This is a genomic window from Pseudoalteromonas sp. B160 (assembly GCF_037162485.1).
In the GTDB taxonomy this organism is placed as follows: domain Bacteria; phylum Pseudomonadota; class Gammaproteobacteria; order Enterobacterales; family Alteromonadaceae; genus Pseudoalteromonas; species Pseudoalteromonas rhizosphaerae.
Genome location: NZ_JARLUX010000001.1, coordinates 2,133,843 through 2,191,513, shown reverse-complemented (window position 1 = coordinate 2,191,513; position 57,671 = coordinate 2,133,843). Strand labels below are relative to the sequence as shown.

The 57,671-nt window shown below is 40.8% G+C and carries 46 protein-coding genes and 7 pseudogenes (2 of these 53 cut by a window edge); 24 read left to right on the top strand and 29 right to left on the bottom strand.

Going from position 1 to position 57,671, the window contains the following annotated elements:
• Window positions 1–429, bottom strand: the beginning of a protein-coding gene (locus tag P4S61_RS10125) for an AsmA family protein (protein ID WP_337118220.1). It extends 1,512 nt beyond the left edge of the window; 429 of the gene's 1,941 nt are visible here — the first part of the coding sequence; its start codon is at window positions 427–429; its stop codon lies off the left edge, out of view.
• A gap of 238 nt (window positions 430–667) precedes the next feature.
• On the opposite strand from P4S61_RS10125, the gene P4S61_RS10120 reads away from it, so the two are divergent.
• The 4 genes from P4S61_RS10120 to P4S61_RS10105 all read left to right on the top strand — a co-directional run bounded on the left by P4S61_RS10120 (window position 668) and on the right by P4S61_RS10105 (window position 3,574).
• Entirely contained in the window at window positions 668–1,093 is a 426-nt protein-coding gene (locus P4S61_RS10120; protein WP_337118219.1) for a hypothetical protein, read from the top strand.
• Between the two features lies 1 nt (window position 1,094).
• Entirely contained in the window at window positions 1,095–1,295 is a 201-nt protein-coding gene (locus P4S61_RS10115) for a helix-turn-helix transcriptional regulator (protein WP_210797922.1), read from the top strand.
• A gap of 148 nt (window positions 1,296–1,443) precedes the next feature.
• The gene (locus P4S61_RS10110; RefSeq protein WP_145241931.1) at window positions 1,444–2,607 is read left to right on the top strand and encodes a hypothetical protein; all 1,164 of its coding nucleotides are present in this window, start codon (window positions 1,444–1,446) and stop codon (window positions 2,605–2,607) included.
• 289 nt (window positions 2,608–2,896) lie between these two features.
• Complete coding sequence (locus P4S61_RS10105) at window positions 2,897–3,574, top strand: TorF family putative porin (RefSeq protein WP_145241933.1); 678 nt, start codon at window positions 2,897–2,899, stop codon at window positions 3,572–3,574.
• A 142-nt stretch (window positions 3,575–3,716) separates the two neighbouring features.
• Here the strand turns inward: P4S61_RS10105 and P4S61_RS10100 are convergent, their stop codons facing one another.
• The 3 genes from P4S61_RS10100 to P4S61_RS10090 form a co-directional block, all read right to left on the bottom strand.
• Window positions 3,717–4,610 carry an aldo/keto reductase gene (locus tag P4S61_RS10100; protein WP_337118218.1) on the bottom strand — a complete coding sequence of 298 codons (894 nt, stop codon included), beginning with the start codon at window positions 4,608–4,610 and terminating at the stop codon, window positions 3,717–3,719.
• A 229-nt stretch (window positions 4,611–4,839) separates the two neighbouring features.
• Window positions 4,840–5,169 (bottom strand): Bor/Iss family lipoprotein, encoded by a 330-nt coding sequence (locus P4S61_RS10095; protein WP_145241937.1) that lies wholly within the window; start codon window positions 5,167–5,169, stop codon window positions 4,840–4,842.
• Window positions 5,166–5,465 (bottom strand): Bor family protein, encoded by a 300-nt coding sequence (locus tag P4S61_RS10090; RefSeq protein ID WP_337118896.1) that lies wholly within the window; start codon window positions 5,463–5,465, stop codon window positions 5,166–5,168. Before P4S61_RS10090 ends, P4S61_RS10095 begins: the two co-directional genes overlap by 4 nt.
• Window positions 5,466–5,670: 205 nt before the next feature.
• Between P4S61_RS10090 and P4S61_RS10085 the strand changes: the two genes are divergently transcribed.
• Both P4S61_RS10085 and P4S61_RS10080 read left to right on the top strand, forming a co-directional pair.
• Window positions 5,671–5,865 carry a hypothetical protein gene (locus P4S61_RS10085; protein ID WP_337118217.1) on the top strand — a complete coding sequence of 65 codons (195 nt, stop codon included), beginning with the start codon at window positions 5,671–5,673 and terminating at the stop codon, window positions 5,863–5,865.
• 212 nt (window positions 5,866–6,077) lie between these two features.
• Window positions 6,078–6,452: a DUF5329 domain-containing protein gene (locus P4S61_RS10080; protein ID WP_145241943.1), complete on the top strand. Its 375-nt coding sequence runs from the start codon at window positions 6,078–6,080 to the stop codon at window positions 6,450–6,452.
• Window positions 6,453–6,507: 55 nt separating this feature from the next.
• Here the strand turns inward: P4S61_RS10080 and P4S61_RS10075 are convergent.
• Window positions 6,508–10,085 (bottom strand): annotated as a pseudogene (locus P4S61_RS10075) (ABC transporter permease/M1 family aminopeptidase).
• A gap of 10 nt (window positions 10,086–10,095) precedes the next feature.
• The gene (locus P4S61_RS10070) at window positions 10,096–10,977 is read right to left on the bottom strand and encodes an ABC transporter ATP-binding protein (protein WP_182732365.1); all 882 of its coding nucleotides are present in this window, start codon (window positions 10,975–10,977) and stop codon (window positions 10,096–10,098) included.
• A 557-nt stretch (window positions 10,978–11,534) separates the two neighbouring features.
• Here P4S61_RS10070 and P4S61_RS10065 point away from each other — a divergent pair.
• Window positions 11,535–12,212, top strand: a complete 678-nt coding sequence (locus P4S61_RS10065; protein WP_337118216.1) for a nitroreductase family protein — start codon at window positions 11,535–11,537, stop codon at window positions 12,210–12,212.
• A 76-nt stretch (window positions 12,213–12,288) separates the two neighbouring features.
• On the opposite strand, the gene P4S61_RS10060 is transcribed toward P4S61_RS10065, so the two are convergent.
• Window positions 12,289–13,671, bottom strand: a complete 1,383-nt coding sequence (locus P4S61_RS10060) for a hypothetical protein (RefSeq protein ID WP_337118215.1) — start codon at window positions 13,669–13,671, stop codon at window positions 12,289–12,291.
• Window positions 13,672–13,735: 64 nt separating this feature from the next.
• Complete coding sequence (locus tag P4S61_RS10055) at window positions 13,736–13,996, bottom strand: hypothetical protein (protein ID WP_337118214.1); 261 nt, start codon at window positions 13,994–13,996, stop codon at window positions 13,736–13,738.
• A gap of 162 nt (window positions 13,997–14,158) precedes the next feature.
• Between P4S61_RS10055 and P4S61_RS10050 the strand changes: the two are divergent.
• Window positions 14,159–14,269, top strand: a pseudogene (locus tag P4S61_RS10050) (nitroreductase family protein); the annotation flags it as partial.
• Here P4S61_RS10050 and P4S61_RS10045 read toward each other — a convergent pair.
• From P4S61_RS10045 to P4S61_RS10035, 3 genes and pseudogenes are all read right to left on the bottom strand, one after another.
• Window positions 14,262–15,323 carry an efflux RND transporter periplasmic adaptor subunit gene (locus tag P4S61_RS10045; RefSeq protein WP_145241951.1) on the bottom strand — a complete coding sequence of 354 codons (1,062 nt, stop codon included), beginning with the start codon at window positions 15,321–15,323 and terminating at the stop codon, window positions 14,262–14,264. The pseudogene P4S61_RS10050 and the gene P4S61_RS10045 sit on opposite strands and share 8 nt — an antisense overlap.
• Window positions 15,313–18,601: pseudogene (locus P4S61_RS10040) on the bottom strand (efflux RND transporter permease subunit). Before P4S61_RS10040 ends, P4S61_RS10045 begins: the two are co-directional and overlap by 11 nt.
• Before the next feature lie 4 nt (window positions 18,602–18,605).
• On the bottom strand, window positions 18,606–18,908 hold the full coding sequence (locus P4S61_RS10035) for an ArsR/SmtB family transcription factor (RefSeq protein WP_149983086.1): 303 nt from the start codon (window positions 18,906–18,908) through the stop codon (window positions 18,606–18,608).
• Window positions 18,909–19,038: 130 nt separating this feature from the next.
• Here P4S61_RS10035 and P4S61_RS10030 point away from each other — a divergent pair, with 130 nt between their 5' ends.
• The 3 genes from P4S61_RS10030 (at window position 19,039) to P4S61_RS10020 (ending at window position 21,434) form a co-directional block, all read left to right on the top strand.
• The gene (locus P4S61_RS10030) at window positions 19,039–19,227 is read left to right on the top strand and encodes a YgaP family membrane protein (RefSeq protein WP_149983085.1); all 189 of its coding nucleotides are present in this window, start codon (window positions 19,039–19,041) and stop codon (window positions 19,225–19,227) included.
• Between the two features lies 1 nt (window position 19,228).
• A complete protein-coding gene (locus P4S61_RS10025; protein WP_182732369.1) occupies window positions 19,229–19,573 on the top strand; it encodes a rhodanese-like domain-containing protein in 345 nt (114 codons plus the stop codon).
• 79 nt (window positions 19,574–19,652) lie between these two features.
• Window positions 19,653–21,434 carry an alkaline phosphatase D family protein gene (locus P4S61_RS10020; RefSeq protein ID WP_182732370.1) on the top strand — a complete coding sequence of 594 codons (1,782 nt, stop codon included), beginning with the start codon at window positions 19,653–19,655 and terminating at the stop codon, window positions 21,432–21,434.
• Window positions 21,435–21,521: 87 nt separating this feature from the next.
• Here P4S61_RS10020 and P4S61_RS10015 read toward each other — a convergent pair whose 3' ends face one another.
• From P4S61_RS10015 to P4S61_RS09980, 8 genes and pseudogenes are all read right to left on the bottom strand, one after another.
• Entirely contained in the window at window positions 21,522–22,403 is an 882-nt protein-coding gene (locus P4S61_RS10015) for a DMT family transporter (protein WP_442961590.1), read from the bottom strand.
• A 328-nt stretch (window positions 22,404–22,731) separates the two neighbouring features.
• Entirely contained in the window at window positions 22,732–23,295 is a 564-nt protein-coding gene (locus tag P4S61_RS10010; protein WP_064668489.1) for a hypothetical protein, read from the bottom strand.
• A gap of 37 nt (window positions 23,296–23,332) precedes the next feature.
• Window positions 23,333–23,875, bottom strand: coding sequence for a PH domain-containing protein (locus tag P4S61_RS10005; RefSeq protein WP_064668490.1), 543 nt, complete (start codon window positions 23,873–23,875; stop codon window positions 23,333–23,335).
• Window positions 23,876–24,000: 125 nt separating this feature from the next.
• Window positions 24,001–28,310, bottom strand: a pseudogene (locus P4S61_RS10000) (alpha-1,6-glucosidase domain-containing protein).
• Between the two features lie 21 nt (window positions 28,311–28,331).
• A pseudogene (locus tag P4S61_RS09995) lies at window positions 28,332–31,238 on the bottom strand (TonB-dependent receptor).
• Between the two features lie 303 nt (window positions 31,239–31,541).
• Window positions 31,542–32,159 (bottom strand): LysE family translocator, encoded by a 618-nt coding sequence (locus P4S61_RS09990; RefSeq protein WP_145241971.1) that lies wholly within the window; start codon window positions 32,157–32,159, stop codon window positions 31,542–31,544.
• A gap of 9 nt (window positions 32,160–32,168) precedes the next feature.
• Entirely contained in the window at window positions 32,169–32,357 is a 189-nt protein-coding gene (locus P4S61_RS09985) for a hypothetical protein (protein ID WP_145241973.1), read from the bottom strand.
• Between the two features lie 11 nt (window positions 32,358–32,368).
• Window positions 32,369–32,767 (bottom strand): DUF3224 domain-containing protein, encoded by a 399-nt coding sequence (locus P4S61_RS09980; protein ID WP_145241975.1) that lies wholly within the window; start codon window positions 32,765–32,767, stop codon window positions 32,369–32,371.
• Window positions 32,768–32,845: 78 nt separating this feature from the next.
• Here P4S61_RS09980 and P4S61_RS09975 point away from each other — a divergent pair.
• Window positions 32,846–34,626 (top strand): annotated as a pseudogene (locus P4S61_RS09975) (ABC transporter transmembrane domain-containing protein).
• A 117-nt stretch (window positions 34,627–34,743) separates the two neighbouring features.
• Here the strand turns inward: P4S61_RS09975 and P4S61_RS09970 are convergent.
• Window positions 34,744–35,376, bottom strand: a complete 633-nt coding sequence (locus P4S61_RS09970) for an OmpA family protein (RefSeq protein WP_149983073.1) — start codon at window positions 35,374–35,376, stop codon at window positions 34,744–34,746.
• Between the two features lie 77 nt (window positions 35,377–35,453).
• Complete coding sequence (locus tag P4S61_RS09965; RefSeq protein WP_182830562.1) at window positions 35,454–36,248, bottom strand: substrate-binding periplasmic protein; 795 nt, start codon at window positions 36,246–36,248, stop codon at window positions 35,454–35,456.
• Between the two features lie 122 nt (window positions 36,249–36,370).
• Between P4S61_RS09965 and chrA the strand changes: the two genes are divergently transcribed.
• On the top strand, window positions 36,371–37,519 hold the full coding sequence (chrA, locus tag P4S61_RS09960; protein ID WP_149983071.1) for a chromate efflux transporter: 1,149 nt from the start codon (window positions 36,371–36,373) through the stop codon (window positions 37,517–37,519).
• Here chrA and P4S61_RS09955 read toward each other — a convergent pair.
• The 3 genes from P4S61_RS09955 to speA all read right to left on the bottom strand — a co-directional run bounded on the left by P4S61_RS09955 (window position 37,482) and on the right by speA (window position 41,705).
• Entirely contained in the window at window positions 37,482–38,741 is a 1,260-nt protein-coding gene (locus tag P4S61_RS09955) for a mechanosensitive ion channel family protein (protein WP_182819951.1), read from the bottom strand. The genes chrA and P4S61_RS09955 overlap by 38 nt on opposite strands.
• Window positions 38,742–38,881: 140 nt before the next feature.
• Window positions 38,882–39,763: an acyltransferase gene (locus tag P4S61_RS09950; protein ID WP_182719103.1), complete on the bottom strand. Its 882-nt coding sequence runs from the start codon at window positions 39,761–39,763 to the stop codon at window positions 38,882–38,884.
• 64 nt (window positions 39,764–39,827) lie between these two features.
• Complete coding sequence (speA, locus tag P4S61_RS09945; RefSeq protein ID WP_337118212.1) at window positions 39,828–41,705, bottom strand: biosynthetic arginine decarboxylase; 1,878 nt, start codon at window positions 41,703–41,705, stop codon at window positions 39,828–39,830.
• Between the two features lie 203 nt (window positions 41,706–41,908).
• On the opposite strand from speA, the pseudogene speE reads away from it, so the two are divergent.
• Window positions 41,909–42,770, top strand: a pseudogene (gene speE, locus P4S61_RS09940) (polyamine aminopropyltransferase).
• A 275-nt stretch (window positions 42,771–43,045) separates the two neighbouring features.
• Here speE and P4S61_RS09935 read toward each other — a convergent pair.
• The 3 genes from P4S61_RS09935 to P4S61_RS22940 all read right to left on the bottom strand — a co-directional run bounded on the left by P4S61_RS09935 (window position 43,046) and on the right by P4S61_RS22940 (window position 46,305).
• A complete protein-coding gene (locus P4S61_RS09935; protein WP_182732332.1) occupies window positions 43,046–44,647 on the bottom strand; it encodes a methyl-accepting chemotaxis protein in 1,602 nt (533 codons plus the stop codon).
• Window positions 44,648–44,714: 67 nt separating this feature from the next.
• The gene (locus P4S61_RS09930; protein ID WP_182779260.1) at window positions 44,715–45,938 is read right to left on the bottom strand and encodes a hypothetical protein; all 1,224 of its coding nucleotides are present in this window, start codon (window positions 45,936–45,938) and stop codon (window positions 44,715–44,717) included.
• Window positions 45,931–46,305 carry a hypothetical protein gene (locus tag P4S61_RS22940; protein WP_442961558.1) on the bottom strand — a complete coding sequence of 125 codons (375 nt, stop codon included), beginning with the start codon at window positions 46,303–46,305 and terminating at the stop codon, window positions 45,931–45,933. The genes P4S61_RS09930 and P4S61_RS22940 overlap by 8 nt, the downstream gene beginning before the upstream one ends.
• Before the next feature lie 463 nt (window positions 46,306–46,768).
• On the opposite strand from P4S61_RS22940, the gene P4S61_RS09920 reads away from it, so the two are divergent.
• From P4S61_RS09920 to P4S61_RS09895, 6 genes are all read left to right on the top strand, one after another.
• Window positions 46,769–48,811, top strand: coding sequence for a glycoside hydrolase family 97 protein (locus tag P4S61_RS09920; protein WP_337118211.1), 2,043 nt, complete (start codon window positions 46,769–46,771; stop codon window positions 48,809–48,811).
• 504 nt (window positions 48,812–49,315) lie between these two features.
• Complete coding sequence (locus tag P4S61_RS09915) at window positions 49,316–49,801, top strand: hypothetical protein (RefSeq protein WP_337118210.1); 486 nt, start codon at window positions 49,316–49,318, stop codon at window positions 49,799–49,801.
• On the top strand, window positions 49,791–51,101 hold the full coding sequence (locus tag P4S61_RS09910) for a LodA/GoxA family CTQ-dependent oxidase (RefSeq protein ID WP_337118209.1): 1,311 nt from the start codon (window positions 49,791–49,793) through the stop codon (window positions 51,099–51,101). Before P4S61_RS09915 ends, P4S61_RS09910 begins: the two co-directional genes overlap by 11 nt.
• Complete coding sequence (locus P4S61_RS09905) at window positions 51,068–51,274, top strand: hypothetical protein (protein ID WP_337118208.1); 207 nt, start codon at window positions 51,068–51,070, stop codon at window positions 51,272–51,274. The genes P4S61_RS09910 and P4S61_RS09905 overlap by 34 nt, the downstream gene beginning before the upstream one ends.
• Before the next feature lie 149 nt (window positions 51,275–51,423).
• Window positions 51,424–52,323, top strand: a complete 900-nt coding sequence (locus P4S61_RS09900; RefSeq protein ID WP_337118207.1) for a LodA/GoxA family CTQ-dependent oxidase — start codon at window positions 51,424–51,426, stop codon at window positions 52,321–52,323.
• A gap of 4 nt (window positions 52,324–52,327) precedes the next feature.
• Window positions 52,328–53,503: a tryptophan 7-halogenase gene (locus tag P4S61_RS09895; RefSeq protein WP_337118206.1), complete on the top strand. Its 1,176-nt coding sequence runs from the start codon at window positions 52,328–52,330 to the stop codon at window positions 53,501–53,503.
• On the opposite strand, the gene envZ is transcribed toward P4S61_RS09895, so the two are convergent.
• Both envZ and ompR read right to left on the bottom strand, forming a co-directional pair.
• A complete protein-coding gene (gene envZ / locus P4S61_RS09890; RefSeq protein ID WP_145242002.1) occupies window positions 53,500–54,804 on the bottom strand; it encodes a two-component system sensor histidine kinase EnvZ in 1,305 nt (434 codons plus the stop codon). The two genes, P4S61_RS09895 and envZ, sit on opposite strands and share 4 nt — an antisense overlap.
• 5 nt (window positions 54,805–54,809) lie before the next feature.
• The gene (ompR, locus tag P4S61_RS09885; RefSeq protein WP_145242004.1) at window positions 54,810–55,529 is read right to left on the bottom strand and encodes an osmolarity response regulator transcription factor OmpR; all 720 of its coding nucleotides are present in this window, start codon (window positions 55,527–55,529) and stop codon (window positions 54,810–54,812) included.
• Window positions 55,530–55,725: 196 nt separating this feature from the next.
• Here ompR and greB point away from each other — a divergent pair, with 196 nt between their 5' ends.
• From greB to P4S61_RS09865, 4 genes are all read left to right on the top strand, one after another.
• On the top strand, window positions 55,726–56,205 hold the full coding sequence (gene greB / locus P4S61_RS09880) for a transcription elongation factor GreB (RefSeq protein WP_182732327.1): 480 nt from the start codon (window positions 55,726–55,728) through the stop codon (window positions 56,203–56,205).
• A 144-nt stretch (window positions 56,206–56,349) separates the two neighbouring features.
• Window positions 56,350–56,658: a hypothetical protein gene (locus P4S61_RS09875; RefSeq protein WP_145242531.1), complete on the top strand. Its 309-nt coding sequence runs from the start codon at window positions 56,350–56,352 to the stop codon at window positions 56,656–56,658.
• Between the two features lie 50 nt (window positions 56,659–56,708).
• A complete protein-coding gene (locus P4S61_RS09870; protein ID WP_145242533.1) occupies window positions 56,709–57,290 on the top strand; it encodes a CBS domain-containing protein in 582 nt (193 codons plus the stop codon).
• Between the two features lie 163 nt (window positions 57,291–57,453).
• Window positions 57,454–57,671, top strand: partial view of a Tex family protein gene (locus tag P4S61_RS09865; protein ID WP_337118205.1) — the beginning only. It continues 2,116 nt past the right edge of the window; the window shows 218 of its 2,334 coding nt (coding positions 1–218); its start codon is at window positions 57,454–57,456; its stop codon lies off the right edge, out of view.

Below are 57,671 nucleotides of genomic sequence, written 5' to 3'. Positions count from 1 at the left end.
CTCACCTGCTTGAGTTTGCTGCTCAGGTTTCGTAGCTACTGCATCAAATAACTGCCAGTTAGCTTTACCATTTTTATCTGTTTCAAGCAGAATGTTTGGTTCATTGATCACAAACTTTTCTAGTTTAAGTTCACCACCAAATAGCGAAAACCAAGGAATATGAACTGCAAGTTGCTGCATGCTTGCCATATCTGCACGTGAGCCAGTTTTCATATTGGCAAAATGCACATCTTCAAGTTCAAGCTTCAAAGAAGGAAAAACGGATAATGTTTTATCGCCTTTAATAGTTAAAGTACGCCCTGTGGTTTGCTCAACCTGCTCAGAGACTTTATTAAAAATGGCATCGGTTGGAATTAAAAACGGTGCAGCAATAATTAAAGCAACAAGCAATAATAATATGACACCAATAACTTTAAATAAGGTCTTCATGATGGTCCTTTCAAATGTGCAAATAATGTTCTTATCATAGCGGGAGTTAGCATTAAAATCATTGTGCAACGAATAAAAATGCTATTCCCTGCATTCTACATTGAATATATGAATTGTGACTGAAATATTTTGATACCTTTAGGTTACAAAAAACAACTTGACCAAATGATACCCCAAGGTTACATTGATACCTGTAGGTTACAAAAATATAAATTAACACTTTCACAGGATGGACTTTATGAAACAACAAGATATTAAAACCGAAGAAAAATTTATGAACCAAAACGCATGGTTTTCGATCTTCATGGGTATAACCTTACTAATTATTAGCGTTTACCCCATGCTTAATCACACATCAGCACCGCTGCTGTTTTTAGGAAGTGCTGCTTTTCTTGGTTCATTTTTTATGTTTGTGATCAGAGGTGGCTTTACATGGAAATTAAGTTACCGCCTGACTTATAAAGATGAGTATTTAAATACTATAGACACGATAGCCTATAAACATGTTGTACTCGCTCTGCTGTTTAGCATGGGGGCGATATATTTAGCTTCAGATAACCTTGCTGTTGATGTAACACACAGTACCATGGCCACCTTTTACTTAGCTGTTATGAGTTTGGTATATGGCTTTTCAATTTTTGGCAAAGCCGTGATTAGGAGATAATGTGCAAAATCATATAGCAGAATTTCGCAAAGCCGCTGGGCTTTCGCAACAAGAGCTAGCCGATGCTATCGCCGTTTCACGCAAAACAATCAGCACGGTCGAAACGAGTCGATTCACACCTTCTGTGATTATTGCGTTGAAGATAGCGCAGCGGTTTAACACCTCTGTTGAGCATCTTTTTACGCTTGACGATGGTGATTAACCCCTTTAAATGCAATCTTGTGCAGATTTAACTTATCAAGATTGCATCCCCTGTATTCTTCGGTATGATGCACAGCCCTGTTGTTTTAAGACGTTTTGCGCTAAAATTAGACAACTGAAAAATGTATTTAACCGGAGTACCATCAGGCATGAAAAAATTGCTCATTTCACCTTCACAAATGGCATTAGGCGAACAAGAAGGCCATATTTATCAAAATATTCTAAAGCAGGCTTCTGAAATCAGCTTAAACCTGATGGCGGTGAAAATAGAAAATCATCCTGAAGACTTCTTAGGTTGGTGCTATGAACTACTTAATGCTAGCCGTGACCGTATTAATCATGACTTACTCGAAACCAATCAATTACCAATTTTAAAAAAGCTTAATGACTTATTAGTTTCAGCAATTAGCTTCTTACAATTGAAAACATTACGCGTAGCACCTTGGCCTGTAGTTAGTGTATTTATAGAGCAACATAAAGATGTGTTAGCCCTTGATGAACAGTTACGCCTTGCCAACTATATAGCTGGTATTCGCGAGCAATCACTGAAAGAGATGATCCCTGAAGATTTATTAGCATTTAGTGGTAAACATACTTCTGCACTGGATCCAAGTAGTTATAATTTTGATGTCGAATGGTTTAGCTCTACTAAAAGCGCCAAAGCTTTTCATCAAATGCTTGCCGACCTGCCGGCATTATTTGATGAAGCATTAGCACATATACCTTTAGAAGGTGAAGTAACTGAAGCTGATTACCAAGAATTTGTGGTCAAATATTTAAAAGCCTTTACTGATAGCAATGAAAAGCCAACGCTTGCACCGGCAACTCGTCTATTAGCAATGCGCCGCCCAGATGTTTTTACACCAATTAATAACACCCGTTTAGATGCACTTTGTTCAGCATTGGCTATTACTAAATTAAATAATCGTGACTTTGCGCGTTATTGGCAGGATATTGTCCAAGCAGTTCATGGTATGTCTTGGTTTAAAATGGCAAGTGGTGACAGCGAGCTGGATCAACAACTTGTTGCAATCAAAGCGTTAATTCCGTGCTTCTTCTACCACGCGGACAAAAACACGCCTGAAAACTCTAACTACATCAAGTTATTGAGTAAACCAAAGCGTACAACAACCACTGGCACTAGAAAAGTGCGTCGTGGTAAAGAGTCTGCTGAAATACTTGTTGATCGCGCACTTGCTGCTGACGATATGCCTGAGCATATTCGCGCAAAGCGTGATTCAATTATCAGCGAAGTACAAAAAGGCCGTGGCGTGAACGAAACAATCAGCCTAATGCGTACTATTTTTGGTTAAACCACAGTAAAAAATACAAAAACCCGCTGCAACTGAGTTGTGCATGCGGGTTTTTTTACGCACCAATAAAGTGCGCAGGCTTCGTAAAAAACAATCTCCTCCTTTCACTATAAATATTTATATCGTTGTTTATAAAGTAATTTAAATATAAATTATTGCTTTTCATTTAACTTGGCACAAGCAGTGCAATTATCCTGGTAGACAACTAAAAATAGGATCCGCAATTATAGACTGCAATCTAATTAATAATTGCGAGCCAAAAAATCAGCATAACAACAGGATACCAAACATGTTAAAACTAAAATCAGCAATTGCGATCAGCACACTTGTACTCATGGGTGCAACATCTACAGCAGCATATGCAGAAGTAACAGCCAATGCCGCAGCAACTTCAAACTACTTATGGCGTGGTCAAGAACAAACCGGTGGTGATGCTGCAATTTCAGGTGGTATTGATTATGCCAACGAATCAGGTTTTTATGCTGGTACTTGGGCTTCAAATGCAAGCTGGGCCGATGAAATGACCTACGAGCTTGATCTCTATGCTGGTTTTGGTGGCGATATTAATGAAAATATGAGCTACGACGTTGGCTACATCTATTACGCTTACCCTGATGCAGCTTCTGGCGCAGACGCTGATTTTTCTGAAATTTACGGTAGCATCAGTATGGGTGGCTTTAGCTTTGGCGCATCAGTTCTTGCAACTTCAGCCGCAAGCGGTGATGGCACAGACTTTGGTGATTCGTTATACCTGACTGCAGATTACGGTTTCGCAGTTGGTACTAATGGCACTGAAATGGCTTTACACTTAGGTCACTACTCTGGTGATTTTATTGGTGATGACGATATCATCGACTACGGCGTATCTATCTCTAAAGATGGCTTCACTTTTGGTCTATCTGATACCGATATGGATGACAGTGATATTAAGGCTTACGTTGCTTTTTCAATGGACTTTAGCCTATAAAAAAGAATGTGTTACTTGCTGCAACACTAAGGGCCGTAAGGCCCTTTCTCGATCTTGGTAAGCGGTAAAAGCGACTAAGTTCAGATTTTATGTCAAGACTTACCCTAAACTCAGACTGCTTATAGCTTAAAACTTACAACTCCTATGGCACACTGTGCCCTGTTGAACCCTGCCAAATACGATACCATTGTTCACGACTGAGTTTTAACTGCTTAGCGGCAACAGCCGATTTAACACGCTCAATGTTGCCAGTACCCAGTACCACTGATGGGGAACTTGGGTGCATTAATAACCATGCATATACGACTTGATCTATTGAATTTGCACCTATTTCACTGCCTACTTGTTCGAGTACATGACGCAGGCGAATCGCTTTTTCATCATTTTCTGCAAAAATGCGACCGCCAGCCAAAGGTGACCAACACATAGGTTTAATATCAAGTAACTGACATTGGTCTAAACTACCATCATCAAGTGCTTGCATTTCATACGGTGAAAATTCAATTTGATTGGTCACCAATTCAAAATCAAGACGCGACTGCAATAAACTTAGTTGTGATGGCGTAAAGTTTGATACACCAAAATCGAGTACATCACCATTTTGCTTAAGAGTAGTGAATGCCTCAGCTACTTCGTCTGCATTCATCAAATAATCAGGGCGATGAATAAGTAATGCATCTAATCTATCGGTATTAAAATGCTTTAACGATTGCTGTGCTGAGCTAATAATATGTGCGGCACTCGAATCGTAATGATTAGCTTGGCCTGCTAATCCTAAGCTTGCAAAAGCAGGTTTAATACCACACTTGGTAATAATTCTAATCTCATCTCGAATACTTGGCTTTAAAGCCAAGGTTTTACCAAACTCTGCTTCACAGCCATATCCACCGTAAATGTCAGCGTGATCGGTGTGCCTTACGCCAGCTTCAATTGCTTGCTCGAGAAAAGCTAAACACTGTTGTGGAGTAATTTGCCAATCTAATAATCGCCAAAACCCTAGTACTAGTTCGTCAATTTTACGCTCTGCGTTGTTCATTATTATCTCTCAACTATTTGGTGCACGATGCTAAAAAATGCCAGCCTCTATACGAATGGACTATATTCTACTAACTTAATATACTTTTAATAGAGAGAAGAAGATAATATATCCAGCATAGAAAAAGCACCCATTAAAAAGTGAGTGCGATGCTAACTATATGATTGAGTTAAATAAGGTTAAGGTACTTAACTAGTACAACTTTAACATGATCTTTGATTATTAAAAATTACTGCACTTTATACGGTACCTGTGCACAACTCACCTCAACTGTTTTTGGGTACCAAATAGGCCCAACTTCGTTAACAACCAGTTCTGCTAAGCCATTAGTAAATGATTTATAAGTGTGCACACTTTGCCATTGCGGATCAGGGCAAATCTCAGATAAATCAACCGCATTCGAGCCCTCATAAAGAGCGGCGGCAAAGTTGTGATGCCATTGCTCACTTTTATGGTTTTCAGCTAAGTCATCATATTCACCGTTATCAAAATGAATATTAGTACACCCCGCTAACACGACAATAAATACAATAGTGAACAACCCTGTTAACTTTTTCATATTCCAACTCCTTCGCTACCTTGCTCCTGACACCAGACTTTAATTGTGTGTGGTGCATAAATACCTAACGTGACTAACCCTAGCGCACCATCGATAAATGTTTGTTGTGATTGCATTTGCACCACAGTTTGATCGCCACATACCTTTTTTACATCAACACGCTGCTCACCAACCAGTCCCCACATAAAAAATGGACGGCTATCTTGATAAGTTGGTTTTGAGCTAAGTTTAGCCATTTTTTGTGGTTGGATTGTTACAGCTGAACACCCTCCAAGCACAATAAATAACAAACTTATTAAAAAATTCGCATAACTTAATCCTGATTAATTTAGTGGTGCAGAGTGTAAAATGAATGCCTACTAAAAAAAGTAAGAAACTGTATTGAAAATGTAGAAACAAACTGTATTCATTAGCTTGGCAAGCTTTTTAGGAACTTTTTCTTATTTAGAGCACCTAAAATGCAGTAACATTCTTTTTAGTCAAATTGCTTTAAGGTCATTGATGCAGATAAAATCATTTTCTTTTATTGCTATTGTAGCAATTGCAATTGCAATTGCTTTGCTAAGCATCACAGCATTGGCCACAGCACCATTGTCAGACGAATATAAAGGCGTTACTGAAACAGCTCATACACTCACGCAAGATGTAACAACATCAAGGACCGATTATTTTTGCAGGGGAACTCAATGCATGTAGTGATGCAAGGCAAAAGGTAGCTATTACCGCACTTTATAAGCTTGGTTTCTCAAAAACGCTTTATATTGATGATAAACGGACAAATGCTTTTGGTCTTGCGCTTTAACAAATATAGCCCCGCGGTGTGACCGTTAATACAACCCGTGTGCCACAACAACAAAGCTCAGATCACAATCCTATAATGGTAAATTTACACCTAAATGAGGCTATAGATGAAACACTTACCCCATAATATATACGTTTTTATAGCGTGCCTTTTACTGTGCGTTAGTCGGCTAAGTGTTGCAGCAAGCGCAGATCAGGAAGTCAGTCACTTAATTAGTTTTATTAAGCAAAGTAAAGCAACGTTTATTCGAAATGGCGATGAACATAACAGTGAAGAAGCGGCTGAGCATTTAGCCATGAAATACCGAAAAGCCAAACGCTATGCAAAAACCGCTGATGATTTTATTGACAACCTTGCCAGCAAAAGTTCATGGAGTGGTAAAGCCTATACGGTTATTTTACCTGATAGTAGCACATTAACCGCTAGCAAATGGTTAACTGATGAATTAGCCCGTTTTAGAGCAATAGAAAAGCCGCAATAAATGCGGCTTTTCACCTTGTGAAAGTGGATATAAACCAAGTCTCAGCTAACGAACTCTAAAACTTAGCCAAGTTATCAACACTATCTTTATCAATTAACTTAACAAAAGGATCAACCCCTGCGAAAAGCGGCTTTTCTTTCACTTTTAGTTCAATGGTGTTAGTGCCGGTTACTAACCGGTGCTTTTGTGAATAAATCACAAAATCTTCAGCTAGTAGGTTTTCAGGATCATCGTTAAATAATGCAATATCAATCATTTCATCAAGTGGTTGCTCTGCTTCTTCACCTTGACCATCGGCACGCTTTTTAGCGGCCTCGACAGTTAGAGTGACCGTGTACAAGCCATCACTATCAGCCTCATCAGATACTTTCGCTTCTTTCATTGTCAGCTCATATAAAGTGATATACATAAACTGATCATCAATGAACGCTTGCTCTGCGGGAGTCGCGTCACGTTTCAAATAACTAAGTAAATCTAACGTGGTCGGGTAAGGATTACTTTGATATTTAAAGTCACTAACAAACTCTTTTAAAATGCTGTTTAAACGCTCCTCACCAAACAAATCATGCATGGCCATCATCACCACTGAACCTTTTTGGTAATAAATATGCGCTTGGCTTTCTACTTTATACAACGGCATTTCTTGATACGCTTCAACTGAGCGACCTTGCAAATACTTATCAAGTTCATACTTTAAGAATTTACGTAGCTTTTGCTCACCGTATTTTTTCTTAAGTACCATAATTGCGCTGTATTGCGATAAACTTTCTGACAATACTGCAGCACCTTGCACATTAGCTCCGGTAACCTGATGCCCCCACCACTGGTGAGCCACCTCATGAGCAGTAACATAGTAAGGCACATCAATCTTAGTACTGTCTCGGTTATCTGTAATAAAGCCTATTTGCTCTGAATAAGGTACAGTATTAGCAAAGCTTTGTGCAAATGACTCATAACCAGGGAACTCAATAATACGCATTTGCTTATGTTGATAAGGACCAAACTCCGCAGAAAAATAATCAATTGAATCAGTAACCGACTCAATCATACGACCCACGTTCCACGTATGGTCTTGATGGTAATAGACTTCAACATTTACTCCATTATGCGTTATTTTTTTAGACTCTAAACGAGCGGATAAAATGGCATAAAAGTTTATTATTGGTGAATCCATTTCATAACGGAACGTGCGTCGTCCGTCAGTCACTGTTTCACTTTTTAAATAACCTGGTGCAATTGCAAATTGCGACTCATCAGTAGTAATGGTTGCAGCAAAGTTGATAAAACCACCATTCGCGCCAAACATGCTTTGTTTGTAATACTGAGTGTCTTCAAGTTTATTAGCACGCTGTAGCTCAGGTAAGCCACGTTTACGACGCTCATGTTTATCCGTTAATTGATAACTGTCGTTATAACCAAAGCGCGGGAATAAGCGCCAATTATCAATAAAGGTGCCATTAGCAACAAGCTTAGTATCGGTGTTGCTATCGGCAAAACCTTGGTGGCTGCGCTCGACTGAAATCTCACCTTTGCGCACTTCACCAGGCATTAATGGCTGAGTAAATTCAAACCACGCTGAGTTATAGTCAGGCAATTGTTCAGTGATGTCCCCTCCGGCAATTTTAACACTCCACTGAGGGCTGTTATCCGGTTTACTCACCAAAAATCGCTTAATTGCTTGCTCACTAGTATTGGTAATAAGCACATTGGCAGTGGCGAGTATTTTGCGCTGCTGTGGATATATCGCAACATTAAGATCAACGTCAGTGATTATCGGCAGTGGGTCATCTTTATACTGCACAAACTGTTGCTCGTATTCAACTTGCAAGTTTTCAAGTTGATCTTTAGTATAAAAATCATTCAGCACTCTTGTATTATAATAAATTTGTGCGCCCGCAGCGATAAATACCACTAACCCAAGTACTGCCGCCGCTTGCCCTTTTCGACCTAAGTTATATTTTAACTGCGCAAAACGATTGCGTAAGCTTTGTGACGGGCCACGGTGCCACAATGCAAGCCCAATAACGGCTAGCACCACACTTAACCCTCCCCAATAAAGTGTGTACCATGCCACTCCAGTTAAGTAATGACCATAACCGTTAATATCTGAATAAGCAGCAGGACTTAATTGGGCAAAATGAAACATATTATGACTAAACCCATAATTACTTAGCACTATTGACACTAAATAATACAGTCCAAATAATCCCATGCCGATGTATTTATTAGCACTGATTATCTGCAGAAAAAAGGCCAGAATAGCGAGCATTACAAAAGGTAAAAAAGCAAAATAACCTAACCTAAATAGGTATTGTCCAAGCTCTAAATTAAACTGTCCTTTAATTAGCTGTACAGTAATTGTCAGTACCATACTAAAAATATAAAGCAGACCAATAACACTCACTAAAGCCAATAGCTTAGACACCCAAAACACACTATTATGCACCGGAAAGCTATCGACAATATCACCCATGCCGCTATTACGTTCACGCCATACTAGCTCAGCGCTGTAGTACACAATAACAATAGTAATTAATAGTCCTATTGCATTTTGAATGATACCAACCATGTTTTGAGTAACAGGCCAATTAACTGTGCCATACCAACCAACTGGAGCTAGTAATGGCACCATAAGTACAGCTAAAGTAATAATACCTAAAATCAAAAATGGCGCACTGATAACAACTTGTTTAAACTCAAAAACACAGCGCAATAATAGCTGTTGTTTGAAAGAACTTGCGCTCGCTTTATGATTTACCGAAGAAGCAATGAGAGCCGCCTCTTTTTGTTTAGTTAAATTAGAGGCAGCGAGTTTCTTCTTTTCGCGCTTGATAACAATGCGAGATGACAGCTTGCCTGAGGCAAAAAATATAACAGCTGCCAATATAACCCATAATATACGATTAAATAGTAAAACCCCTGTTAGCTCTAACGTTTGAGTATTTTTATCACTCGCAGTCCAATAACGAGTAATATCAAGTAATGAGCCACTTGCAAAAGGATCGGCATAACCCACTATCCATCGAAACGCTAAATCATCAAAGTAAACAGATACGGTAGAGTAGGCGATTAAAAATGCAACCGCGGTAAGATATACTGCCATCATTGAGCGAAAATACGTTGCCACACCATTAAATATAGCCGCTAAAACAAACAAGCTAGGCACTGCCATATAAAAATAGGCCGTTAAGTAATAGCCTAACTTGTTATCTCCTACCAACTCAGGATCAAGCCAACCAACTAGCAAACCAAAACCAGATCCTAAATATATTCCCAGCGGTACAAACGCAAAAATAAGCGCAACAACACAGTACGAACCTAAAAAGCGCCCTAATTGATACATTAATGGCTTGAATGGCTTGCTAAAAACTAGCTCTGACATATTCGTTTCATCATTACGAATCGCAGAACCAGCAACAAAATTTACCACTAAAAAAATAGCAAACTGAAGCAAAATACTAACTAGCATCAAGATACTAAATGGTGAATTCACATTAACGTTGCTGCCACCAAGTAAGACGTTGTCACTGCTACTTGCAAAAAAGCCACTAAAAAAAAGATTAAAGCGGTTACATAAAATGAAGGCTGACGTATAAAATAACGCAGCTCAAAGGTAAGCATATTTAAAAACATGATATCCCCCCTACGCTGCACTAATATTACGATGCTGATGCAAAGTAGAAAAATACACATCTTCTAAGTTAGCATGACTAGCAGTAAACCCTTCAGGAGCTTGCTCACCATACACATTTAAAATTGTCTGCCCAGCGAATAAACGCTTTGAAATCACTGGTAGATGCTGTTCAAGCTCTTGCGCTTCAGTTTGGTTGGTTGTTTTTTGCCAAATTTTACCTTGGAGTTTATCAGTAAGTGCTATTGGGTTACCTTCAAGTAAAATTTTGCCACTGGCTAATACCGCCATATTAGGGCAAAGCTCCGCGACATCTTCAACAATGTGAGTTGATAAAATGACCACTTTTTTCTCGCCAAGGCTTACTAATAAATTATGAAAACGATTACGCTCTTCAGGATCAAGACCTGCTGTTGGCTCATCAACAATCAGTAAATCAGGGTCACCAAGTAATGCTTGTGCGATACCAAAACGCTGGCGCATACCACCAGAAAAACCACTCACGGCTTTATTACGATGCTGATACAAATTTGTATGTGCCAACAAGCCTTCAACCGACTCTTTACGCAGTGCTTTATTATCGAGCCCTTTTAAAACAGCCATATGATCAAGTAAGTCATAAGCTGAAACTCGCGGATAAACACCAAAATCTTGTGGTAGGTAGCCTAAACGCTGACGAAGCGCTTGTGGGTCTTTAAATGCATCAATACCGTCAAAGATCACAGAACCTGCATCGGCTGACTGCAAAGTGGCAACAGTACGCATTAACGATGATTTACCGGCGCCATTTGGTCCAAGTAATCCAAACAGACCTTTTCCTATTGATAAATCAACCCCTTGTAGTGCGTGCACCCCGTTATCGTAAGTTTTTGATAACCCAGTTATTGATAGCATTTTTACTTCCTAGTATTTGATTATAATAATTATTTATACGAAGTAAGTTACATTACCAGTAAGTTAGTAACAATAGCAGGAGGTTGTAATTTTGTAACAGAATGAAAACAGAAAAGCCGCAATAAGTGCGGCTTGGTTTCACTCTTAGGAGAGGTGAACTTAAATTCTGAAGTAACACTAACTCAAAGCTGTATTTAATACTGCAGTAGTTATTTTCATCATCAGTTTGCACTAGCGATAACTTTATATAACTAAGTTATCGACAAAATCTGCCTGCACTAATGATTTTTGAATGTCTAAATAATGACTGCCGGTATGCTCGGCTGAGTATTCAAAGCATGTGCTTGTAATAATGTTGCTTTGTTTTTAGCTACCCATGCATTCTTAATTTCGAACTATACTGTATGAAAATATAGCTGAACAATCTGTGAACACAATGTGCAATTAACAATCATTATTTTAGGAAATAACATAACTGTAAAGTAGATATTACTTGCACCTAATCTCGCTACTGGGTATAAAAATAGTTATCAACATTTAATAAGAAGCGAAAAGCCATGCAGCAACATGACTACCAACCACTTACAGACTTTATTGAATATCCACATGAACAGATGCTTGAACGCGCTAATGAGTTTTTAACGACAAGCCAGCGTCGTCATACAATTCGTAGTTTTAGCGACCGACCGGTGCCAAAAGATATTATTCAAACCTGCATTAAAGCCGCAGCTACAGCACCAAGTGGTGCAAACCACCAACCGTGGCATTTTGTAGCAATTAATAGTAGTGATGTGAAAAAGCAAATTCGTGAAGCAGCCGAGAAATTAGAACGCTCATTTTATGAAGGCCGCGCTGGTGAAGAGTGGTTAGATGCTCTAAAGCCATTAGGCACTGATGCCAGCAAACCTTATTTAGAGCATGCACCTTGGCTAATTGCCGTATTCAGCCAAAAGAAAGGCGGCTTAAATACTGATGATAAAAACACCAACTACTATGTGCATGAGTCAGTCGGTATTGCCACCGGCTTTTTAATTCAAGCATTACATCGCGCAGGGCTTGCAACACTAACTCACACACCTAAACCAATGAGCTTTTTAACCGACATTTGTGGCCGCGACAAAGACAACGAACGCCCCTATATGCTGCTCATTGCCGGTTACCCAAGTGATGATGCTACTGTGCCTAATCATGCCTTGGTGAAAAAATCACTCGATGAAGTTGCTACGTTTATTTGATTGTAAAATGACTGATATGCTCAATAACTATGTATTGAGCATTTTGTTATAAGCATCTGAGGAAAAGATAATTTATCTATGATTGGATGAATAAATTATAAAATGTATCTGAGATAATCATTTTAAAATTCGGCTCTATATAATCCATTGATAAATAACAGGTTAGTACCCCACATGCAGCCAAAATAAGACTTATAATTACTTGATTACTAAAACCATACACTACCCTCCAAAAGTCATGGTAAAACCGACTCTCTTTGAAAAGGTCACTACTCACAAAAAAAAGCGTAAACAGAATGGAGAATGAGATACAAAAAAGTTGTAAAGGATGCATTATTAGATACTGTATTAGCTCAATATATGTATCCAAAGAGATTTTCGAACCACTATCATTTGAAACCGAACCTTCACCAATATTCTTATTATAAATCATAATCATAGATGAAAAAGCAAAACAAAGTGCAAGAAAGGAAACAGGTAAAGATATTATACTAGGTATCATACCTATAAAGCTTTTTTTACGCTCCCGTCCGGCGGCTAAACAATTACTTTTAGCTTCTATTGAACCCGATAAAAATATATCATCTTCACTTTGAAAATTCTTTACTGAAATTCTTCTTGTCGAGGCAATCTGCCTAAAACTCTTTAAATAACACAATATACCTCTCATGCTATGAAATTCTTTTATGCTCTCAGCTCTTCTTTTCTTTAATATTAAACGGTAAAGAGACTTGAAAATATTAATAGCAAGTGCCTCGTAAGATCTATTTTCATTACCATCGCCACATTTAACTAAGGGCAATAAGTTATCAGTTTTTGAGTCATGATGTTGATGTTGATGACAAACATCCTTAATAAAGTAATATGTCTGATGTACTACTTCTTCAATAAACTTATCAAACCCTTCAGGAACAGTTGCTGTCCACAAAAGGTTTTCACGCTGTATTTTACGTACATACAAGTTTTCTAACTCACAAAAGCCATCTCTAAAGATCTTTATTTTTGTTACAATTAGAGAGCGATCCAAGATATCTTGTATACTAGGTATACTCATAGATTTTAATAGCTCTTCATTCTCCAAAACATTATGACACTTATGTTTTTCTAAAAATATACTAGGCTCAATAATGACATAGCCACTCAAAGACCCTTTTGTATTTTCAGCATTTTCTATAAACGAATAATAAAAAGAAAATTTAAAGTCCCCAGAATGGTAACTTAGCTTCTCAATAGTCTTACTAGCCTTGGAAAATAATCTTAATGGTGAGTATTTAAATTCAAATAACCATTTTCTTAAAAAGCGAGGAACCGCACTATCATTTAATTTTCTGTTTTCTTGTAGAACCAAATTATGGTTTAAATACCTTTGCTTAATATATGGGTAAGGCTTTGTACTAGAACCAATTGTATCAAATGACAGTCGCCCCCTTAAATTTGGAATCCATCCAATAAACTTCATGAACTAATCCTGCAGAAAATAAAAAAGCCACATAACGTGGCTTAATAATCGACATATTTTATGTCTAAATAGATTTAATAGCTTCTCTTGAAAGCTGGCTACAAGGAACAAACTCACCATTTCTTGAGTCAATGGTAAAGCCTTTAGATATCTCTTCCGGTGAGTAAGCGAAGTCATGATCAATATCTCCTTGAAGAGCTTTACTCACTGAGCCAGTCAACTTATGATTATGTTTAAACTCCGCTTTAGGCTTCATTAGTACTTTAAAGCTGAGAACGAAAAATAGAATAGACAGTGATAAAAGAACCATACCTATAAAAAGCATATTTTGACCCTTACTAATCCATTAGAGACAGAAAATTTAGCTGTGCATTTTACACACAATACAAAAAATATCAAATTTATTAAATTTAACTTATAAGTAACAATTACAGTAAATATCACTCTTGTCAATTTTTATCGACTAATCTTAAAATATTACACCTTAAACGAACGCCCCTATATGCTGCTCATTGCCGGTTACCCAAGTGATGATGCTACTGTGCCTAATCATGCCTTGGTGAAAAAATCACTCGACGAAGTTGCGACCTTCATTTAGGTTTAAAATCCACCGCTAATGTGTCGCCGGCGTTAAGCCCGGCGATAATATGCTGTTTAGCATTAATCACCTCCCCTAAACGAACAAAGCGGCGCTCAATCTTTTGCTCGTTAATAACATATACCATGGCTAATTGACCGTACTCATGCACCCAACTTGGCTCAATTAAAATTCCTTGCTCGGTATCCAGTGGCAAGTGAAGCTGTGCATATAAACCAGGCATCAAGTTTGATTGTGTTGGCAACTCTAAACGAATTAACATACTACGTGCAGCACTATCGGCAATCGGAACAATTTCACTCACCACCGCAACAGCGGTTATATTAAGTGAAGGCAAACTGACCGTTAAGCTTTGACCCAGTGTGAGGCTAATTGCCTGACGTTCTCGCACATTAAATTCAAGCTGTAATTGTTGTGGATTATAAAGTGCCAATAAAGGTGAACCAGGCACTGCGGTATCACCTGGTTCAACTAACCGCTCTACAACAACTCCAGAAATGGGCGCTTTTATACGGGTAAATTCAAGTGCGACTTGTGCTTGGGTTTGCTGTTGCTTGGCAACAGCTAAGCTTGCGGTTAAGTTATCAAATTTCGCTTTTGCCTCATCATTATCACTAACCGATACCAACCCTTGTGAATATAAGTCAGTTACGCGCTTAAGCTGTTTATCAGCTTGTGTAAGTGACGCTTGAATGGCTTTTATTTGCGCATCACTTTGTGCCAATTGCGCTTTAAAATCGTCTTGCTGCAAAGTAATGAGAACATCGCCTTGCACAACACTATCACCAGCACGTACATTTAAACGTTCCACTTGTGCCATCACTCGTGACGAAATTTGCGTGTTTTGTTTTGCAATCACAGTACCGGGAACATCTTCACTGCGCTTGATCGCCGTCAGCTCAACGGTAGCGACTTTTCCCTCATATGTCGTTGCTAATACGGGTTTATTTCCTGCGGCTTGTTTATTTGAAAAGCTGCCTGCCATATAAAGCACAGCAACAATAATCACTAACAACGCAATGATTGAGCCGAACAGTTTTGATTTACCTTGCATGAGCTTCATCCTCGGTTGTTTGTGTGTTCGCAAACACTAAATAATAAACTAGCGGCACCACAAACAACGAAAACAATGTTGATGCCACAATGCCAAAAATAATAGCGATAGCAAGACCACTAAATACGGGGTCTAACGTAATCACTAAGTTGCCTAATAAAGTTGTGCCAGCAGTCAGTAATACTGGCCGCATCCGCGTTGTACCTGCGGCAATCAATGCCGCTTTTATTGCCATCCCTTGCCCGCGAGCTTGATTAATAAACTCAACTAAAATAAGCGAGTTACGCACCACAATACCAGCAAGTGCTATCATGCCGATCATCGCTGTTGCGGTGAATAGCACAGGCTCTGGAGCACCGGCTATGGAGCGCTCACCAAACTGATTTAATAACCAAAAACCTGGCATAATACCAATCACAGTAAGTGGAATAGCCGACATAATAATCAGCGATAAACTGGCAGATTGCGTTTGTATTCGTAAAATAATAAAAATGGCGGTTAACGCAAAAGCAAACGCAATTCCCATATCTCTAAACACATCAATTGTGATCCGCCATTCACCTTCACCACTAAACGTTACATGCGTGCCTTGTGGTAATTGCCAAGCCTGAGTTCCACCGTTATTAAAAAAGCTGCGGGCTAACCAATTTGTTTGCTCAAAATCATCGCTACTTACATTTAAATCAGCGTTTACGTCCGCAATGATTTCTGCAGGAGTACGGCCATTAAGCTCTGCCATCACGTATACAACCTCGCGTTGGTCTTTACGCATAATCGGTTTTGCGACATTTAGGTTATGAAATTCACCCAGCTCAGATAAAGCCACCAACGGTCGTGGCGCACTAGTTAAACCAAACTCATTAGTTGATTTTGCCAGCTCTCTATCACCTCTGATTTGTATAGCAAGCAGTTGCGCTAATTGGTTTCGCTGCTGATATGGTAATTGCATTTTGATCTCAACGGGCTGCGTTTCACCACTGACATACATTACGCCCACATTTTTACCCGCAGATGCAATCGTTAATGTATTGGCAATATCTTGTGTTGATACCGCCGACAAAGCCGCCTTGGCTTTATCGGTAATAAAGCGCTGCATCGGTGCCGTGGCTGCAATACTTGTATCAACTTCAACCACATGGGGCTCTTGCTTCAGTCGTTGTGCAACTTGTTGAGCCGCTTGATGGTGGGTTTGCGTATCAACAAACGGATCACGATACACTTCAGCCACTAAGGTGCTAAATACTGGCGGCCCGGGTGGAACTTCAACCACTTTTATCACAATGCCATTAACGGCCAATGGCTCAAGCTGTTTACGTAAACGCATCACGACACCATGAGACTGTTGCTCGCGCTGCGCTTTGTCTAATAGTAATACTCTAAGCTCAGCTAAATTAGCGGCCTCACGGCGATAATAACCGCGCACCATACCATTAAAATCCATGCTTGATGGTTGCCCAACATACGCAGCTATTTCACTTACTTCACTAAGCTGCCATGTTATAGCTTGTACTTTACGAACGGTCAGTGTTGTTTGCTCCAGATTCGTCCCCTCGGGCATATCTATCAGTACTTGTAGTTCATTTTTATTATCAAACGGCAATAACTTCAGCGGCACCATTCGCATCACGGGCAGCAATGCACTGATAATAAATAATCCTAAGGTTGCCCATAAAATCAGTTTTGCGCGCCCTTTACTGGCCAGTAAAGGCGTTAATAAGCGTTCATAAATAGCTACTTTAGGGGAAGTTAAATCATTGTGCTCAACAACCGGTTCTTTTAATAACTTCATGGCAAGCCAAGGAGTTACAAAGAATGCCACAATGGTTGAGACCATCACGCTTACAGGCACATTAAATGCCATTGGTGCCATATATGGGCCCATCATGCCAGTGATATAAGCCAAAGGAATAAAAGCCACCATGATGGTCAGTGTCGACATTAATAATGCACCACGTATTTCGCTCATTGCAGCGACAATCTGTTGTTTTTTATTGCCTTTGTTTTGTAAAAAACGGCTAATATTATCAATGCCCGTTATCGGATCATCCACCAGCAAGCCCAGTGATAATATCAATGCAAATAACGTTACTCGGTTGATGGTGTAACCAAACGCAAAATCGAGGCTTAAGGTTATGCCATAACAAATTGGCACAGCTAAACCAACAACGATAGCGGGTCGCCAGCCTAAGAACACGCCAACAAAAATCACTACGGTAAATACCGCAAACACTAAGCTTGAGGTTAAGTTATTCACTTTTTCGTTAGCGGTTTGCCCGTAATCTCTAAGTATTGTGTAATCTATTTGCGAAGGTAAAAAATTAGTTTTTAAATCAGCCATCATCGCGTGTACATCATTTGCGACTGCGACTGCATTTGTGCCCGCTTTTTTAGCAACACTTAAGGTGACTAAAGGATGCTCTTGTGTGGTATCAGATTGCGCTAGCCACTGATAATTTTCAGGCTCACTTGGTCCATCGAGTACTTTTGCAATATCTTTTAAATAAACACTTTTGCCGTTAATAACATTTACAACAAGCTGCTCAATCGCGGCTTTTGTTCGTAACACATCACCAGCTTGTAGCATGATTTGTTGCTCTGCATTAACAACACTGCCAACCTGAGATAATTGATTAGATACACTCAGTGCATAATAAACATCGCTGAGCGTAGTTTGATGAGCTGCTAGGGCCGTCGCATCTAAATTGACCGTTAAAGTGCGTTTGCGCCCAGCAATCACTTTAACTTCACTGGTGTTTTCTATGCGCTGTAAACTATTCGCAATTTCGTTAGCAAAACGGGTTAACTCATAGTCGTTATATAATTTAGGATCTTTACTAAATAAGCCTAGCATCACAATCGGCACGTCATTTACTTCGACCGTAGCGCACCTGCCATGAGCTAATAACTGACGCCATGGTATGTTGATAACTATATAGTTTGGCGTAAGTATCGAGGATTGCTTGTTCACGATCATGACCCACAGTAAAGCGCAATGTCACCACAGTGCCATTACTTTGTGTGGTTGAATAAATATGCTCAACACCGCGTAATTGCGCCAATAACTTTTCGAGTGGTTGCGTGACCAGCCTTGCCACTTCGGGAGCTTCAATGTTAGGAGCTGAGACATAAATATCCAGCATCGGCACCACTATTTGCGGTTCTTCTTCACGGGGAGTTTGCTGTAAAGCCATAATGCCAAGCAACACAGCCATTACAAAAATAATGATAGGAATACGCCCGTTAAGACTATTTTTTACTGCACTGTCGAGCTTATCCATTTGGTTATTCCTTACAAAATAAACCATAGAGCGTGGCTAACATAGCCTGTGCGTTGTCGTTAATCACCCGATAATAGATGGTCTGGCTTTCGCGACGAGTACTAACAATATTTGCTTTTCGTAGTGCAGCCAAATGCTGCGATAAAGCAGACTGTGCCAATGGTACAGCCGCATTTAATTCAGAAACACTCATTTCACGCCCCTGCAAAGAGCACAAAATCATTAAACGGTTTTTATTTGCTAAAATTTTTAATAGCTGCTCAGCATGCTCTACGTTATTAGCCATAGCTGCAAAGTCGATAGTCATAGTTCCACTCTTATATTCAAAGTACAGCAGATTATAGTTAGCTATATTAGAAAAGTCTAATATTATAATTTACTAATGTAGCTTTATCTAATATATTAAATAGTAACAGTCACTATTACTAAGGTTAACCGTGAAACTAAACGATGCTCTTCGCTTGATAGCAGGTGTAATGATTTGCATATCATTGTTACTACAGCAATTTCATGATCCATTGTGGATTTGGTTTACAGTGTTTATTGCTCTAAACTTAATTCAATCAGCATTTAGTAAATGGTGCCCGATGATCACTCTTTTAAAAAAACTAGGTTTCGAGGAATAACATGCTTACTTCAATCCCAGATCTAATGAAAATAATTACGCCAAATCAACGCCGCATTGAGGCTACACAGGCCAAGCAAGAAATTGCTGACAACAAAGGACTACTAATTGACGTACGTGAACCCGCCGAACATGCGGCAAAAGCAGCTATCGGCGCAATTAATATTCCCCGTGGTTTACTAGAAATGAAGTTAATGGAAATCGAAAAAGACCCAGCTCGGCCAATTTACTTACACTGCGCCAGTGGCGCACGCGCAACATTAAGCGCTGAAGCACTTACCCGCGTTGGTTATGAAAACGTCACCGTTATTACCTGTAATGCAGAACAGGTTTGCCAAGTATTTTAATGCAATTGGCATAACAGCTTCACATAAAAGTCATACTGGTCGGATAAGCTCTTACTTTTAAATTTAGCGGTACAGAGCAATGACGTTTACACGAAGAAATTTTTTAAAAGCCTCGGCGGCAGGATTTGGTGTCGCCGTTTTATCATTAGGATTAACAGCTTGTCGGTTTGATGATGAAGATGACGACATTCTTGACGTAAGCTTTGCTCATGGTGTTGCCAGTGGTGATCCATTAGCTGACAGCCTAATTCTGTGGACTCGTGTAACCCCTCTAGATCCAACAACCACCAGCATTAAAGTACAATGGCAAGCAGCAACCGACCCTAACTTTGCTAATATCAGCCACAATGGTGAAACACATATAAGTGCAGCTACAGACTTCACCTTAAAAGTCGACTTACAAGGCTTAAACGCCAACACCACTTACTATTATCGCTTTAAATCGAATGGCAAAACCTCACCTATTGGTGCAGGTAAAACACTACCAACAGGCAGTATTGATAAAGTGAAATTTGCTGTTATATCGTGTGCCAACTACCCCGCAGGCTTTTTCCATGTGTATGGTGAAATAGCCAAGCAAACAGACATAGACGCTGTATTGCATTTAGGTGATTACATCTATGAATACGGCAATGATGGCTACGCTACTGAAGATGCTGGTATTTTAGGCCGTTTACTGCCAGAAGATAACAGTGACGAAATAATTAGCTTAGCTGATTACCGTAACCGCTATGCCCACTATCGTACTGATTCAAACTTACAAGCTGCGCATAGTAACTGTGCATTTATTACTGTGTGGGATGACCACGAAATTACCAATGACACATGGCGAAATGGCGCAGAAAACCATAATGAAGGCGAAGGTGAATTTAGCGAACGTAAGCTACATGCCCTACAGGCCTATTTTGAATGGATGCCAATTCGTAATGTAGCTGATAAAGAACGAATTTACCGTCGCTTTGAGTTTGGTAATTTAGTCTCTTTATACATGCTAGACACGCGTGTACTCGCCCGTGATGAACAGCTAAGCTATGCTGATTTTGACCTAACCAGTGCACAAGGACAAAGTGATTTTGCAAATGCACTAAGCTCACCATCGCGCGCATTACTTGGCAATGAGCAGCTAACATGGCTCACTGATGGCATGACAACATCAAACTCAAAATGGCAGGTACTTGGCCAACAAGTACTGATGACCAAAATGCATTTGCCGTTTGAAGTACTGCAACTACTAGTGAGCTTACAAATAAGTCAAGCAAATGGCGGCGACACTAATGCATTATTAGCACAAGCATCGGCATTATTTGCTGAACTTGCACAAATCAAAGGCCGCGTGCTTGCAGGCGATCCAAGTGTTACTGATGCCGAACGCGCTCGAGTTGATACTACTGCACCATACAATTTAGATGCATGGGATGGTTACGCCTACGAACGTGAAGTGCTGCTTGGTACTGCCATTGCCGCACAAAAGAACTTAGTGGTTTTAGCGGGTGATACTCATAACGGTTGGGCTGGGCAATTAGTTACTGATGCTGCAAACCCAATTGCAGCGTCACAAAATGCCGGTGTAGAATTTGCTACCTCTTCGGTGTCTTCGCCTGGTCTTGAAGAATACCTAGCGCTGAATACACAAGGACCTGAAGTTACGGCACAAATGGAGCAAGTTATTGCACTATTAGTCAATGATCTTATCTATAACAACTTAGTCGATAGAGGTTACTTAACCGTGACCTTTACCCCAGAGCAAGCCACCGCTAAGTGGAATTACGTAAGCAGCATTAAAACCGCTTCATACGAAATGCAAACCGAGCGCAGTAAAGAACTACGTATGCTAGCAGGTCAGCCAGTAATACAAGGGTAAAGATTCTAGGTGCTAGGAAAAATGTTTAGATGAAAGATTAAAACAGCTCGGCGATCACTCGATCGCCGGAATTTTTGCGTTACGACTTTAATCATTGGTAATTCCTTTCATATTCTTAGTGTCGCTATTCCTCTCAAAGTGCATGAATAAAACATGAGCGATACTTGATAGCACGATCAATACAATGCCTGTGATACCCAATAAAGTTTGAGTTTGTTGAAGAAAAATGTAGCCCAAAATACTAGAAAATAGAATTTGCGCATATTCAAGCGGCATTAGCTTAGATAAGTCACTTTTATTAAAAGCGAAAAAACGTGCTGCAAGTTTAGTAATAAGGAGCCCACCATATAGCATAATTAGTAGAGCACTATTTGTACCTAAAGGTTTCCACACAAAAATAGCGACGGGTAATAAGATAATCGCCGAATAGAGGGGAGCAAAAACCATTTGAGGCACAACTTTCTCTGCATTGCCTATTTTCTTTAAATTAATATTATAAATGACTAAAATAGCTACCGCTGACAGTGCAAAGATCAATCCTAGATAGAGGTTTTGCTGCGTTACTTGGCTCGCCATTAGTTTTGGAGAAAGCAGCATCATCACTCCAGCTAAATTCAAAATAATAGCGATATAGACATAGGCTTTTGGTTTTTCTCTAAAGATAAACACCGACAAAATGGACGTTATAAGTGGCACAAAAAAGTTAATCGCGGTTACTTCCGCTAAACTTAGATATTGCAGAGCATAAAACAAACATATTGTTGAACTAACACCAAGCAGTCCTCTGAAAATATGTAGCTTCATTTTTTGGGGTTTGATATTTTCCCATTTGCCTTTCGAGAATAATATAATGGCCGCAAAAGCTGCAATTACATTAACCAAAAAGACAACTTGGAATGGGCTGATAGCTTTACCTAAAAAACCACCGATTAGTAACATCACACTTAAGATAAATGAATCTGACAACATCCAAATCACTGCGGTTGACTCTTTACTAGCCATTTAACTTCTCTCCATGTGTTTGTGTAGCACAAATATATGCTACGAAATTAGAGTCCTATTAGAAATCAACTACTTTGAACCCTAATAAAACTGCATCCTTTTCAGATAAAATCGCTTTAAATTACACCCACAAAAGGTACAAAACAAGGGGTTTAGAGATAATTTGAGCTAATAGCATAAGACACTTTGGGAGGGTTAAAACAACAGGAACCAATGATAGTTAATGTAATAGTCTTCGGTTATCGAATGTAAACTTAAGCTCCCTGTTTAGTGAATACATTGGCATAGCACTGTATTAATTTCGCGGATACTCGCACATTGCCATATACCAATTGCCAGTTACATGTTCGTACTTACCATAATCTTTAGCACCGTAACCGAGCACACATAAACCTATTTTCTCAGGGTTACCAAAAACAAAATAACCTTCTTGTTGCCTATCCTGGTATGAAAAGGTAAATGCTTTTCTAATCAACCAAACACCCTGAAAATATTGAATCCAAAGAACATCTATATTTTTATTCAGTAAAAACTCAGTGAGCTCATCCAAACTTGAATCGGTCACCTTCACGAATTCTTTACTGCCTTTTTTTCTTATTAACTTATGCGCGAAACGCTCACCACTTTTATCATCAACCCATTGTACAGCCTGAAGATCCCTTTGCTCTGCAAGTAAAATGGCGTGCTCCAAATCATTCTCGTGTTTTTTGAGAAAGTTTTTAGCTTTTGATTCAGGGCTATTAACCGTAAAAAATAAAAAGCTTGCTAGAAAAATAACTACAAGCACCGAGAATAAAACAATGAATCTTGGTATCAGAGTCTTCCTACGAAACAGCTTAATATAAGGTGTATTTTCCATATGTTCCTTAAAGCAAAATAGGATTACTCATATCTAACTATTTCCGCTCATCCAATAACGTCACTAACATTTGTTCAATATTTTTCACACTGTAAGTAAGTGCGCGTATTAGCTCAACTTGGCTTTGTGGCTCATCACTGTTCGCTTTTGTTGGTTGCTGTGCGGTTAGATTATCTTTTTGAGTTAAGATTGCCTCGCGAAACTCACTGGCATCAACTACCCCAAGTAACGATACTAATGCGCCATGACCAGACTGACCTGCGGTTTCAAAGCTTAGTCGATATAAACCAAATAAACGCATCAACGGGCCTTGGCTTAACCCGACGTCAGTTATTTTTTCAAGTGGGATGGACTTTTCTTCTTTGAAAAATACACCGCGCTTTACTACCAGTTTACGCTCAAGTAATTGAGCCGACATAGCGGCTAATATACTGCCACTTACAATCCAAACAATCAGTACTATTACCGGGATAAGCGGAATAGTCACAACTCCTAAGGTGCTTGCACATACTGCAAAAATTAACCAATAAGGCTTTATTTTAGGATCAAACGTAGCACTTTTTAACATAGCTTCTGACATCGTAGTTACCCATAATCGTATTATGATTATAAATTACGCTAACTTTGCCTAGGCTGCAATTTGATCATAAAAAAACCGAGCATCTAGGATACTCGGTTCTGATTGTTTATAAAGTGTATTAATGCTTAGTTCTTATTGATCAGTACCTGCACATTATTACGATTAGGGCCAATAACCGTAAAGGTATAATTGCCTGCGTCAGCAATGGCTACATTAATATTTGCCCCTACAGCTTCAAGCAAACTTTGCTCGCCAACTATAACCTGTGGAGATTCACCTTTGCCGCCGTAGTCCACAGTGTTCCAATCTTCAGAGGCTATTTTGAACTCATAATCACCGGCATCTAAATCAAGTGATGTACTATAAATAGCATTCCCTTGATAGATTAGGGGTTGTCGGTACCCCAGCCATTTAAGCTGCCACGTAAGTAAACTTGAGTGTCTGCAAACATTTGCGCATTAAATACACTCAGCGTGGGTGCATTCAAATCACTGGCATCAAAAATGAACTGATATTCACCCTCGGTTGCAACATCCATCGTCATATTAGCGCCTTTAACAGCTAATAACTTATCTTCGGCAACGGTTACGATTGCATCCGCTTCACCGGAACCATAATCAACGGTATCCCAATCTTCAGAAGCAATTTTAAATTCATAACTGCCTACACTGAGTATTTTAGTAAAGGTATAAACGCCTTTACCTTGATAGATTAACTCATCACTGGTGCCCCATTCATTTAAGCTGCCACGAACAAATACAGGCGTGCCAACGAATCGTTCTTCGTTATAAATTCTCAGCGTTGGATTGTCTTTATCGCTGGCATCAAACGAGAATACATAAGTTGCATCAATTGCGGCATTAAAGGTCATATTCGCGCCACTGCGCATTAAAGGCTCGGTTTGATTTTCCAACACTGCTTTATCAGCATCAGACAGCGCGCCAAAATCCACACTCGACCAATCTTCAGAGGCAATTTTAAATTCATAATCTCCCGCAGTTAAAGTAATAGCGATACGGTATTCACCATTGCCCATATACTCAAAGCTGTCAGCTGTGCCCCAATCATTTAAACTACCTCGCACATATACTGTGGTGCTGCCAAAAGGCACTACGTCTGGCGCGCCCACTGTTGCATTCGCACTTAAGCCTACACCTTGGTTCTCGCCTTGTGGTTTTACAAATACCGCGATTGTATAAGCTGGGACTGTAAATGTACCGTCGGTTTCACTGGCAGTAAAACTCACTCCAGACATACTGCTATCGGTGCTGTTTTTAAGTATTGGATGTAATTCAAACCCAGCAGCGGTTGGTACTGTATGTGAAAGCGCTTGCTCAGTTGCATTAATTACTACTACGAGCGCGTCAACTTGGTTATCTAAATCTGCAAAACCTTGACCGTCATCAATGCTCATTACAATCAAACCATGTTGCTGGTTTTTACCAACATTGTGAAAACCTACACGGTCAATAACATCTTGCTCTGTGGTTAATCTAAATAATGGGCTGCTACTACGAATAGCTAAAAACTCTTGGAACACATCCCCTGCGTAAGCTATATCTTGCGGCTGTGCAGCAGCTTGTGGATTACCTGAGACCTTAATGATTTCAGGCCATTTCTGTTGGTTTTTCTCAGCATTAGGTAAACCAATATTCCAATTATTATTTTCTTTCGTTAAATCTACCGCATTAAACCAATCCCCTGCATTGTAGCTGTCACGATCCATTGATTTTGAGCGTAGTAAATCAGCCCCAAGTTGCATAAACGGGATACCTTGGCTTACTAATGGAATTGCTAATGCCATATTATGCGCACGCACTCGTTGCTCAATACTCATACTTGTTGCATGTTTATATTGCAGTTGATCCCATAAGGTTTCGTTATCGTGCTTTGATACGTAGTTAATGCTGTCAGCAGGGTCTAAAGCATAAGCCGTCGGCTGAGTATTCCAGCTAAAGCTATTACCTTTTGCCGAATTACCTTTAAAGTCTTTCAGGATATAGTTTTGTAAATTACCCGCCAGTGATAAACGCAGAGTATCTTGGTCTGCTAAATTACCATCGGTCGGGTTATTGCTAAACATAGCCCCACCGCGCACAGCCTCACGGATGCGGTCATTGAATGTGCCAACTTCAGAGCCTGCCATATCAGCTTGCTTAGCTTGAGTGAACAATCGGTTATTAGCGACTTCACCAAAATCCCAGCCTTCGCCATAAAAGTAGTTGTCAGGGTCAACAGCTTGCACCGCTTCACGCGCTGCTAAAATTGATGATTTAGGCATGTGCCCCATAACATCAAAGCGAAAGCTGTCGTAACCAAAATCACGGGCAAGAATGACCAGTGAATCGCTAACAAACTTGTCCATCATCACATGTTCAGTCGCGGTGTTTTCACAACAGGTTGAACGCTCGATATCCCCCGTTATTTCACTGTATCTGTGGTAATAACCCGGCACGAGTTTATCAAACACTGATTTTTCCCAAATGCCTGATGACGTTGTATGGTTGTATACCACATCAAGAACCACGCGAAGGCCAATCTCTTGAAGTGACTGTACCATGGCGCGTGTCTCTTTAACTCGGGCAACCCCTTCACTGCTTGATGCATACGAACCTTCTGGGGCAATAAAGTGATGCGGGTCGTAACCCCAGTTAAAACCGTCTAAATCACGCATCGCGCTGGCAAGTGCTTGAGCATCATCAGAACCTGGAAAGTAGCTTTGCATTAAATGAGCAATGATGCTGTTTTTATTTTCGATTTTACAAGCATCGGCGGCATCGTCTATTCGCTCACATAACTTACCTAGGGTGTCAGTGATTTCAACGCGCTTATCCGCATCTTCTTCAATGGTGCCAATGTCTGTTACAGGGAGTAAGTGAAAATGCGTTAAACCTTTGTCAGCTAGTTGCTTAAGGTGCTGCATAGGGATGCTTTCAAGCTCAGTAAATGCTAAATATTTACCTTGGTTTGCTGCGCTTACTGACGTATCGCGAATACTAAAATCACGTACATGACCTTCATAGATAATGGCATCTTCCGGGTTGGTAATTGTTGGTACACTGCGCTCATCCCAGCCTTGTGGTTTGGTATCGTCATCATTTAAGTTGATCAACTGCGAATACAGGCCATTGCTTGATACATTCAGTGAGTAAGGATCGGTACTCCATAAACTTTCAATCGCTTGAGTAGTAGGGTGGTAAACATCAAACGCATAGCGGTAATAATGACGGTCGTATTTGCTGTCTAAACTCACTGACCAAATACCTGTATTGCTGTCTAACGTCATGGCAGTGCTATATACTTGTGCTTTATCGGCGTCAAATACATTAAGCATCATATTGCTAGCGGTTGGTGCCCATACTGAAACATCAATTGCATTGTTATTATAATGCACGCCTAGCATGGCTTCATTTGCGTCGTTTTCACCTTGGGTGTAAAGTGCATCAAGGGCTTTGGCGGTTTGCACAAAACTTGCTTCAAGTAGCTTGCCTTCTGCATCGTAGCCCGCTACAACGAGCTGTTGTTTTATAAGTTGTTTTGCAGTAGCGGCATCCCAATTACCTTGATAGGCAGTCCAATCTGTTAAGTGCGGTACTTTCGCTGCTTGTGCATCGGTTAAACTCGTTGCCATTAATTCAACTGTTTCACCATTTAAGCCAGTATCAACATCAACAACCAAATCGGCAGCAGCTGATGAATGCAGCTTAATAATCTGCGTAAGCTCATTACTTGGCTTATACAGCACAGTATTTAAATCAATCCAGTGTGCTGATGCACCGTCAATTGCAACGGGGCTTTCGCCAAGCGCTTCTACTGGGTATTCAAATACTGTTGGCTCACCGTCAAAGGTAAAGTTCATACGTACAAAACGCTCGTCGTCCTGCATCAGTGGCATGGTTAAATCCACATCACCATGGGCTTTACCTGAACCTTCTGTGCCAATATGAATAATAAAATTAGCGCACTTGGTATAACCGTCTTTTAGCGCGACAATCCAATAAGCTCCATAGTTTGGATCGACACCATTATATTCATGGCCATTAGCCCAATCGGTGGCATCAAACGGCGGCGCGTAAGCTTCACAGCCGTCGGTATTCCAAGAGTGTAAACGATAGCCTTCATAACCCTTATTTTCTGGGCGCTTATAAAATAAAATAGCCTCACCTTCGCCTGCAAATACCACAGGGTCTGGTAAGTCGGGGTTATAGCCACTGGTACAGCTTTCATTATTTGCATCTGGAAACAGCGGTGCGTCACAAGAGATAGGCTCAGGATCAACACATTGAGTGCCTGCTGCATTAGGGACTTGAGGCACATCACAAGCCAATAAGGCTTGGCCTGCTTTTACATCGCTACTGCCTGAGCCTCCACAGCCAAACAGTAGTGTTAAGCTCACTGCTAATAGCAAATGAGTCAATTTAGTTATTTTATTCATTATTTATGCTCCAATTTGCTATTAGTGGCTATAGGTAAAACCTAAATAAACCTGACGACCAAAGTACTGGGTAGTACCGGTGATGTTTTCATTGCCAAAGTAACTTTGGGTTGGTTCATCAGTAAGGTTATTAACCTGTAGCAACATGCCAAATGAGTCTGTAAATTGATAAGAGGTTTGAAAATCGACCACGGTCTCGGCATCAAAATTAACCACTTGCTCATTGATCGCCACTTGCTCTGAAACAAAGTCTGAGCGGTAACGCACATTAAGGCGGGTTTCAAAATTATCTAAGCTGTAAAATAAAGTGCCGTTTAACACGTTTTTAGACAAACCAGGTAAACCTTGTGTAACCGTTTCACCACCTAAGCTGGTGATAGATTCAACTTCGCTCTCGGTGTATGAATAGCTACCGTTAAACCCAAGGCCATCAAACGGCGCGGGTAAAAACGAAAATACTTGCGTGTAGGCAAGTTCAATACCGCGAATATAACCGCCATTGGCGTTATTTACCGCTGTTGTGTAAGTGCCGTTAGTTGTGGCAACTTGCTCACCACTGACTGGATTTTCTATATAGTCAGGGACGTTAAAACCATTACCTTTAAAGTCAAACCCTTCAATGGCGATGGTATCGATAAACGAATCGATGTTTTTATAAAAACCTGCGATCACTAGCGCACCATCTGACTCATCAAAATAATGCTCGTAAGAGATATCGTATTGGTCGGCATAAAATGGTTTTAAGAATGGATTATTGGTACTTGAGCCGTTAATTTTGCCGCTGGTTTTATCAGCCTGCGCACTGGCGTCCCCAGCTAGGCGATTGATCGGTGGACGCGACATTACTTTAGCCGCCGCAAAGCGTAATTGCGTGTTATCCGTTAGCTGAAAGTTTAAATTAAGGGATGGCAGATAATCGGTATAAGTTGTGCCAAGTACATTAGGTAAATAATTTTGATTTATGATGCCGATACTGTCGGTAATGTTTTGTGCACCGAGTGATAAATCACCATTAACATTTTCTAAAATAGTGGCCGATTGGTCGGTATCAACACGGCGAATACCAATATTACCCAGTACCGGCATAGTACCAATTTCAGTATTAATATTAAGCATGGCGTACGCTGAAAGCACTTCCTCATATACTGAGCCACTTTGTAACATGGTCCATGAGTAGTTAGTGGTATAGCCTTGTGTATCAGGTATTTCATCACCATCAAGATCGACAACGCCATCGGCGTTACCCCAGGTTTTAACTGGCTCCGGTGCGCCTTCAGGAAACCAAGCATTAAGCGCTTTGTCTAAATCAATCGCCAAATATGATGGGAAATAACTAAAGTCACCTTCCCAGTCAACAACATTTACCATGTCATTGGTTAAACGCAGTGGCGGCTCACTCACTGAAAAATCACCATCATTACCGTATTCAAATACTGAGCGGTTATTGCTGTATTCACGATCTGAATAACGCGCGCCAAATTCAATAGAGCTAAACCAGCTGTTATTCAGCTCGTATTTAAAATCAAGGCGATAAGCGCTTACTTCATCTTCATTTTGATAAGGGTAAATACCGTATTTACTAACCATTACTCGGTCGATATCGCTAAATGCAGCCGCTTGATTAAAGCCTACATCAGGTAAATTTAAACCATTAAGTTGGTAGTTTATTGATACGTTTTTTATCTAACACAGGTTCTTCGGCTGAGGCGTCTTCGGCAACCAACGCCCACAATAAGCCATTGCGAAAGTTACTTTTAGCCCGTGACAGCGACACATCAACATTAACGTTTAAACGTTCTGTCACTTGCCAATCGGCGTTAACACCGTAGCTATCTACTTCATCAAAGTCTTGGTTATCATCATTCACAATTTCAACGCGAGTGTAGCCTTTTGAAGTACGATTAACAGAGGCACCAACTACTGAATTTCCCTCTAGCTGAGCGTTTGTATAAGTGGCCGTTGGGCCACCTAATTTCACTCGTAACCCACGGGCAAATGACTCAGTATCAAAGCGTGATAAAAACACGTCCCCTTTTAATTTAAAATTATCCACCGGTGCCCATTCAATCGCCGCCATATAACCGTTACGGGTTTCTTCTCCACCTAAATGCTGAAGCTCAAAACCTTCGCTGATATACTCATTTTCAGGTTTAAGTTCGGGGCCATTAGTATCATTTGCAACACCATCAACGTCTTTATTATCGTTATAGGCAAGGCCAATAAACTGTGTTGCTACGCTGGGTTGAAATAACCGTGCATAACCAAGTGCGACACCTAAAGTATCGTCAAGATATTTACCTTGATAGGAAAAACTAATGCGGTCGCCAAACTCAGTGGCATCGTTCACCTCTGACGCTCGGTCGTTGTACATACCTCTGGCGTTAACCACAAACTTATGTTGCTGATCATTATCAAGCGGGCTAGCTGTTTGCAGTTCTACCGTACCTGCAACACCACCTTCGATAAGCGATGCTTTTGGTGATTTATACACGGCTGCTGAGCTGATCAATTCAGACGGATATTGGTCAAACTCAATACTACGGCTGCCACTAGTTGATACCTGTTCACGGCCATTTAAAGTTGAAAATACAAATCCACCGGACATACCGCGAATGTTGATTTCTGCCGCCTGCCCGCCGGTTCGTACCGCTGAGATCCCGGTAACCGAGTGAGCGCATCAGCCATAGATACATCAGGCAAAGCACCTAAGTCATCCGCCGATAACTGCTCAGATACCGTATCAGTAAAGCGTTTTTGATTAAGTGATTGGATTAAACTACGACTAAAGCCACGCACTTCAATGACTTCAAGATCTTCTTCTAGTTGTGGTTTTTTTACGGTACTTTGCGCGTCACTTTCAACCGCAGCTAATACACTGCTGGCTGCAAACATTGCGAGCATTAACGCACTTAGTTTGAATTTCCCCATGAGCTTTCTACCCTATTGATTTTATAATTGTGTGCTGTTTGTTTTGAAATTATGGATAAAATAAAACCAATAAAGTGTAACTAAAAAGTAAAATAAGTGTGATGAATACGTATGCAGCAGTAAGGGCAATAGCTAGCAAGGTGAGGAACTTAGTTTAGAAGTGCTGCGATCATGTAGATAACGTAAAATAAATCGACTGACTAACGGAATAACTCAGTCATAAGCCACTATTACACAGGTGAATTAGAAATTGCTAAAAACAGCTTTAAAGGGAAGTAGTAAGGATTAGTTAAGTTTAATAAACTACACCATTAGCACCACCCTTATTGCTAGACCAATAAAAATCACCGCTAATATTTTATCAAACCATGGGGATGATTTAGTAAAAGCAAAGCGCTTCTTTGAAAGCTCTGTCAATGCTGCAACAATCAGATACCAGCCAGTATCAATAGTAAAAACCGTTAAGCACATAATCAAACCGACCTTAAAACTGAGATTGGCAGGATCTATAAACTGTGAAAACAGGGCTAAAAAGAATACCGCTAATTTAGGATTTAGAAACGCAATAGCAAAGCCGTCTTGCAAGGCTTGTTTTGCACTGCCACTTTGCTGAGCCACTTTTAACTCACTATTACTTGGTTTGGCTAATAAGATTTTAACCCCTAAATATGCCAAGTACGCTGCACCTAAGTAAACTAACACTTGATACACAGTAGGAAATTGCAACATTAGTGCACCGAGGCCAAGTAACGATGCTGCAGCATAAAAACCGACGCCAACACCATGACTCAGCGCTGCCAACATGCCGTTCTTCATACTGCCATGAATGCTGTGTTTTAACACCACAGCCAAACTTGGCCCAGGAGACATTGCACCCATCATACAAATGGCGACTAAGCTTAGCCACAGTGATAACGTCATTTATATTCCTTATAGTTCTTCATTTTCAATAAGTAAGATGTATGCATAAACTTGGCCGTATAATCCTGTAGAGGCGCTAACATTTATTACTTTCCAGCCATCTTGGTTTAATTGATAAATTCGCTCATTAAGTGCGTCAATATCAATACCGCCTCTAAAAAAGCCACGCTGCTTTTTAAACTCAATTATTTTCTGCATGGCTGTATCGCTTATAATTGATACTCAAAATCATAAATGTGTATACCTGCTTCGATGCGAATTGCCATTTTTCCGCTAAGGCCTGCAAGTTCATTACTGCCAGAATCTGGCACCACGTTTAAAATTAATGAATCTTGGCCTTTATCCATAGTGCCAAAATGTTGCAGCACAAAGCTGCCTTGAAGACCTGCAAGTGTGCCAACTACTTGTTCAATTGCCACATAACCGGCACTGCCTTGAGTTGCGGTCATGGCACTGAGCATTTCGCCAGTGCTGGTTGCATCAAGCTCACCTGTAAACGTTTTATCAATCGACATACGACCCAGGTTTACGCCATCAATGCCCTTTGCATAACCTTCAATAGGATTGAGTTTAACGTTAAATTCGCCCGTTACTTTTTCAGTTGTCATGGTTAGTCCCTTAGTTAGTTATTGAAATTATGATTTAAGTAACCATATCTATACCCTATTCATCTAAAAGAATCCACTATGAGCAATAGTAAAACCGAGCAAAAAGACAAAGCTGCTTTTAGTAGTTTAATTCCTATTTTTCAGTTTATTAAGCCGTATAAATGGGTGGTTTTTGCAGCTCTTGCAGCATTACTTGTTACTGCCGGGTTAATTTATCATTGGGCCAAGGAGTTAAATTTGTTATTGATCACGGCTTTATTGCGGGCTCTCAAGAACAATTAAAACAAGCCATAATCGTGCTAATTGGCTTGATCAGCTTATTAGCCATAGGAACATTCAGCCGTTTTTATTTAATGTCATGGATTGGTGAGCGCGTCAGTAATGATATTCGTAAAGCGGTATTTGATCGCATAGTCACCCTGCACCCGAGTTACTTTGAAGAAAACCGCAGTGGCGAATTAATGTCGCGCTTAACAACCGACACCACTTTGTTGCAATCAATCATTGGCTCGTCATTTTCAATGGCACTGCGCAGCGCTCTGATGCTAGTCGGTGGTTTAGCCATGTTGTTATTTACTAACTTAAAACTCACTTTAGTTGTAGTTGCCTGTGTGCCGCTGGTGTTAGTACCCATGATGATTTTTGGTAAAAAAGTACGCAAACTTGCCAGCTCCAGCCAAGATGCGATTGCCGATATCAGCACTTATGCGGGAGAAATAATTCAAAATATTAAAGTAGTGCAAAGCTATAGCCACGAACAACGCGAACAACACGCTTTTGCACTAGAGACCGAAAAAGCCTTTAACGTTGCGAAAAGCCGCATTAAACAGCGCTCATTTTTAATTGCTGCAGTAATATTTTTGACCTTTAGCGCAATTAGCGTGATGCTGTGGATAGGTGGTAGTGATGTACTGGCAGGCACAATGACTGGCGGTGAGTTAGGTGCATTTGTGTTTTACGCCATTATGGTAGCGATGTCGGTAGCAACCGTTGCTGAGGTATATGGCGAGCTACAACGTGCAGCGGGCGCTGCGGCGCGATTACTTGAACTGCTCGCGGTTAAAAGTGAGATCACGAACCCTACAGCACCACAAGATCAGTTATTACATAACAACTCTAACGCTCCAGCCATTAGTCTTGATAAAGTAACTTTTAATTATCCATCGCGTCCTGATGTGAGCGCCTTAAAAACTATTTCATTAACGATTGAACAAGGCCAAACAGTAGCAATCGTTGGTCCGTCAGGTGCTGGTAAAACCACGTTATTTGAATTACTACAACGCTTTTATGACCCTGCCGGTGGCGACATTAAGTTTCATGATATTAATATCAAAGATCTATCCCTTAATACACTCAGAAACAGCATGGGCATGGTGGCACAAAACCCGATTTTATTTAGCTCTGATGTGATGCATAACATTCGTTATGGCAACCCAGATGCAAGCGACGAACAAGTATATGCTGCCGCTAAGCATGCTCACGCGGATGAATTTATTGCACAATTACCTAACGGCTACGAGAGCTTTTTAGGCGAGCAAGGGGTGCGCTTATCAGGCGGCCAAAAACAACGAATTGTATTAGCAAGAGCAATATTAAAAGACCCAGAAATACTGTTACTCGATGAAGCAACCAGCGCTTTAGATGCGCAAAGTGAGCATCATGTACAAGCTGCGCTTGAACATTTAATGCAAAACCGTACTACGCTTATCATTGCCCACCGCCTCGCCACAGTAAAACATGCTGATATGATAGTGGTAATGGAGCACGGAGAGATAATCGCAACAGGTACTCATCAACAATTGCTAGCGAGTAATCCACTTTATCAAAAATTATGTGAGCTGCAGTTTAATAGGGATTGAAGCGGTAAGCGGTAAGCGGTAAGCGGTAAGCGGTAAGCGGTAAGCGGTAAGCGGTAAGCGGTAAGCGGTAAATAATCTCAATCATTTGCTTAGGTAGCAAATGATTGAGATAAAACATTAACCTTTAGTATTTGGTACAATTTGAACTTCCACGCGGCGGTTTTGCGCGCGGCCGTTGGCGCTGTCATTGCTGGCAATTGGGCGAGTTTCGCCGTAACCACGTGTACTAATACGCCCAGCTAGAATTTGCTGATTCACTAAGTAACCTTTCACACTCTGCGCACGCTGTTGCGATAACGTCATGTTGTAGCTATCTTTACCTGTGCTATCGGTATGGCCTTCAATACTTAAATAAGTTTTTTCGTACTTATTCATCACTTTAGCAATAGCATCAAGGGTGTTATGAAAGCCAGATGAAATATACGATTGGTCGGTGGCAAAAGTTATATTAGCTGGCATCACTAAACGTAAGTTATCGCCTTCACGCACAACTTCAACACCGGAGCCGGCTAACTCATCACGAAAAGCCGCTTCTTGTTTATCCATATAGTCACCAACCGCAGCGCCGGCTAGTGCGCCAATAGCGGCACCAATGAAGATACGTTTATCATCATGATCTCCGGTTGCCTTACCAAGTACTGCGCCTGTAGCTGCACCAATACCAGCTCCCATTCCTGTGTTGGTGGTCTCACAACCCGTTAATAATAATCCAACAATAGTCGCTGTTAGTAATGGTTTGGTTAAAGTCATGGTATTTCCTTGGTTATTAATTCTTTCATTAACAGCTAGTATGCAAACATTGTAATGAACGAAATATGAAGAAGATGTTAAAAGCTCAGCGCTTGCTCGTTAAGAGGAGGAAGTTCATAGGGAGCAATTAATGTATTTAGCTGACCAGTGGCAGCCATTGTTTTCATTAGCGCATCAACCTGCTGCGCTAATGGGGTTACTGAAAACTGTTTACTTAAAGCGAGATAACCATAGATTGTATCATTAAAACGATACTGCATTTTAACCAGTTTATTGGCTGGCTGATTCAGCACACTCATAGCATGATCCGCGGTATCTTCAACGGCAATAACTAAATCTGCACGCCCTTTCAATAATAGGTTAATAGCTGTGCTTTCTGTTAAAACAGCTATTTTAGTCAGTTCATCGTCTTCATCAAAACGTTTGAAATGTACGGCACCTCGCATAATCGCAATTTTTTTACCATATAAATCGTCATAGTTGTTGATTTGTAATTGGCTATCTTCGCGTGCATAAAATACAAATGACGAGGTTAAAACCATATAAGGTGGGGTTACAAATTGCATTACTTGCTGACGCATAGGTGTGAGGATCAAACCTCCCATCGCATTAACTTCGCCTTGCTCTAACATTCTTACACAGCGTGAAAATGGGCAACCAACCAGCTCTAACTTAAAAGGAAGTTGCTTTTTCATCTCCCGAAAAATATCAACAATCGCGCCTGATACTTCACCATTTTGATTAATTTGGCTATACGGTGGTGCATGATCCACGGCTAACGATATTTTTTGCACAGCCGCATTAGGTTCATTTGCAGCATAGGCATAGTTTATAAAGGCAAAAATTATAAAAATATAAACAATAAATCGCATAACTACTTAACTTTAACAAAGCCTTTTTTACATTGTAGACAGGTACAAAGATTAAAAACCATAAAATTGTCACGAAATTTTGTCATACTAAGCTGTTACGGCAATAAGAAACGAGAGAATTCATGTTACTAGCTATTTTTAAGCAGTTTTTTTTACTTGGTTGCATGAGCTTTGGCGGGCCAGCTGCACATTTAGGTTATTTTAAACGTCATTTTGTTGATAACTTGCAATGGCTCAATGCTCAACGTTATGCACAACTAATCAGTCTTAGTCAGGCTCTGCCTGGACCTGGGTCTAGCCAAGTGGGTTTTGCTATTGGTGTGGAGCGAGCAGGCGTATTAGGCGGTATTGCTGCTTTTGTTGGCTTTACCTTACCTTCCTTTTTGATCATGGCTTTATTAGCGATTAGCGCCCACCAATTTGATGCTATTTACTTTGCAATAGTTGCCGGTTTAAAACTATTTGCCGTAGTAATTGTGGCCGATGCTACGCTGAGTATGGCAAAAAGCTTTTGTACTAGCTGGGTACTCAAAGCGCTTGCTATGTTAAGTACCTTAGTGCTGATCTTATTACCGAGCCTGAGCAGTCAAATATTGGTTCTATTAGCAGCCGCTGCTATTGGCGCAATATGGCCATTGCTTAATCTAGCTCAAAGTAATCAAACAGCAACTAAGCAGCGCACAGTTAACTGGCCTGCACTCATTCTATTTGCACTATTATTGCTAGTGAGTTTTGTCCCACTAGGTTCTCAATTTGCAGATTTTGCACCCTTTTATCAAGCTGGGGCTATGGTTTTTGGCGGCGGTCATGTGGTATTGCCGATACTTCAAGCTGGCTTACCAAGTTTAAACACTGAGCAATTTTTATCAGCTTACGCCAGCGCACAAGCGGTGCCTGGGCCAATGTTCACCATTGCTAGTTATTTAGGCGCAGAGCTTAATAGCGAGCAGCCGCTTGTTGGTGCGGTGATTGCAACCTTACTGATTTTCACTCCTGGTTTTTTATTAATGTTAGCATTTCAAAAAAGCTGGCTGCAATTATCTGAACGCCCCCGCTTTGCCAGCTGTATTGCCGCGCTTAATGCCGCTGTGGTGGGTTTTTTAGCGGCTGCATTGTATTCACCAATTTGGACATCCGCAGTTCACAACATTTGGCATATTGTGATTGTTGTTGCAGCTTTTGCATGGCTAAGGTTAGCAAAGCCACCTATTTGGTGGCTATTAATCGTATTTGTTAGCCTTGGCCTACTTCAGTATTATTTGCCACTTTAATGGTAGGTTTAATAGCGGTTGGGGTGATTGCTGCAGGACTAAATTGCCCCGAGACACTTTGATAAGCTCGTAGGTCAAAAATAGGTAATACCGCAAGTAGATGATCCATGATCTCTGCTTGCAGATGCTCGTACGATATCCAGCGCTTATCTTCACTAAAACAATAAAACTCTATCGGTAGGCCATGATTTAACGGTTGTAACTCCCGCACCATTAATGTCAGTGACGTGTTTATTTTACTGTGCTGCTTTAAATATCCTTCAGCATAACGACGAAATAACCCTAAATTTGATACCGGATCAGGTAAGGTATTCATCTTAATATATTCTTTTAACGCGATAGTTTGATAAATCGTTTTAGTCAGCTCGTCATCAGCTAAACGAATGCTATTCATATCTATATTGAGTGAGCGCTTGATCCGACGACCTCCAGATTCTTGCATACCACGCCAGTTTTTAAATGAGCCGGCCACCAGCATATAAGTGGGGATAGTGGTGATAGTGTTATCCCAGTTTCGTACTTTTACGGTATTTAACCCAAGGTCAATTACTTCGCCGTCAGCACCATAGTTATCTACTTGGATCCAATCACCATAGGTTACTAAACGATTTGCTGCAATTTGAATGCTGGCTACAAAACCTAATATAGTGTCTTTGAATACTAACAAGGTCACCGCAGCAATTGCCCCGAAGCCTGAAAGAATATAGGTTGGCGATTTTTCCAGTACGATACTGACAATCAAAATCACACAAATCATAAAGGTAATAAGTTTTACTACTTGGATCAGCCCTTGAATCGGCACTTCGCGAGCAAACTCTAGTTGGTTATAAATGCCACCTGCAATACTTACTATGCTGCTGATGATAAAGCCAACATGAATAATTAATAAAGTTTGGCCAATCGTCTTCAGCACTTCAGCAGCAAATTCAGTAACTGGATAAACACTATCAAATGTTGCTAAGAATAATACACAGCACAACATCCCAGCAAAACGACGGTTAAGTTTTGTCAGCATAGGCGCCAATAGCCCAATTCGCTCAGGAGAAAGTTTAGTCACCACCTTTTGAATACCTGGTAGCATTAAACGGCGGGTAAATAAATACACCACTAACAGCGAGAACACACCAATTGCAGTGGCTGTAAGAGAACTGAATAATACTGTGTCAGGCATACCCTGAAACCAAGGCTGCACAAATTGCTGTAAATGAGTTGGAGTCGTCATGATAATTCTAATTCCTTGCTGCGGGAGGCTCAATAACAGTCATTTTAGCTATATTGATTGTTGCTTAACACTGTAACAAACCCAAAACCAATACAAGCTTAACAGTACTGATTTGGGCCGTTACCTATTAGCATTTGCGACTATGACTTAAGTTTTTGCTCAAACTCGCTAAGCTGTTGTTCTTTCTCTTGCCATAAGCGATTTAATTCTGATTGAAAACGTACTCTAAATTCAGAATCTCCCGTGTAATCACCTATCAACTCTTGGCTTACCGGCATCACTTCTACATGAATATTAATTTGTTTTACTCGTCCACTGGCAAAATCCATAAACGTAGGAATGCCCTCAGGATACTGAATAGTGACATTTACCACTTTAGAGATTTGCTCACCCATAGCTTGCATCACAAACGCCACCCCACCCGCTTTAGGTTTGAGTAAATGAGGAAACGGGCTATTTTGACGCGAATGTTTTTGCGCTGTAAAGCGAGTACCTTCAACGAAGTTAACCACACTCACCGGCATTTCTTTGAACTTTTCACAGGCTTTACGGGTTGTTTCTAAATCTTTACCACGTAATTTAGGATTCTTTTTTAATTGGCTTTTGCTGGTACGAGTCATAAAAGGGAAGTCGAGCGCCCACCAACATAGCCCCAGAACAGGAACGTATATCAATTCTTTTTTCAAAAAGAAGTTTAAAAATGGAATTTTACGATTAAACACACGCTGTAAAACTAAAATGTCCACCCAGCTCTGATGATTGGCAATCACTAAGTACCAGTCTTTTAGTTTGAGCTCTTCAAGGCCGGTAACACTTAGCTTGGTTGGTGTTAATAACTTTTGATTTAACGTATTAAACGTAACCCAAATAGAGGCGCATTGCTTAGCTGTCCAACTCATTAACTTTTGTAACGGTTTGATAGGGATAAGTTTAATTAGGCCACAAATAAAAATGGGAACAAACCAAATTAGTGTATTTATGGTGTAAAAGAAAATACTAAAAACACAACGGATCCAAGACATTACTACTTAATTCCTTTCATTAAAACTGTTCGGCAATTTAGAATGCAATACAAGAGTATCGCAATTAATCTTCAAAATATGTATACCCTTCAAGGCCCGCATTTAGCTCAGCTAAATACTGCTGCTTAATAGAGTCACTAATGTCGAGTTGCTGTACTGTGGTAGCAAAGTTATCCGAGAAAATATCGCTATCATAATCAACAAACTTTAATACATCCTTAACGCTATCACCCTTGATCGCATTGGTTAGTTGATAACCTTGTTCGGTGAGCTCTACATGGACTGAATCAGTATCACCAAATAAGTTATGTAGATCACCTAAAATCTCCTGGTAAGCTCCCACCATAAACATCGCAATGTGGTATTGTTGCCCAGGTACATATTGTGGAATAGGTAAGCTTGTTTCGATCCCTGCTCCCTCAACATATTCACGAATTTGCCCATCTGAGTCACAGGTAATATCTTGAATGATAGCGCGTTGCGTTAACGGCTTATCAAGGTTTTCAATCGGCATTACCAGGAATAATTGCTGGATCCCCCAGACATCAGGCAATGACTGAAACAATGAAAAATTCACAAATAATTTGTCGGCTAATTTTTCGTTTAAATCATCCAGTACTTCACGGTGAGCACGCGCATTGCTTAATGACGCTCGCACGCGATGCAAAATAGTAAAATACAGCTGCTCTATTTTCGCCCACTCCAACATACTTACTAAACCATGTACGTATTGGTCGTGCGCTTCACTAAATAAGTGCATTGCATCATGGTAAATTTCTAATGCCATACGCGGGTTTAAACGCTGTAAACATTGCCACATTTCATCTAACACTAACGCACTATTTGGCTCAGGTGCACTAGGGTTGCTGTGATTTGGTGCTTGCTCAACATCAATCACATCGGTGATCAACACTGCGTGGTGAGCAGTTAACGCACGGCCTGATTCAGTAATAATAGCCGGATGCGCTAAGTCATGCTGTTCGCACACTTCAGCAAACGCATTCACCACATTACGAGCATATTCCTCTACTGTGTAGTTCATGGAACAGGCACTGCGCGAGCCAGAACCTTCGTAATCAACGCCTAAACCACCACCTACATCAACGGTATTTAATGGCACACCTAACTGGCTTAATTCTGCAAAGTGGCGTGAACATTCACGTAAAGCACGATGAATATCGCGAATATTGGCAATTTGTGAGCCTATATGAAAATGCACCATTTGCATTAAATGCAACTTATTGTGTTTTTTGAGTACTTCAACGGCCGTTAATACTTGCCCAGCTGTTAAGCCAAATTTACCTTTTTCGCCACCGGTATTTTGCCACTTCCCTTTACCCACTGAGTTTAAACGGATGCGAATACCAATGGCAGGCTCGATGCCTAGATCTTCAATCTCGGCTAATAACGTTGTTAACTCAGATAGCTTTTCAACTACGATTTTAACTTTATGGCCCATCGCTTGGCCAATACATGCTAAACGTAAAAACTCACTGTCTTTGTATCCATTACAAACAATAGTGATCGGTTCTTTTGCCACACCTAAAATTGCCATTAACTCAGGCTTTGAACCGGCTTCTAAACCGACTAAGCCACTTGGGTGCGCCAATAACTTACTTACTACTGAACGCTGCTGATTTACTTTGATCGGATATACGCAAGTATATTGACCTTGGTAGGCACGGGCATTGCGCGCGCTACTAAATGCGCTGGTCATAGTATCTACACGATTTTGCAAGATATCGGTAAAGCGTACTAATACTGGTAACGTTAAACCCTGCTTTTTAAATTGTTCCGTTAACTCGGTTAATGAAATAGCGGCTTTCGTTTGATCGCCATCTGGGAAAGCAACCAGCTCACCTTGGCTATTAATATCAAAGTAACCATCGCTCCAATGAGCAACGTTATATGTAGAGCGTGCTGTATCTAAACCCCAAGTCATGGCAAATTCTTCTATAGTTAACAAGTTTCGCGGAATCACGCATTTTAGTACGTCATAACCCTCTACGCTAACAAAAAATGACCTTTAAGCCAAAGCTAAGATAAAATATATTCGCTATACTGATAAAATTTCATTGAGCAAAACGCCAAGCACTGGCAGAATTGCCCCTTTTTCATACTCAACTCAAAAGTGTAACTAGCGACATGGCAAATTTAGATCAAAGTAAATGGTTTACAGAAATCAGTGAACGTGACGGCAGTGCGTTTTCTATGCGCATCAACAAAAAGCTAGAAGAACAGCAATCGCCTTTTCAAAAAGTCGAAATGTACGAGACAACAGACTTCGGTAATCTAATGATTATTGACGGTTGTACGATGGTAACTAGCCGTGAAAACTTTTTTACCATGAAATGATCAGCCACCCTGCACTACTTGCACACCCAAACCCAAAAAATGTAGTTATTATTGGTGGTGGTGACTGCGGCACTTTACGTGAGGTACTCAAGCACCGGGCGTTGAGTCTGTTACACAAATCGATATCGATGAAGTAGTGACGCAAATGTCACTTAAATACTTCCCTGAGTTATGTGAAGCAAACCAAGATCCCCGCGCTACAGTAATGTTTGACGACGGTATTAAATACATGCGTGAAGCTGCAGCAGAATCAATCGATATCGTGATTGTTGATGGCACTGATCCAGTCGGTCCAGGTGAAGGTTTGTTTAACCATGCCTTTTACACGAGCTGTTTAAATGCACTACGCCCTGGCGGCATTATGGTACAACAAAGTGAATCACCGCTTATGCATATGCCATTACTGGTTGAAATGCGCGATGCGATGACTGATGTAGGCTTTAACGACTTACAAACACTGCCATTCCCACAACCTATTTACCCTAGTGGCTTATGGTCAGTAACACTTGCTCGTAAAGATGAAGCATTCGCCGGTTTTAGAGAAGACGCAGCAGCAGAGCTTGCGCAAACTACAGAGTATTACAATAATGGTATTCACCATGGCGCATTAGCAACACCGAACTTTATGAAGCGCGCTTTCGAAAAAAAGTAAACGTTATACCAATCGTTTTAAGTTACTGACCATTTATAGCGACAGAAAAATACAGTGGTAACAAGGCAGAGATTTTGACATGTAGTTGTTCTCGGCAATTGCTCCTGCATTGCTCTATCTCTTGCATCCATGCAGTCGTACATGAAAAATTACTAACGCAGTTAGCGCTTTATTTAGCGCGCTAGAATGGTTAAATATTTAAGTCGATTGGTATTAGATACTAACAACGCAAAAAAGGGTTCTCTCGAACCCTTTTTTTTGCCTACAGCAAACAATTAAACTTTAAAGCGCTGCACTAGGCGGCTTAATTCATCGGTTAATTGGTTCATTCTTACCGCAACTTCTTCAGTTGAACGTGCCAGCTCGCCACCTTGCATGGTTTGATCGTTCAATGATGATAAATTATGACTGATTTCTTCAGCTACTGCTGTTTGCTCATCGGTAGCTTGGGCTGTTTGCATAGCCATATCATTCACTTTTACTGATGACTCTTGCATCGCATTAAGTACATCATTGGTTTGCGTAAACGAGGCTACGGCTTCATCTGCAAAGCGTTTGCCACCATTAATTGCCGTTAAAGACTGCTCGACACTATTGGCAAACTGCTCAACCATTTTTTGAATATCGTTGGTACTTTCTTGAGTGCGCGTTGCCAAGGTGCGTACTTCATCGGCGACCACCGCAAACCCCCGCCCTTGTTCGCCAGCACGCGCCGCTTCGATAGCAGCATTTAGCGCAAGTAGATTAGTTTGCTCTGCAATCGCGCGGATCACTTCCAGCACTTTAGCTATATTATCAGAGCTTTGTTGCAGTTCGGTTGATTTGTTACTGGCATGTTCCATATTTTCAGATAGCGCGACTATTTTATCACTCGAATTAGCCACAGCCGTTAAACCTTGCTTAGCCAGTTGCTGTGAGTTATCAGCTTCTTTTGAAGACTGCTGCGCCACATTAGCCACTTCGCGACTAGCAACACTCATTTGATGAACCGCACTGACAATTGATTCTGATGCTTGGCTGAGTTTTTGAGTGATCTGATTATTTTGATTTGCGAACTGACTTAAATCAGTACCTAAATGGTTAAGCTCATTAGCTTGGCCTAAAATATCACGGATCAGTTGCTGCAAATTATCTAAAAAACGATTAAATGCCGTTGCCAGCTCGGCAAATTCATCTTGGCTTTCTATCGCTATACGTCCTGTTAAATTACCATCACCAGAGGCAATATCATTAATTCTCGCAGTCACGTAATGCATTTGCTTCGTTAACTGACGTGGGATCACATAACTGAACCAAGCTGAAATGGCTAACAGCACCACCACCATAGTCAGTAAAAACAATTTCGTTGTAGTTATCTTCTCAAGCAATTTTTGTTTTTCTTGTTTCGACGTCAACTCAGCTTGTTCACCTGCTTTATCTAAAATATCGCGCAGCGCTGCAAACTCTGTATTGGCCTGCTGATTTTTTTGCTTGTTTTGCGGGTCGTTGATAAACGCGTTTGATGCTGATAACCATTTTTCAAAGGCACTATCAAAGCCAGTAAACTGCGTCGTTACTTGCGGGTAGGCTGATAAGAAATGTAAATATTGATTAAAACGATCGGTCACTTGCTGTGCGTTTTCTTGATGATCTTGCAGTTCTTCGGCATTACCTATCTTATTGGTTACTAAGTGTAATTCAGCTACTTTAGCTTGGTAGAGATCACGATCACTATTAACCACTACTGAAATAGCATTTAAAAATCGCTCAGATTGTGCTTCTAACGCATCTTTTTGTAAGTTAATTAAGTGCGTGTAGCCTGCTATCAGTACTATTATCGCAATCCCAAGTAACACAATTGGCAGCGAGCTCTTGATTCGAATACTCTGTAAGTTCATTTTTCACCTTTGCATAAAATACAACATCAGCCACACCTTAATATAGTTCAAACTATCTGAATTACCATTAAAAGCGCCACTGAACATTTAAGCTAATTTGTTGCTGTGATAGGTTTTTGGGATTATTCATCGCCATGCGATTATCTGCTTGGCTGTGTAATGCAGAACCTTCAATCCCTAGTTGCCACTGCGGCGTTAATTGATAACGCCAGGTCGCGGTTATACCTTCACCTTCACTGGCATTAGGATCAAATTGCCAGTCGTCATGATCGGTTACCTCAAAATAATCATAACGCATTGAAATACGATGCTTGGCCATTTTATGACTTACTAATACAAAGTGACTATAGAAGCTATTATTTACACCGCGTTTAGCACCCATAGCGGTAGTGCCCGACATCATTTGCGCAATTAAGCGCGTATTCGCAGTAAATTTATATAGCCACGCGACGCTGCTAAAACGAGTATCCCATGCATATTGCCCAGTACTTCTATTTAGTGCTGCAGGATCGCCATTATTATCGTAATAATAAAAACGAAATTGTGATTTTTTTAAATAATCCCAGTGAATTCCTGCATAATAACCAAAGCGCCCATCAACCTCTTCAAAGGGCAATACCTGATTTGCCTGATACTGAAGTGCGGTGGTATTAAATGAAGCGATTGGTGCAAACGCAATACTTTCATTAAAGGTCGTTTGGCGGTCATGCATTGCAAAGCCACGCCAAGCTAATAATGTTCCTGCAGGATCATTACCTTTAAATGTCGCGCCAACCAATGCAAAGCTATGGGTACTGTTAAAGCTGCGCCCTGGTCGCTTGATAGTGGCCTCAACCCCAACGGTACGTACCTCTTCACCTATCCATGAGTTTATTGCTGAGTTAGTGTAATTATATGGTGAAAGCCAGCCCATATCTGGATTTTCTAATGATAATAACGGGTAAAAACCACCTACCCGCAGATGCCATTTATAGTTACTCGCTGTTAGCGGCTTATATTGCAAATATGCTTGGCTAAAACCTAAAGTCGGCTGCGGATCTTGATAAGCATTAATAACCCCATGTGCTGACCAAGCGGTGGTTAAATCAGTTCTAAAATCAACGACTCCCTGAGAGAGAACAATGCCATCATTGTCACTATCGTACCGGTATAGCCCTACGCCACCTTGTTGCCAACTTACGTATTGATCACCCTGAACTGCACTTAGTTGCACTAAGCCCTTTACTTGTGCAAAAGCATTGCACGTTAATGTTAGCCCCACTACACCTAGGTAAAAGCAAGCTTTATTCATAATCGTCAAATTCATCAACGCCCACCGCAACACGAGAAATAATCGCCTGTTTTATTTGATAAACAACCGGCGCACTAGTTAGTGAAATGGCTTTGCTTTCAGTTTTGCTGATGTCACTAAATTCGGAGTGCCAAATATTGAGTGTAAAATCTCCGGCCTCAAGCGTCAGCTCAATTTGTCCTTTGTCATTGGTCATTGCGTAATACGGACTATCAACCACCACAATATACCCCAACATCCAATCATGAATATTACAGCCTAATTCAACTACGCCCGTTTGCTCAAAACTGATCGGATCCTGTGGTTGCTCTCGGTATAGCTTTAGCTCAAACGATTTAGCTTTGGAAAAAGAATACACGTGGTGCATGATTGAATCTGCATTTGGAAACTCAACTTGAGCATTTTGCGGTACCACCAACACATGGGGAATAAACTGCCGGTCTTTTGAGTCATTATAAAGGGTGTAGTTGGCGCGGGGAATTCAACACTTTTATCCGCAGGCGTTAACCAGACGACGGCATTAGCGAGCGGTTTTTGCTGTTGATCATTAATGGTGATAGTACCAGCGTAACTATTAAAACCATTAAACACAATGAAAGAATGAAGGTCTGCTTTAACATTTTAATATCTTCTTATTTAACTTCATTCATTATAAACCAATTAGATTAATCTTTTGTTAATTATATTCTGTTAAAAATATCTCGTTAATTATTTTTCAATATTTAACCTAAGCTAACTAATGAGCTGAATACGTATGCAGTCATCTCGTAATCTAGGCCCTTGCGCTTTATGCTAAATGCTTCAATTAGGTTACACCTCAAGGAACAGCTATGCGATTACCTTTGCTACTTCTGCTTGGACTTTCAAGTGCTTGTTTTGCTAAAGACGCGACGATTCAATCCCCAAACGGAAATATAACAATAACCATTTCGGATCAGCAAGCTACACCAAGTTATAAAATCAGCTTTAACGGCAAAGATGTTATTGAAAATTCAGCTCTTGGCTTCGAATTTAAACAACAAGCCGCCTTTGCTGAAGGTTTTACAATAACCGACGTCAACAACTCCCAACATAACAGCCAATGGCAGCAACCTTGGGGTGAACGCCAAACTATTATAGATAAACATAATGAGCTCGCGGTTACGTTTAAAAAGCCAGCGCCACAAGGCGGCACTTACACGGTTCGTTTTCGAGCTTTTAATGATGGCGTCGGTTTTCGTTACGAAGTACCTAAACAAGCTGGATTTGAAAATATTGAAATCACTAAGGAGCTAACCGAATTTGCAATTAGTGGTGCGGATAAAGCCACCGCATGGTGGATCCCAGCTCGTGGTTGGAACCGTTATGAATATGTTTATAACACCACTCCACTGCAACAAGCTGCTCTTGCGCATACTCCATTTACCTTTAAAAACGCTGATGGCGTCCATGTGAGCATTCACGAAGCTGCATTAGTTGATTATGCAGGGATGGTGCTCAATCAACGTCGTCCAGGGACTTTACAAGCCGACTTAACGCCTTGGTCTGATGGTGTTGCGGTTAAAAAAAACGGCGCATTTAATACTCCGTGGCGCACCATTCAAATTGGTGACAAAGCCGTTGATTTGATCAACTCAGATATTATTTTAAACCTCAACGAACCAAATAAACTCGGTGATGTATCGTGGGTTAAACCAGGTAAATATGTCGGTATTTGGTGGGGCATGCATATCAATGAGAACACTTGGGGCAGCGGTGAAAAGCACGGTGCGACCACCAAAGAAACCAAGCGTTACATGGATTTTGCAGCTAAATACGGTTTTGATGGGGTACTTGTCGAGGGCTGGAATATTGGCTGGGATGGCGACTGGTTCTTCAATGGTGATGTTTTTAGTTTTACCAAACCTTACGCTGACTTTGATATTGCAGAGCTAACTCGCTATGGCAAAGAAAAAGGCGTACAGCTGATTGGCCACCACGAAACGTCTGGCAACGTAACCAACTACCGCAACCAGATGGAAGACGCCTACGCACTGTACGAAAAATCTAACGTTAGCCAAGTAAAAACAGGTTACGTAGCAGATGGCGGCAACATCAAACGCATTGATGAAAACGGCATTGCTCGCCATGAGTGGCACGATGGCCAATTTATGGTTAATGAATACCTACACAGCGTGCAACTGGCTGCAAAACATAAAATCAGTATTAACACCCATGAACCGATAAAAGACACAGGTCTGCGCCGTACTTATCCGAACTGGATAGCCCGCGAAGGTGCTCGCGGCCAAGAGTTTAATGCATGGGGCACACCGCCAAATCCACCAGAGCATATTCCAATGCTCGCCTTTACACGTATGTTAGCTGGGCCAATGGACTTTACACCGGGCATTTTTGATATGAGTTTTAATGGATTAGGTGGTGATACAAATCGTCCACAAACCACACTTGCGAAACAACTCGCGTTATATGTCGTAATGTATAGTCCAATCCAAATGGCCGCTGATCTTCCGCGTAACTATTTAGCCAAACCGGACGCATTTAAATTTATTCAAGACGTACCAACAGATTGGCAACAAAGTATCGCACTAGCGGGTGAGGTTGGCGATTACGTGGTGTTTGCTCGCAAAGAGAGTAAGCGTGATAACTACTCTGGTAACGACTGGTTTTTAGGAGCAGTAACCGATGAGCAAGCTCGCAGCATAGAGATAAAACTCGACTTCTTAGAGCAAGGTAAAAAGTTTGAGGCACAAATTTATCGTGATGGTAATAATGCTGAATGGAAAAACAACCCATACGATTTAAAAATCGAAAAGCGCATAGTCACAGCTGCTGATAAGTTAACGCTTAAACTTGCCACCAGCGGCGGCACAGCAATTAGATTTAAAGCTTTATAATAGCGCGAAGTCGATAGTGAAAATAGGAGGCGTGAGTTTCTCTCGCGTCTTCTTTTTAATAAACAACCGGCAAATAAAGAGCTTCCAATTTATACTGTTAACGTATGAGTTAACCCTTAAAATAATTGTTCAATGCTACAGTTCATGACTTCATTAAACTGTTGGCATCATCATTACTGCGACCAAAAGCAACTATGCTTATATTGATGGCTCTGTTGTATCACCCCCTGAAAATACCTAACACATCCTATAAATAGCACGTGAAATACCGTGTAATAGTTTTATTTCCATTATTGCTCTACTTTTACAGATTAAAAAGTTAGTTAATTAGTAACAGTAGGAATACCAAGCATGGCTGTGAGCCATATATTTAATAATTTTGAAAAATTACGCAGCACTAATAAACAACTAAATGGCAGTCAGCTCAATAATAGTGAACTTGCTTAAAAGGACTTTTAGAGCTAATACCTCTAGAGCCGCTTCAATACTATAAGGAATATAATAATGGCTAAGAAACCCAAAAATCTCAGTATTAAAACGCTAGCAACTGCTAACAATGTGCCATGTTGGTCAAATGACAAAGATGTTGAACTAGCCTGCCAGCGGTTAACTGAAATGTTTGTTGGCCTTGGTCAAGTGCCGCGTATAGACAAAGGTCAACAGCCAGCACAACGAGCTGTATTTAGAAAGCAACATGGCATCGCTTACGGCCACTTTATTATCAATCCAGATATAGACCCACAATTTAAAATTGGCATTTTTGCAGGCAAAGAATACGAATGTGCAGTGCGCTTTTCAAGTGATACGTTACCATCATCACCAGATTTACACAGCACATTAGGATTGGCAGTGAAGCTCTTTGGAGTAGATGGGCCAAAGCTGATTGGCGAAGGTGATACCGCAGATTTTATTTTTCAAAACATGGATCGATTTTTTACCAAAAATGCGCAACAGATGTGCCAATTCACCAACTGCAGGCGTGATCGATAAAAACTATGATGCCTATTTAAATAATCCAAAACACATACAAACAGCCAATATTTTACAGGCTATGCAAAAAGTTGAAGCAAGCTGTTTAAGCGCTAATTATTGGGCAATATTACCGTTCAAATTAGGCGAACAACAGATTGTAAAATATCGCTTAGTGCCTGAAGGCAGTGAACTTGGCGCACCCAGTGTCGATAATAATTACCTCGCTTTAGATTTGCAGCGACGTTTACGTCAAGGCAGTGCAACATTTCGCTTTGAAGTACAATTAAGAACAAACCCAAAAACAATGCCACTTGATGATGCACAAGCCGTGTGGAGCTGTGAAGAAAGCCCATACGTATGTATTGCGCGGCTGCATTTAGCACAACAAAATATTACCGCGATTGGTCAAGCTGAGCTTGGTAATAACTTAGCGTTTAATATTTGGCGTACTTTAACCGCCCATGAGCCTCTAGGTAGCATTGCATTGGCTCGAAAGTCAGCCTATGCGGCCAGTGCTCATGCCCGACATACAGCCAACGGTCAGCAGCTACAAGAGCCTAAACAGTTAAGTGAATTTAAGCCACAGCAAGATCAAGATACTGACTCTGAGTGTATTGTTTATGCCGGTATTTATCCGCCTATTGGTGTAATGCGCGTGGGTAATAGTAAAAAAGGCTACTTTATTGGCCCGCAACAACCGCAGCCCATAGCTCATACTGATGAATACAGTTACCGAGATAAAACAGGTGCATTAAAGCGCCAAGCAGCTGAGTTTAGAATTTACGGTTTTAATGCCGCTGGTAAAGCGATAAAAGAACTAACCCTCGATAATGCAGACATTACTTGGCATGCTGAATTAGCAAATCAAAAAGCCTGCTGGTACGAATTTCAAATTGCTTTAGATATTCCAGAAGCCGCAGATGCGCCGCCATCGTTACTGCGTAATAACAATGTAGCCGATCGTAGCAAGCTGTTAATCAAAGGGGGCAAACACAGTGTAAGCGGCAAAAACGTAAAATCTAAGCATGAGTTTATTGGCCAATTTATGGATCAGGATGTGTACTTAGGCGAAATGCGCAGTGATCAATACGGTCGCTTACTAATGCTCGGTGGTCATGGCGTGTCACGCAACGTAAACGGCGATATAGCCATTACCTTTGCAAATAATGAAGGCTGGTATGATGACACCTCAGATGGCCCAATTACAGCAGAGGTTGTATATCAGGGGGTATCGCTAAGAGTAGAACCCGCTTGGGTTATTTGCGCGCCCTGGATTATGCACCGATGCAAAAATCAGTACGCACCATGTGGGATTTAATGCGCGACGTTGCTGTAGATGCTGGTATGCTGGCAAGACCACAGCGACCTTCCTTTAGTAACGACATTCAACCCATATTTGCCCGAATGACGGATTTACAATGGGTTAATGACGGATTTGCTGGCGCATTTGGCTGGGGGGTCAGTTTAATTACACCACGAATGAATGGCTAGAAAAGCTTAGCGATCCCTCTCCTGCCTATCAGGAATTACGCCGTACACTGTCTAATAACTTTCGTCGTTTTGATGTTCCCGGTGCGCAAGCTCCACAACTATGGCCTTGGCTGTATGGCGATGCGATTAGCATTCCTCCCACGGGCTCAGTGCGCCAGCATGCAACGCTATCAAATTTGCAGTTAAGCTTTTTAGAGCAATGGGTGAAAGGTGATTTTATTAATGATTACACCCCTCAATCAGCTTGTCCGGCACATGCAAATGTAACCGCGTTAGATGATTATCCAATTGCTGAGCAGCCAGAACTACTTACTCGCGGCGCGATGGAGTTTTGCCTTGCTGATGCATTTCACCCGGGCTGTGAAATGACTTGGCCAATGCGAACTGCAGGCATGTATATGTCGGCATTTCGACTCAAACACGCCCAAGCCGACTTACAAAGTGACCGTTACTATTATGGTCCTGTGATGAATAGCGACGTTTATACCCTCGCGCAAGGACCTTTATTTGGTGGTCAAGTAGCAGGCGGGATAACACGCTGGATGGCTATTCCTTGGCAAACTGATACCGCGAGCTGTAGAGATGGCTACAGCTCTGAGTACGATCCATTTTTACCGACATTTTGGCCTGCTCGAGTGCCAAATCAAATAATGAATCAGTTCCGCTATCAACAAGTGCTTGATACCTCATTACCTGACAGTACTCGTCAACAGGCTTTTGCTTATCGTACTGATTGGCTTGATGATTTACCTCTGCACGGTAATCCTGCCACATATACAAACCAAATCAATAGTATGATAGACAACTTTGCTGAACTTGCGATTGTACAACCGCATATCGGCGTAATAGGCGATGCACAATTTCCTAGCGCAATGCAGGTTGGTATATTGCCCAACAATCCACAAGATGAGGCACAAGTTAACTTAGCGAGTAAAACGATAAAGCATACAAAAGCGACTCTCTCGGCTGAGCATGCTTCACATCGTAGTCAAACCAACTTAGGTGTTACTGAAAAAGCGAGCCGCTTTCATCGCAACAAAGGACGCTAAAGCAATGCTGCAAGAGACCGAATTACAAACGGATGTTGTGATCATTGGTGCAGGTGTGGCAGGCTGTATCGCCGCACTTGCTTTATGTGATTCATATCAAGTTACTTTGATTGATAAGTCTGAGATGCCCGAAGAGCGAATTGGTGAATGCTTAGCACCTGCCGCACGGCGTATTTTACAACAGTTAGATTTGTTAACTGAATTTGAAAACCAACTGGTGGCCAACGTACTTACCCCACAGCATTTACACAATGCAGGATTGCAAATAAGTTGGGGCCAATCAAAACCCTATGTTACTGATAATCTCAGTAACTCGGATGGTTTAGGTTGGCGCTTGGATCGTCAAGTATTTGAGAGCTTTTTACGCGAAAAAGCGCTGCAACGGGGTGTCCGCTGTATTTGGCCTGCCAAATTAGCACACAGCGAATACCAAGGGCAACGCTGGCAAATAACACTAACACAGTTACAACAAGAGCAAACAATCAACATTGCGAGTCAATTCGTAATTGATGCCACTGGCCGAGAGGCTCATTTTGCAAAAAAATACACCGCTCGCAAACAACATGACCGTCTAATATCTTGCTGGGCAACCGTGGCTAATACTATTGAAAATCAACTAGGCAGCATTTGTGCCACGCAAAACGGCTGGTGGTACAGTGCACCATTACCAAACCAACGTCGTGTTTTAGCATTTCAAACGGATCCGGATTTGCTGACCAAAGGCTTACAACGTGATACAAAGTTATTTACTCAACATGCGCAATGTTATGCCAATCAAGCGAAGATTCTCGATGTATGCCAACAGCCAATAACACTGCACGGTATCGTCAGCGCGAACTCCACTCGCTTAGAGTGTTTTGCAGGCCAACAATGGGCCGCTTTAGGTGATGCAGCACTGAGCTTTGATCCAATCTCATCGCAAGGAATTTTTAATGCTATGGCAAGTGCGATGCAACTTGCCGATCTGATGAAAAAACTCGAGATAGTCAATAAAATAGAACACGATAGCCAGCTACAATTTAAAAAACTATACCAGCAACAAATAGAACAGATTTGGCATCGTTATTTAGATCACAAACGCTATTTTTACGCTCAAGAGCAACGCTGGTCAAACAGTCCTTTTTGGCAGCGCAGACAGCAGCCGAGTAGTATAAAAGTATATAATAGTATATACAGCTAACTCACTTTGACTGGTAAATAAACCTCAGCATTTAAACCGCCTTCAGGGCGATTAACCAGTTTTACTTTACCACCATGCATATCAACTATGCGCTTAATGATCGCAAGCCCTAACCCACTACCTTCACTGCCTCGCGCAGCATCGCCTTGTTTAAAAGGTTCAAATACCGTTTCAAGTTCACTTTCAGGAATACCTGGGCCATGATCTTTTACAATCACCATAGCGTATTTTTTATCACGACTTAGCGCAGTTTCAACATCAATATCACCATCCGAATAACGGATCGCATTTTCAATCATGTTGGTAATAACTCGCTTGATTGCCACCATACTTAAAGGAATGTTACTAATACTAGGATTTTCGCTAAAAGTGATAGTGCGTTGATGTTTTTGTTCTGAATGCACCACTTCTGACACTATCGCGTTGAGATCTTCAAGCGCTAACTCCTCACGTTTGTGATGACGCAAATACTCAATAAACTGATCAATAATGGCATTCATGTCTTCAATATCGTAGATGATCCCTTCACGCAGATAATCTTCTTCATCCGACATCATTTCGGTAGCAAGGCGAATGCGCGTCAGCGGCGTACGTAAATCATGAGACACCCCAGCCATAAGTAGACGGCGATCGTTCTCAAGCGCTGCTATACCACGTGACATTTGATTAAATGCGCGGGTTACTTCGATGACTTCAGTTGAGCCGTGTTCCTCTAATTTTGTAGAAAAATCTCCAACCCCTACTTTTACCGCCGCTTGTTGTAGCGCTTTTAAAGGTCGATTCAAATGACGTGCGAACAGCCAACCACCGAGTACACTTAAAAAGCCGATACTAGATAAATAAAAGGTTAGAAATTCGAGATTATTTTCTTTAAAACCAGTTAGCGGTACTTTAACCCAGTAACCCGGTGCTTGCGGCGCTTCTACCCAATAAACAAGCGGATCTGTTTGGCTAATACGCACTCGGGCTGAACCATGCAGTTGCTCAGACATACTACGCGACAACATCGAATATTCACGAGTTTGCGCCAAACCTTCGCTCATCGCTTGGCGCTGGGTCATAACTTCGATACCGGTTATTTCAAAAAACTTTTCAGACACCTCATCACTTATTTCAACGCCATCTTCCCAGTCTATAAACACAGTTTTGATTTGTTTTGCGAGAATAAGGTTAACTTGCTCAATAGTAGGCTTAACTACGTAAAGGCTAACCGTGATGTAAGACACTACTTGGTTGATCAACAATAGTGCCGCAACTAAAAACACCGTTTGTCCAAATGCACTTTTGGGAAACATACTCATTATAGCTATTTTTCACCATCTGGAACAAATACGTAACCTAAGCCCCATACAGTTTGAATATAACGTGGATTAGCGGCATCGACTTCGATCATGCGACGCAAACGTGAGACTTGTACATCGATACTACGCTCTAATGCACTGTAATCTCGACCACGCGCTAAGTTCATTAACTTATCACGACTAAGCGGCTCTCGTGGATGTGTAACAAGCGCTTTCAATACCGCAAACTCACCACTGGTCAACGACATGGTTTTGTCGCCTTGGCTCATTTCACGGGTGGCTAAATTAAGCGAAAACTCACCAAACGAAATATGATTTTCTTCTGCTGACGGTGCACCTGGCACTTCTTTTGAACGACGACGCAAAATAGCTTTAATACGCGCTAATAATTCACGCGGGTTAAATGGTTTCGGGATGTAATCATCAGCACCAAGCTCTAAACCGATAATACGATCAACCTCATCACCTTTAGCCGTTAACATGACAATTGGAATTTCATTTTCTTTTTGGCGTAACCGCTGACAGATAGATAAGCCATCTTCACCGGGTAGCATTAAATCAAGTACCATCAAGTGAAAGTTTTCACGTTCTAACAGCCGATCCATTTGTTCTGAATTAGCAGCTGTACGCACAATAAATCCTTGTTCTACCAAGTAGCGCTCTAACAAGCTGCGTAAACGCATATCATCATCAACGACTAATACTTTTGTGGTTTCATGTCCCATTACTTTCATTCTTATTTTTCTGTACTGTTATGATTAATATAAATGAAAAACATGATAATAAAAAACTAATTAGGTCACTAGATTGTTACTGAACATTTCAAGCCCACAAAAATGCTGGCGAGAACAAAAATCAGCTCGACAAGCCAACAAGATTTTTATACCTTGCCTAGGTGTTTCTCAAGGTAATAATTTAAACGTGAAAACTAATTTAATCACCCGCGAAGGGTATTTACAGCTGCAACAAGAACACGACCACTTATGGAATGTTAAACGCCCTGAAGTCACAAAAATAGTGAGCTGGGCTGCTAGCCTTGGTGACCGTTCAGAAAATGCTGATTACCAGTACAATAAACGTTTGTTAAGACAAATAGATCGTCGCGTGCGGTATTTACGCAAACGCATGCCAGATCTAAAAATAATTGATTACTCGCCGCAGCAAGCTGGTAAAGTGTTTTTTGGTGCATGGGTCGAAATAGAAAATGAACAAGGTGAAGTGCTGAAGTTTCGCATTGTTGGCCCTGATGAGATTTATGACCGCAAAGATTATATCTCGATTGATTCGCCGATGGCGCGCGCATTATTGAAAAAACAAGTGGATGATGAGTTTTATGTTACAACTCCGCAGGGCAAAAAAGAGTGGTACGTTAACAGTATCAATTACCCTGGGGCTTCATAAATCCTCAGTAAAACGATAGTTCCTCGCTTCTCATTATTCAGATAAGGTTAATTATTGATTGTCTAAAGTGAATTTGTAGACTATAAATAAAAGTACTCAAGTAAAGCATTTCGCGCTTGAGTTGAATATTAGAAGGTAGTAGTTATGTCAAACGTAATACATCGCATAGTAAGTAATGCCGTGTTATTTACACTTTTAATGAGTGTGAGTTTGACTGTAATTGCTCAAGGTTTTGACGACCACGACCATTTATCCCCAACCGCAAACTATGTTGCTTGTGACATTCCTGACCAAGCTAATCTTGACGTTGACTTAGACACACACGTTGACGGGATCTCTATCAGGGTGCTTCAACCACTCCCTGAAAACATTTTATCACTTTATGTGAGTACCACTTTCGTACAACCTTTTAGCTATGCGTATCAGCGTGGACCACCGGCTTATTTTATTTAATTTATCGCTTAAAAACTTGATTAAATTTAATAACATAATTGGTGATTACTATGGCTAACTTTAAAGAACTTCGTACTCAAGACATTTCTAAAGGCGTTTTATCTCACACTTACCGTGACACTCAGCCGTTAATTGATTTAACGTCTCCGGCTTTGAAAATGGTCAATAATTTTACTCAAAAAGACCCGCTACGTGCTCATTTTGAAACCAGCATTGTTGATGCATTAAAACAGATCACTAGCCAACATACAGACTTTATTTTAGTAGTAGATGACAAAGAAAAATTACTTGGTATAGCATCTAGTGCGGATCTACAAAGCTCAAAAATTATGATTTTAGCACAGCGCTTAAATGTACCTCGCAACGAAGTTAACTTACTTCATGTAATGACACCACTTAGCCACTTAACTGGCGTAAGTATGCAAAGCTTAAGCTATGCTTGTATTGGTGATGCACTACAAACAATGGAACAAAATGGTATTATGTTTTTACTGGTTACTACCGCACATAATGAAATTTGTGGTTTAATTTCAGCTCGAGAAATTGCTAAAACATTACAAATTCCGTTACATATCACACCTATCGCGCACAGTTTTAGTGAAGTAATGCAACATATTGAACACCCCCATTAAGCACTGATACATGTTTAATTGAACCACCTCTTTAAAAGGCCTTAAAGTATATAAATAGCATACTTTAAGGCCTTTTTATTAAGCCCTGCTGTGATATTATTCAAGCAATTAATTACGCCAAAACTATCGTTCTGGTCTTCAAATTGTTTAATAAGGTTTTTGCATGAGCAATATCTCTGCACGTTTAGCCACTGAGCTGAATGCTCAAGAGCAACAAGTTATAGCTGCTACAAAATTACTCGATGAAGGTTCAACAGTGCCTTTTATTGCCCGCTATCGTAAAGAAGTAACGGGTGGTTTAGACGATACCCAATTACGATTGTTAGAGCAGCGTTTATCGTATTTAAGAGAGCTGGAAGAACGTAGAGCCTTCATTCTTTC

Excerpts from the sequence above, each read along its gene's own strand:
- P4S61_RS10095 (WP_145241937.1), bottom strand. The coding sequence starts at position 5,169 with ATGAAAAAGTTAACAGGGTTGTTCACTATTGTATTTATTGTCGTGTTA.
- P4S61_RS10035 (WP_149983086.1), bottom strand. The coding sequence starts at position 18,908 with ATGACTATCGACTTTGCAGCTATGGCTAATAACGTAGAGCATGCTGAG.
- P4S61_RS10100 (WP_337118218.1), bottom strand. The coding sequence starts at position 4,610 with ATGAACAACGCAGAGCGTAAAATTGACGAACTAGTACTAGGGTTTTGG.
- chrA (WP_149983071.1), top strand. The coding sequence starts at position 36,371 with ATGTTACTAGCTATTTTTAAGCAGTTTTTTTTACTTGGTTGCATGAGC.
- P4S61_RS10080 (WP_145241943.1), top strand. The coding sequence starts at position 6,078 with ATGAAACACTTACCCCATAATATATACGTTTTTATAGCGTGCCTTTTA.
- P4S61_RS09980 (WP_145241975.1), bottom strand. The coding sequence starts at position 32,767 with ATGACAACTGAAAAAGTAACGGGCGAATTTAACGTTAAACTCAATCCT.
- P4S61_RS09870 (WP_145242533.1), top strand. The coding sequence starts at position 56,709 with ATGGCTAACTTTAAAGAACTTCGTACTCAAGACATTTCTAAAGGCGTT.
- P4S61_RS10015 (WP_442961590.1), bottom strand. The coding sequence starts at position 22,403 with ATGTTGTCAGATTCATTTATCTTAAGTGTGATGTTACTAATCGGTGGT.
- P4S61_RS10065 (WP_337118216.1), top strand. The coding sequence starts at position 11,535 with ATGCAGCAACATGACTACCAACCACTTACAGACTTTATTGAATATCCA.
- P4S61_RS09970 (WP_149983073.1), bottom strand. The coding sequence starts at position 35,376 with ATGACTTTAACCAAACCATTACTAACAGCGACTATTGTTGGATTATTA.
- P4S61_RS10010 (WP_064668489.1), bottom strand. The coding sequence starts at position 23,295 with ATGGAAAATACACCTTATATTAAGCTGTTTCGTAGGAAGACTCTGATA.
- P4S61_RS09935 (WP_182732332.1), bottom strand. The coding sequence starts at position 44,647 with ATGAACTTACAGAGTATTCGAATCAAGAGCTCGCTGCCAATTGTGTTA.
- speA (WP_337118212.1), bottom strand. The coding sequence starts at position 41,705 with ATGACTTGGGGTTTAGATACAGCACGCTCTACATATAACGTTGCTCAT.
- P4S61_RS09965 (WP_182830562.1), bottom strand. The coding sequence starts at position 36,248 with ATGCGATTTATTGTTTATATTTTTATAATTTTTGCCTTTATAAACTAT.
- P4S61_RS09920 (WP_337118211.1), top strand. The coding sequence starts at position 46,769 with ATGCGATTACCTTTGCTACTTCTGCTTGGACTTTCAAGTGCTTGTTTT.
- P4S61_RS09905 (WP_337118208.1), top strand. The coding sequence starts at position 51,068 with ATGCAAAAATCAGTACGCACCATGTGGGATTTAATGCGCGACGTTGCT.
- P4S61_RS10060 (WP_337118215.1), bottom strand. The coding sequence starts at position 13,671 with ATGAAGTTTATTGGATGGATTCCAAATTTAAGGGGGCGACTGTCATTT.
- P4S61_RS10120 (WP_337118219.1), top strand. The coding sequence starts at position 668 with ATGAAACAACAAGATATTAAAACCGAAGAAAAATTTATGAACCAAAAC.
- ompR (WP_145242004.1), bottom strand. The coding sequence starts at position 55,529 with ATGGGACATGAAACCACAAAAGTATTAGTCGTTGATGATGATATGCGT.
- envZ (WP_145242002.1), bottom strand. The coding sequence starts at position 54,804 with ATGAGTATGTTTCCCAAAAGTGCATTTGGACAAACGGTGTTTTTAGTT.
- P4S61_RS09985 (WP_145241973.1), bottom strand. The coding sequence starts at position 32,357 with ATGCAGAAAATAATTGAGTTTAAAAAGCAGCGTGGCTTTTTTAGAGGC.
- P4S61_RS09990 (WP_145241971.1), bottom strand. The coding sequence starts at position 32,159 with ATGACGTTATCACTGTGGCTAAGCTTAGTCGCCATTTGTATGATGGGT.
- P4S61_RS09930 (WP_182779260.1), bottom strand. The coding sequence starts at position 45,938 with ATGAATAAAGCTTGCTTTTACCTAGGTGTAGTGGGGCTAACATTAACG.
- P4S61_RS22940 (WP_442961558.1), bottom strand. The coding sequence starts at position 46,305 with ATGCACCACGTGTATTCTTTTTCCAAAGCTAAATCGTTTGAGCTAAAG.
- P4S61_RS09895 (WP_337118206.1), top strand. The coding sequence starts at position 52,328 with ATGCTGCAAGAGACCGAATTACAAACGGATGTTGTGATCATTGGTGCA.
- P4S61_RS10020 (WP_182732370.1), top strand. The coding sequence starts at position 19,653 with ATGACGTTTACACGAAGAAATTTTTTAAAAGCCTCGGCGGCAGGATTT.
- P4S61_RS09950 (WP_182719103.1), bottom strand. The coding sequence starts at position 39,763 with ATGTCTTGGATCCGTTGTGTTTTTAGTATTTTCTTTTACACCATAAAT.
- P4S61_RS10025 (WP_182732369.1), top strand. The coding sequence starts at position 19,229 with ATGCTTACTTCAATCCCAGATCTAATGAAAATAATTACGCCAAATCAA.
- P4S61_RS09955 (WP_182819951.1), bottom strand. The coding sequence starts at position 38,741 with ATGACGACTCCAACTCATTTACAGCAATTTGTGCAGCCTTGGTTTCAG.
- P4S61_RS10085 (WP_337118217.1), top strand. The coding sequence starts at position 5,671 with ATGCAGATAAAATCATTTTCTTTTATTGCTATTGTAGCAATTGCAATT.
- P4S61_RS10055 (WP_337118214.1), bottom strand. The coding sequence starts at position 13,996 with ATGCTTTTTATAGGTATGGTTCTTTTATCACTGTCTATTCTATTTTTC.
- P4S61_RS10005 (WP_064668490.1), bottom strand. The coding sequence starts at position 23,875 with ATGTCAGAAGCTATGTTAAAAAGTGCTACGTTTGATCCTAAAATAAAG.
- P4S61_RS09875 (WP_145242531.1), top strand. The coding sequence starts at position 56,350 with ATGTCAAACGTAATACATCGCATAGTAAGTAATGCCGTGTTATTTACA.
- P4S61_RS10105 (WP_145241933.1), top strand. The coding sequence starts at position 2,897 with ATGTTAAAACTAAAATCAGCAATTGCGATCAGCACACTTGTACTCATG.
- P4S61_RS09915 (WP_337118210.1), top strand. The coding sequence starts at position 49,316 with ATGGCTAAGAAACCCAAAAATCTCAGTATTAAAACGCTAGCAACTGCT.
- P4S61_RS10110 (WP_145241931.1), top strand. The coding sequence starts at position 1,444 with ATGAAAAAATTGCTCATTTCACCTTCACAAATGGCATTAGGCGAACAA.
- P4S61_RS10070 (WP_182732365.1), bottom strand. The coding sequence starts at position 10,977 with ATGCTATCAATAACTGGGTTATCAAAAACTTACGATAACGGGGTGCAC.
- P4S61_RS10045 (WP_145241951.1), bottom strand. The coding sequence starts at position 15,323 with ATGCAAGGTAAATCAAAACTGTTCGGCTCAATCATTGCGTTGTTAGTG.